The 57,671-nt window shown below is 46.9% G+C and carries 56 protein-coding genes (2 of these 56 only partly in view); 23 read left to right on the plus strand and 33 right to left on the minus strand.

Annotation, left to right across the window (positions count from 1 at the left end):
- The 7 genes from selD to trxB all read right to left on the minus strand — a co-directional run.
- Positions 1–342, minus strand: the 5' end (the start) of a protein-coding gene (selD, locus tag R2X38_RS02935; RefSeq protein WP_317520560.1) for a selenide, water dikinase SelD. 702 nt of this gene lie to the left of the window's left edge; 342 of the gene's 1,044 nt are visible here — the first part of the coding sequence; the start codon lies at positions 340–342; its stop codon lies off the left edge, out of view.
- A 105-nt stretch (positions 343–447) separates the two neighbouring features.
- A complete protein-coding gene (grdD, locus tag R2X38_RS02940; RefSeq protein ID WP_317520561.1) occupies positions 448–1,611 on the minus strand; it encodes a glycine/sarcosine/betaine reductase complex component C subunit alpha in 1,164 nt (387 codons plus the stop codon).
- Between the two features lie 12 nt (positions 1,612–1,623).
- Positions 1,624–3,165: a glycine/sarcosine/betaine reductase complex component C subunit beta gene (gene grdC / locus R2X38_RS02945; RefSeq protein ID WP_317520562.1), complete on the minus strand. Its 1,542-nt coding sequence runs from the start codon at positions 3,163–3,165 to the stop codon at positions 1,624–1,626.
- Positions 3,166–3,245: 80 nt separating this feature from the next.
- Entirely contained in the window at positions 3,246–3,710 is a 465-nt protein-coding gene (gene grdA, locus R2X38_RS02950; RefSeq protein WP_157097639.1) for a glycine/sarcosine/betaine reductase complex selenoprotein A, read from the minus strand.
- Between the two features lie 14 nt (positions 3,711–3,724).
- Positions 3,725–4,192, minus strand: coding sequence for a glycine/sarcosine/betaine reductase complex selenoprotein A (gene grdA / locus R2X38_RS02955; RefSeq protein WP_317520564.1), 468 nt, complete (start codon positions 4,190–4,192; stop codon positions 3,725–3,727).
- 114 nt (positions 4,193–4,306) lie between these two features.
- A complete protein-coding gene (gene trxA / locus R2X38_RS02960; RefSeq protein WP_317520565.1) occupies positions 4,307–4,633 on the minus strand; it encodes a thioredoxin TrxA in 327 nt (108 codons plus the stop codon).
- Between the two features lie 10 nt (positions 4,634–4,643).
- Positions 4,644–5,855: a thioredoxin-disulfide reductase gene (gene trxB / locus R2X38_RS02965; protein WP_317520567.1), complete on the minus strand. Its 1,212-nt coding sequence runs from the start codon at positions 5,853–5,855 to the stop codon at positions 4,644–4,646.
- 901 nt (positions 5,856–6,756) lie between these two features.
- Here trxB and R2X38_RS02970 point away from each other — a divergent pair.
- Together R2X38_RS02970 and R2X38_RS02975 are read left to right on the plus strand one after the other, a co-directional pair.
- The gene (locus R2X38_RS02970) at positions 6,757–8,154 is read left to right on the plus strand and encodes an aminopeptidase (protein WP_317520568.1); all 1,398 of its coding nucleotides are present in this window, start codon (positions 6,757–6,759) and stop codon (positions 8,152–8,154) included.
- A gap of 92 nt (positions 8,155–8,246) precedes the next feature.
- Positions 8,247–9,725 (plus strand): oligopeptide:H+ symporter, encoded by a 1,479-nt coding sequence (locus tag R2X38_RS02975; protein WP_317520569.1) that lies wholly within the window; start codon positions 8,247–8,249, stop codon positions 9,723–9,725.
- Positions 9,726–9,800: 75 nt separating this feature from the next.
- On the opposite strand, the gene R2X38_RS02980 is transcribed toward R2X38_RS02975, so the two are convergent.
- From R2X38_RS02980 to R2X38_RS02990, 3 genes are all read right to left on the minus strand, one after another.
- Complete coding sequence (locus R2X38_RS02980; RefSeq protein WP_317520571.1) at positions 9,801–11,057, minus strand: PTS ascorbate transporter subunit IIC; 1,257 nt, start codon at positions 11,055–11,057, stop codon at positions 9,801–9,803.
- A 9-nt stretch (positions 11,058–11,066) separates the two neighbouring features.
- A complete protein-coding gene (locus R2X38_RS02985; RefSeq protein WP_317520574.1) occupies positions 11,067–11,354 on the minus strand; it encodes a PTS sugar transporter subunit IIB in 288 nt (95 codons plus the stop codon).
- Between the two features lie 72 nt (positions 11,355–11,426).
- Entirely contained in the window at positions 11,427–11,870 is a 444-nt protein-coding gene (locus R2X38_RS02990) for a PTS sugar transporter subunit IIA (protein ID WP_317520576.1), read from the minus strand.
- A gap of 313 nt (positions 11,871–12,183) precedes the next feature.
- Between R2X38_RS02990 and R2X38_RS02995 the strand changes: the two genes are divergently transcribed.
- Positions 12,184–13,224 carry a LacI family DNA-binding transcriptional regulator gene (locus tag R2X38_RS02995; protein WP_317520577.1) on the plus strand — a complete coding sequence of 347 codons (1,041 nt, stop codon included), beginning with the start codon at positions 12,184–12,186 and terminating at the stop codon, positions 13,222–13,224.
- Positions 13,225–13,310: 86 nt separating this feature from the next.
- On the opposite strand, the gene R2X38_RS03000 is transcribed toward R2X38_RS02995, so the two are convergent.
- Positions 13,311–13,676 carry a DsrE/DsrF/TusD sulfur relay family protein gene (locus R2X38_RS03000; protein ID WP_317520578.1) on the minus strand — a complete coding sequence of 122 codons (366 nt, stop codon included), beginning with the start codon at positions 13,674–13,676 and terminating at the stop codon, positions 13,311–13,313.
- 153 nt (positions 13,677–13,829) lie between these two features.
- Here R2X38_RS03000 and R2X38_RS03005 point away from each other — a divergent pair, with 153 nt between their 5' ends.
- The 7 genes from R2X38_RS03005 to R2X38_RS03035 all read left to right on the plus strand — a co-directional run bounded on the left by R2X38_RS03005 (position 13,830) and on the right by R2X38_RS03035 (position 21,362).
- Positions 13,830–14,651 carry a TOBE domain-containing protein gene (locus tag R2X38_RS03005; protein ID WP_317520579.1) on the plus strand — a complete coding sequence of 274 codons (822 nt, stop codon included), beginning with the start codon at positions 13,830–13,832 and terminating at the stop codon, positions 14,649–14,651.
- Positions 14,652–15,297: 646 nt separating this feature from the next.
- Entirely contained in the window at positions 15,298–15,717 is a 420-nt protein-coding gene (gene rbsD, locus R2X38_RS03010; protein WP_317520580.1) for a D-ribose pyranase, read from the plus strand.
- Between the two features lie 24 nt (positions 15,718–15,741).
- Positions 15,742–17,247: a ribose ABC transporter ATP-binding protein RbsA gene (rbsA, locus tag R2X38_RS03015; protein ID WP_317520582.1), complete on the plus strand. Its 1,506-nt coding sequence runs from the start codon at positions 15,742–15,744 to the stop codon at positions 17,245–17,247.
- Positions 17,244–18,227, plus strand: a complete 984-nt coding sequence (rbsC, locus tag R2X38_RS03020) for a ribose ABC transporter permease (RefSeq protein ID WP_317520584.1) — start codon at positions 17,244–17,246, stop codon at positions 18,225–18,227. The genes rbsA and rbsC overlap by 4 nt, the downstream gene beginning before the upstream one ends.
- Before the next feature lie 66 nt (positions 18,228–18,293).
- On the plus strand, positions 18,294–19,172 hold the full coding sequence (rbsB, locus tag R2X38_RS03025; RefSeq protein ID WP_039461926.1) for a ribose ABC transporter substrate-binding protein RbsB: 879 nt from the start codon (positions 18,294–18,296) through the stop codon (positions 19,170–19,172).
- A gap of 220 nt (positions 19,173–19,392) precedes the next feature.
- The gene (rbsK, locus tag R2X38_RS03030) at positions 19,393–20,313 is read left to right on the plus strand and encodes a ribokinase (protein WP_317520587.1); all 921 of its coding nucleotides are present in this window, start codon (positions 19,393–19,395) and stop codon (positions 20,311–20,313) included.
- 44 nt (positions 20,314–20,357) lie between these two features.
- The gene (locus tag R2X38_RS03035) at positions 20,358–21,362 is read left to right on the plus strand and encodes a substrate-binding domain-containing protein (protein WP_317520588.1); all 1,005 of its coding nucleotides are present in this window, start codon (positions 20,358–20,360) and stop codon (positions 21,360–21,362) included.
- Positions 21,363–21,795: 433 nt separating this feature from the next.
- Here R2X38_RS03035 and fabG read toward each other — a convergent pair whose 3' ends face one another.
- Complete coding sequence (gene fabG, locus R2X38_RS03040) at positions 21,796–22,530, minus strand: 3-oxoacyl-ACP reductase FabG (protein WP_317520589.1); 735 nt, start codon at positions 22,528–22,530, stop codon at positions 21,796–21,798.
- Between the two features lie 262 nt (positions 22,531–22,792).
- Between fabG and R2X38_RS03045 the strand changes: the two genes are divergently transcribed.
- Both R2X38_RS03045 and R2X38_RS03050 read left to right on the plus strand, forming a co-directional pair.
- Positions 22,793–23,764 carry a LysR family transcriptional regulator gene (locus R2X38_RS03045; RefSeq protein WP_317520591.1) on the plus strand — a complete coding sequence of 324 codons (972 nt, stop codon included), beginning with the start codon at positions 22,793–22,795 and terminating at the stop codon, positions 23,762–23,764.
- On the plus strand, positions 23,715–24,632 hold the full coding sequence (locus tag R2X38_RS03050) for an alpha/beta hydrolase (RefSeq protein ID WP_317520593.1): 918 nt from the start codon (positions 23,715–23,717) through the stop codon (positions 24,630–24,632). Before R2X38_RS03045 ends, R2X38_RS03050 begins: the two co-directional genes overlap by 50 nt.
- A gap of 64 nt (positions 24,633–24,696) precedes the next feature.
- On the opposite strand, the gene R2X38_RS03055 is transcribed toward R2X38_RS03050, so the two are convergent.
- The 6 genes from R2X38_RS03055 to R2X38_RS03080 all read right to left on the minus strand — a co-directional run bounded on the left by R2X38_RS03055 (position 24,697) and on the right by R2X38_RS03080 (position 29,584).
- Positions 24,697–25,218, minus strand: a complete 522-nt coding sequence (locus R2X38_RS03055) for a DUF2058 domain-containing protein (RefSeq protein ID WP_317520595.1) — start codon at positions 25,216–25,218, stop codon at positions 24,697–24,699.
- A 125-nt stretch (positions 25,219–25,343) separates the two neighbouring features.
- On the minus strand, positions 25,344–26,678 hold the full coding sequence (gene astB / locus R2X38_RS03060) for an N-succinylarginine dihydrolase (RefSeq protein WP_317520597.1): 1,335 nt from the start codon (positions 26,676–26,678) through the stop codon (positions 25,344–25,346).
- A gap of 280 nt (positions 26,679–26,958) precedes the next feature.
- On the minus strand, positions 26,959–27,291 hold the full coding sequence (locus R2X38_RS03065; RefSeq protein WP_411184594.1) for an SMR family transporter: 333 nt from the start codon (positions 27,289–27,291) through the stop codon (positions 26,959–26,961).
- 117 nt (positions 27,292–27,408) lie between these two features.
- Entirely contained in the window at positions 27,409–27,795 is a 387-nt protein-coding gene (locus tag R2X38_RS03070; protein ID WP_317520601.1) for a hypothetical protein, read from the minus strand.
- Positions 27,796–27,945: 150 nt separating this feature from the next.
- Positions 27,946–28,884, minus strand: coding sequence for a cation diffusion facilitator family transporter (locus R2X38_RS03075; protein ID WP_317520603.1), 939 nt, complete (start codon positions 28,882–28,884; stop codon positions 27,946–27,948).
- Between the two features lie 145 nt (positions 28,885–29,029).
- Positions 29,030–29,584 (minus strand): DNA-3-methyladenine glycosylase I, encoded by a 555-nt coding sequence (locus R2X38_RS03080; protein ID WP_317520903.1) that lies wholly within the window; start codon positions 29,582–29,584, stop codon positions 29,030–29,032.
- Positions 29,585–29,983: 399 nt separating this feature from the next.
- Between R2X38_RS03080 and R2X38_RS03085 the strand changes: the two genes are divergently transcribed.
- Positions 29,984–30,265 carry a hypothetical protein gene (locus tag R2X38_RS03085; RefSeq protein ID WP_317520605.1) on the plus strand — a complete coding sequence of 94 codons (282 nt, stop codon included), beginning with the start codon at positions 29,984–29,986 and terminating at the stop codon, positions 30,263–30,265.
- A gap of 143 nt (positions 30,266–30,408) precedes the next feature.
- Here the strand turns inward: R2X38_RS03085 and R2X38_RS03090 are convergent, their stop codons facing one another.
- From R2X38_RS03090 to R2X38_RS03110, 5 genes are all read right to left on the minus strand, one after another.
- Positions 30,409–30,759, minus strand: coding sequence for a hypothetical protein (locus tag R2X38_RS03090; protein WP_317520607.1), 351 nt, complete (start codon positions 30,757–30,759; stop codon positions 30,409–30,411).
- Between the two features lie 158 nt (positions 30,760–30,917).
- Positions 30,918–32,105: a cystathionine beta-lyase gene (locus R2X38_RS03095; protein ID WP_317520609.1), complete on the minus strand. Its 1,188-nt coding sequence runs from the start codon at positions 32,103–32,105 to the stop codon at positions 30,918–30,920.
- 171 nt (positions 32,106–32,276) lie between these two features.
- On the minus strand, positions 32,277–33,173 hold the full coding sequence (gene secF, locus R2X38_RS03100; protein ID WP_317520610.1) for a protein translocase subunit SecF: 897 nt from the start codon (positions 33,171–33,173) through the stop codon (positions 32,277–32,279).
- A 1-nt stretch (position 33,174) separates the two neighbouring features.
- Positions 33,175–34,995, minus strand: a complete 1,821-nt coding sequence (secD, locus tag R2X38_RS03105) for a protein translocase subunit SecD (protein ID WP_317520611.1) — start codon at positions 34,993–34,995, stop codon at positions 33,175–33,177.
- Positions 34,996–35,160: 165 nt separating this feature from the next.
- Entirely contained in the window at positions 35,161–35,730 is a 570-nt protein-coding gene (locus R2X38_RS03110) for a hypothetical protein (RefSeq protein ID WP_317520613.1), read from the minus strand.
- 257 nt (positions 35,731–35,987) lie between these two features.
- Between R2X38_RS03110 and R2X38_RS03115 the strand changes: the two genes are divergently transcribed.
- Entirely contained in the window at positions 35,988–36,869 is an 882-nt protein-coding gene (locus tag R2X38_RS03115; RefSeq protein WP_317520615.1) for an NAD(P)-dependent oxidoreductase, read from the plus strand.
- Positions 36,870–37,639: 770 nt separating this feature from the next.
- On the opposite strand, the gene R2X38_RS03120 is transcribed toward R2X38_RS03115, so the two are convergent.
- The 3 genes from R2X38_RS03120 to R2X38_RS03130 all read right to left on the minus strand — a co-directional run bounded on the left by R2X38_RS03120 (position 37,640) and on the right by R2X38_RS03130 (position 41,938).
- Positions 37,640–38,848 carry a NupC/NupG family nucleoside CNT transporter gene (locus R2X38_RS03120; RefSeq protein WP_187464008.1) on the minus strand — a complete coding sequence of 403 codons (1,209 nt, stop codon included), beginning with the start codon at positions 38,846–38,848 and terminating at the stop codon, positions 37,640–37,642.
- 532 nt (positions 38,849–39,380) lie between these two features.
- On the minus strand, positions 39,381–41,315 hold the full coding sequence (locus R2X38_RS03125; RefSeq protein ID WP_317520619.1) for a monovalent cation:proton antiporter-2 (CPA2) family protein: 1,935 nt from the start codon (positions 41,313–41,315) through the stop codon (positions 39,381–39,383).
- Entirely contained in the window at positions 41,312–41,938 is a 627-nt protein-coding gene (locus R2X38_RS03130; RefSeq protein WP_317520621.1) for an NAD(P)H-dependent oxidoreductase, read from the minus strand. The genes R2X38_RS03125 and R2X38_RS03130 overlap by 4 nt, the downstream gene beginning before the upstream one ends.
- Positions 41,939–42,561: 623 nt before the next feature.
- Between R2X38_RS03130 and R2X38_RS03135 the strand changes: the two genes are divergently transcribed.
- Positions 42,562–43,107, plus strand: a complete 546-nt coding sequence (locus R2X38_RS03135) for a hypothetical protein (protein ID WP_317520623.1) — start codon at positions 42,562–42,564, stop codon at positions 43,105–43,107.
- A gap of 84 nt (positions 43,108–43,191) precedes the next feature.
- On the opposite strand, the gene R2X38_RS03140 is transcribed toward R2X38_RS03135, so the two are convergent.
- From R2X38_RS03140 to R2X38_RS03155, 4 genes are all read right to left on the minus strand, one after another.
- Positions 43,192–43,959: an amino acid ABC transporter ATP-binding protein gene (locus R2X38_RS03140; RefSeq protein WP_317520625.1), complete on the minus strand. Its 768-nt coding sequence runs from the start codon at positions 43,957–43,959 to the stop codon at positions 43,192–43,194.
- A gap of 22 nt (positions 43,960–43,981) precedes the next feature.
- Positions 43,982–45,079, minus strand: a complete 1,098-nt coding sequence (locus R2X38_RS03145) for an amino acid ABC transporter permease (RefSeq protein WP_317520627.1) — start codon at positions 45,077–45,079, stop codon at positions 43,982–43,984.
- Between the two features lies 1 nt (position 45,080).
- The gene (locus tag R2X38_RS03150; protein WP_317520629.1) at positions 45,081–46,355 is read right to left on the minus strand and encodes an amino acid ABC transporter permease; all 1,275 of its coding nucleotides are present in this window, start codon (positions 46,353–46,355) and stop codon (positions 45,081–45,083) included.
- Between the two features lie 133 nt (positions 46,356–46,488).
- On the minus strand, positions 46,489–47,529 hold the full coding sequence (locus R2X38_RS03155; protein ID WP_317520631.1) for an amino acid ABC transporter substrate-binding protein: 1,041 nt from the start codon (positions 47,527–47,529) through the stop codon (positions 46,489–46,491).
- A 1,294-nt stretch (positions 47,530–48,823) separates the two neighbouring features.
- On the opposite strand from R2X38_RS03155, the gene R2X38_RS03160 reads away from it, so the two are divergent.
- Positions 48,824–49,261: an SRPBCC family protein gene (locus R2X38_RS03160; RefSeq protein ID WP_317520633.1), complete on the plus strand. Its 438-nt coding sequence runs from the start codon at positions 48,824–48,826 to the stop codon at positions 49,259–49,261.
- 144 nt (positions 49,262–49,405) lie between these two features.
- Complete coding sequence (locus R2X38_RS03165; protein ID WP_317520634.1) at positions 49,406–49,954, plus strand: GNAT family N-acetyltransferase; 549 nt, start codon at positions 49,406–49,408, stop codon at positions 49,952–49,954.
- 22 nt (positions 49,955–49,976) lie between these two features.
- Here R2X38_RS03165 and R2X38_RS03170 read toward each other — a convergent pair whose 3' ends face one another.
- A complete protein-coding gene (locus R2X38_RS03170) occupies positions 49,977–50,468 on the minus strand; it encodes a GNAT family N-acetyltransferase (RefSeq protein ID WP_317520636.1) in 492 nt (163 codons plus the stop codon).
- Between the two features lie 574 nt (positions 50,469–51,042).
- On the opposite strand from R2X38_RS03170, the gene R2X38_RS03175 reads away from it, so the two are divergent.
- Positions 51,043–51,351 carry a hypothetical protein gene (locus tag R2X38_RS03175; RefSeq protein ID WP_317520638.1) on the plus strand — a complete coding sequence of 103 codons (309 nt, stop codon included), beginning with the start codon at positions 51,043–51,045 and terminating at the stop codon, positions 51,349–51,351.
- A gap of 81 nt (positions 51,352–51,432) precedes the next feature.
- Here the strand turns inward: R2X38_RS03175 and R2X38_RS03180 are convergent, their stop codons facing one another.
- Complete coding sequence (locus R2X38_RS03180) at positions 51,433–51,990, minus strand: hypothetical protein (RefSeq protein ID WP_317520640.1); 558 nt, start codon at positions 51,988–51,990, stop codon at positions 51,433–51,435.
- A gap of 203 nt (positions 51,991–52,193) precedes the next feature.
- Between R2X38_RS03180 and ovoA the strand changes: the two genes are divergently transcribed.
- The 5 genes from ovoA (at position 52,194) to R2X38_RS03205 (ending at position 56,934) form a co-directional block, all read left to right on the plus strand.
- Complete coding sequence (gene ovoA / locus R2X38_RS03185; RefSeq protein WP_317520642.1) at positions 52,194–54,317, plus strand: 5-histidylcysteine sulfoxide synthase; 2,124 nt, start codon at positions 52,194–52,196, stop codon at positions 54,315–54,317.
- 147 nt (positions 54,318–54,464) lie between these two features.
- The gene (locus R2X38_RS03190) at positions 54,465–54,770 is read left to right on the plus strand and encodes a DUF1289 domain-containing protein (RefSeq protein ID WP_317520643.1); all 306 of its coding nucleotides are present in this window, start codon (positions 54,465–54,467) and stop codon (positions 54,768–54,770) included.
- Between the two features lie 95 nt (positions 54,771–54,865).
- Positions 54,866–55,195, plus strand: a complete 330-nt coding sequence (locus R2X38_RS03195; protein WP_317520644.1) for a hypothetical protein — start codon at positions 54,866–54,868, stop codon at positions 55,193–55,195.
- A 106-nt stretch (positions 55,196–55,301) separates the two neighbouring features.
- Positions 55,302–55,748 carry an META domain-containing protein gene (locus tag R2X38_RS03200; RefSeq protein WP_317520645.1) on the plus strand — a complete coding sequence of 149 codons (447 nt, stop codon included), beginning with the start codon at positions 55,302–55,304 and terminating at the stop codon, positions 55,746–55,748.
- 91 nt (positions 55,749–55,839) lie between these two features.
- Complete coding sequence (locus tag R2X38_RS03205; protein WP_317520647.1) at positions 55,840–56,934, plus strand: hypothetical protein; 1,095 nt, start codon at positions 55,840–55,842, stop codon at positions 56,932–56,934.
- 72 nt (positions 56,935–57,006) lie between these two features.
- Here the strand turns inward: R2X38_RS03205 and R2X38_RS03210 are convergent, their stop codons facing one another.
- Positions 57,007–57,671 carry the end of a lysophospholipid acyltransferase family protein gene (locus R2X38_RS03210; protein ID WP_317520648.1) on the minus strand. The gene runs 1,105 nt beyond the window's last position, so the window shows 665 of its 1,770 coding nt (coding positions 1,106–1,770); the start codon falls outside the window, past its right edge — the gene reads right to left on this strand; the stop codon is at positions 57,007–57,009.

Genomic DNA, 57,671 nt, shown 5'->3' on the forward strand with positions numbered 1-57,671 from the left:
AAGGTCGGTTGGCACACAAAAGATATTCATCGCCAGTGTTACCTGACCACCCATGGCATACACATCGCTTAAGGCATTCGCCGCGGCAATGGCACCGAAGTCATAGGGGTCATCCACGATTGGAGTAAAGAAATCCAATGTTTGGATAACGGCAACATCGTCGTTGATTTTGTAGACGGCAGCATCATCGCTTACCGTCAGCCCAACCATCAGATTGGGATACGCTTGTTCGGGAAATAGGGGTGAAATGGACTGCAGAACCTGCGCCATGGCCTTGGGGCCTATTTTAGCGGCTCACCCGGCTTTCTTGGTCATCTGCGTCAGACGAATTTTCTCTGTCATCTCTAATTCCTTTGAAGTGGACGGTAAGGGTAGCGAACTACCCGATGATCTATTCCAATAAAGCAGAATAGTGTAATTATCTGGATTTAAAGCAAAAATCCATAATTAGCTGATATAGTCTGCCTCAACTAACTGGATTTTTGCTTGCTCCAAATCACTTTTTGCCACCAACACGATAGGACCGGTACAGCCCATCCCCGTGCGGGCAAAAATGTTCGCTTTCCACAGTGCTTGGCAAGCATATTCGATAGCGAGGATATCGATCCCGCCTATCTCTGCGTCGGTGACTTTCTCCGGCGGTGCAACCACAGTTTCGGCCTGCTCCGCAGCAGGCTTGGCGGTGCAATACTTGGTCAAGACACTGTTTAACCCTGACAGGGTGGCGGCTTCCCATTCCTCGTCAACGCGCTTCATAACCTCTCCTCTCGCAGCGTCAGCACACAACCTCATGGCTCCTGCCACAACCGGTGCGCCTGACGCCCGTGAGATGATATTCACAGGTTGTTTCGTCGCGCCCTCACCTAACCCCGGTCCATAGCCAAAGCCAGAAGCTTCATAACTACCACCAGTCGTAAATGACGAGAACATTTTCATCAAGAGATTGCCTGTCAGGCTATCGGTCACCATCACATCCGGTGTGCCCTGCAGCAAATCGTTGCCACGCATGGCAATACCGCCATCAGCACGCCCAGATTGGGCAAACTCGATATCGTAACCGCCCTGCTTCAGCTCGCGCAGTGCACGCTCGCACACCGCCGCTCCATCAACATTGAGAACACCTATTGTCGGCTTTTCTATCCCTGTTGATTTCGCCAATGCGATACCGTAAATCGCATTTTTCAGCATGGCTGCCTGACGCTGGGTATCAGTGGTACCTGTCGTAGAAGCGATGATCATCTCACGCCCCGTTGACGGTGTGACCACCTTGCCCATGGTGCTTACTCCTAATGGGAAAGCGTAATGAAGGGTGACACAGCCATCGAGCTGCTGCTCGGCAAACAGGCTTTCCATCACCTTGTGGCACTCATGCAGATCCACTGCCGGATAACATTCGAATCCACAGTCTGGTTCATCACAGCCAATCAGCACAGGTTCGATGTCACTGTACTGGCGGGCGACCATTTGTGCCCCGCGCAATAATTCTTGTGATCCGTGCTCACTGCCAATCAGAGTCAGGCCGATGCGAAGTTTTTTGCCAAACTGACCACTCATCAAGCCATCAGCCATGGCATTGAAGGTGTCGGCCAGTTGTTGATTGATATTCGCCATCTCAGCCTCCGGTTACTGCTTGCCCTGTTTAGGGGACAGTAGGTTCTCAGCCACATCGCGCATTGCCTGCGCTACGACTTGTTTAACCTGATTCTCGTCAAAGGCTTCTGCCTGCTTGCCACTGTTCTTCTGCACCACAAAGCTGAGGCCATCGAACAGGTTGGTCATACGACCGAGGAACAAGCTGCCTTTGCCGACCATCATGAAATTGTTGATATCGCCGTTGACGATCATCTCACGGCCAAAGCCAAGGAAAGGCACCCCTGATGGGATATGGCCCTGGGTAGGTGCAAAGCCTGTCATACCATGCTGCTGGACAAAGGCGGGAAGCTGGGTACGCTCCATCTGGCCTTCTTTCACAGCCAATGCGGCAATCATCTTGTAGTTAGACTCAGGCACATTGCCGGCACCGGCTGGCTTAGTGATCTCTGGGTTTTGCATCTCCACCGAATACTTGTCGATATCCGTCATCTTCATGCCCGCCGCTTTCAGCGGGTTGGCGATCAGAGCAGTCATGACTGCCTGCGGCGATGAACCGGTACCGATCTGGTGTCTACCGATAATGTCAGTGTTGATTTCCGGGCTGATGCCGTCGTTTTCAGTCACCATGCAGGCAAAGCCCGCCAAGCAGTCTTCCAAAACAGGCATATTTTGCTTCACATGGTCACGCCCGTTCATGCCCAGCTTGGCGACCGCACCACCAGCAACGACCATCACGTTCTTAAACACGCCGGACTTCACCAATGCTGCAGCCAAGGTCATGGCATGAGCAGGTGCAGCACAGAAGCCACGCACGTCAGAGCCCGTTGCGCGGTTACAGCCGATGATTTCACCGATGGCTTTAGCGAAGTTACCGCCGCCGCGCTGGTTGATATCACCACAGGCTTCTTCCGAACACTCGATGATGTAATCAACATTATCAAGCTCAATACCCTGCTGCTTGAGGTGCATGGCTGCCATCACGCCCGATGCCTTGGTACATAGGTTTTCCAGCATGATATGGGCGGAGAGGTTTTCGTCTTCGTCGTGGGCGGCTTTGACACAGCCGACCAACTCGCCGTTCATCATCAGCACTTCGGCCTGATGATGTTCAACCAACGCCAAGATCTCATCTTTGCTGATCAGTTGGTGGCCTGCTAATAAATCAACCTCGCCATAAAGCGGATGGTGGCCAGCACTGGACTGATAGGTATCAATGAATTCCTGGGTTAAGTGGACCAAGTTGAACACATCAACATGATTCAACATGGCATAAAATTGGGGCTGGCTATAGATTTCACCGAACTTGCCTTCATGGGAGGTATGGTCATGATTTTCATACCAAGGAAGGGGAATATCTGCCAACTGTTGTGGGGTCAGGTTTCCGATGTAGCACTGGTTCGCGGGGTAAGATACCACTTCTTCAAAGGGACGAAGGTGGTCTTTCAACTGCTGCAAGTAAGTGTCTGACGGGTCTTTTGCCCTAGTCTGAACTTGCACCGAACCGTGTTGGATCAACACATCTGGGGTATGGGCGAGCACATAGCTCACGCCTTTGATTACTGCGTATCCCATTGTTACTCCTGCATCCGAGCCGGATAAAAGGTTCGAACCTGCCTGTTTGAAAACAGATCCGAACCAGCATTGAGATATACTTATGCTAATGCAGTTTCGCTGCGGTATTGTTGCATTTCCGCTTTGATAGCATCGACATCAAGTACCATTTCCATCATTCCAACTTGTTCTTCATAAACAGCCGGATCGACGGCATTTTTAACTTCGTCTTCAACCACGTGATAACAAGAGAGCCCTAACTGGACTCCCGCCAATGGTCCTGCAAAAGTCGGATCACCGGTGGTGACGGTTTCACACGCTAGGCCAGAAGCTTCCGCTTCTGCGCCACCTAGAATCACAACCAGATTCTCGGCGCCTTTTTCATCGGCTAGGGCTTTAATCCGCTTTTGGTTCTCAAGATCCATTGCGCCAGCGCTTGTTCAGACGAAACATTCTGTGGTGGAGAAAGCAACGTGAGCACCTGTTGTCTTCATGCAAGCTTCGATTGCCTGCCCAGGTACGCCATCACGGTCTCCCAGAATGATCACTGTTTTGTTAGCGAACACAATTCTGCTCCCGATTAAACATACTTACCAAATTGCTCACGATACTCTTTGACTTCCGCCACGATGGCATCGACATCAAGTACCATTTCCATCATGCTGACCTGCTCGTCATAGATAGCAGCGTCGACATTGTCTTTTATTTCCGGCTCAACCACATGATAACAAGAGAGTCCCAACTGGACTCCGGCCAATGGTCCGGCAAAAGTAGGATCGCCGTTAGTTACGGTTTCACACGCTAGGCCAGAAGCTTCCGCTTCAGAACCGCCAAGGACGACAACCAGATTCTCTGGGCCGAACTCGTCAGCGAAACCTTTAATCCTCTTTTGGTTTTCCAGATCCATAGCACCTGCGCTGGTTCAGACGAAACACTCAGTTGTAGAGAAAAGAACATGCGCACCGGCTGTTTTAATGCAGGCTTCAATTGCCTGACCCGGTACACCGTCCCTGTCTCCCAAGATAATGACTTTCTTATCTTTGAGCATTGTTCACTCCAAGGGTACGGATTACATAAATTACATAGTTTTATAATGGTGATTGCTCACCGGTGTATTTGTGCCAACGGGCTTTCACCCATTCAATACAAATTCTTTCGTGATTTAGGCAGTCTCTGCCACGAAGCTTTCGAGCATGCTTTCGACATGTTCGATTTCTAACTCTTCACCAGAAAGGTGCTCTGCTTTCTCGCCGTTACGGTAGAAAACAAAAGAAGGTAGCCCCATCACTTTCTGCGCCATCGCCAGGCGACGGTTACCTTGAATATTCAATTTGCAGAACTTGATGTCATCGCCGTATTTCTCAGCCAGCACCATCACCTCTGGCATCAATTCGATGCAGCGGCCACAGTTTTCGCTCCAGAAATCCACCAATACGATGCCATCGGTTTTCACTTCAGCATCAAAGTTTTCTTTGGTTAGTTCTATCATTGCGTTTCCCTTAATACAGAGTTTCTAACTCGGTAATATCCTTAACATCTACTCGCTTGGCTTCCTGCCCAGCGTCAAATCGAATCACTACAGGCACTTCAGATACCGAGAAACGGTTCGCAATGTTCTGGCTCTTATAGGTATCAATCGTCACAACACGCTGTTCTGGGTGGTCTTTGCACTTCAGCTCAAGTTGGTTGATCACATCCAAGCTTTCTTTGCTTAGCGGGTTCCAGAATGCCACCATCGCTGTGCCACCGAACTCCGATACCGACTTGCGCCAGCTCTCTTCTTCCTCGATATAGCGGTCGGCTGCCACAGCGGCGACCGCCCCGTCACCCGCAGCGGTCACCACCTGGCGGAGGAATTTATCGGTCACATCACCAACGGCAAAAATGCCCGGTACACTGGTTTCCTGCTTGTCATTGGTAATGACATAACCCTGTGGTGTCAGCTCGATTAGCTCTTTGACAAAGTCGGTTTTTGGCACAGTACCAACAAACATAAACACACCGTCAGTAGCCAGTTCACTGATCTCGCCAGTTTTGAGGTTCTTAAGCTTCACGCCGTTGACCAGTTCATCACCGGTGATTTCTTCCACTACAGAGTTCCAGACAAATTCGATTTTATCGTTGGCAAACGCCTGCTCCTGAGCAGTCCTATCTGCGTCGAGAATGCCTTGGTCATGCAGTACAATCATGGTGACTTTATTGACAAACTTGGTCAGGAAGACAGACTCTTCAACTGCCGTGTTGCCCGAGCCAACCACCACAACATCAAGCTCTTCATAGAAGTCAGCATCACATGTGGCGCAGTATGAGACCCCTTTACCGCGGAACTCAGACTCACCGGTAATACCTAGGATGCGTGGAGTTGCCCCTGTTGCGACAATAATGCTTTTGGTCTGGTAGGTTTCGCCTTTATTGGTGGTTAAGGTTTTAATAAAGCCATCTTCAGCAATAGAAATACCGGTAACCAAACCTCGAGCAAACTGCACACCGAATTTGTCACAGTGTTCCCGGAACATATCCATCAACTGCGGGCCGGTGGCCTCCAAAATACCAGGGTAGTTTTCCATTTCACTGGTTGTTGCGGCCTGACCACCTGTATTCCTTTTATCTTCAATGATCAGAGTTTTCATTTTACCGCGTGCAGCGTAGACACCAGCAGACATTCCACCAGCACCACCACCGATAATAATGACATCGTATAGTTCTGACATATTTTTCACCGATTGCTATTTCACACCACACTCCATACACCGAGGTATATAGAGTGCACTTAAAACAAATCAGTTTTTCGCAGACCTTCCATGCTTATGAGAACCAAATATCAAACTTCAATACCTGTAGTTATCAAAAGGGCTGCCGTATCTCTCTTGGGTAGATAATTCTTTTATAATTTAGCTTTTACCCAGTGATAGCTTCTTGTTCGTAAAACTTATGGATGATTATAATTAGTAATGCCATCTTTTTTGTGAGCAAAGCCCAATTCCAGCATAAAACTCTACAGCGCCAACCATTATGATACCCAGGTCATATTAATGCTTGTAAAAACAGCCCTTTAGTGAATAAATTGTTACCAAAAAGATACTAAAAATGTTCGCATAATGAATTTTTACGTAATTATTCTATTTTAAGTGAATTTATACTCACACGGGAAACTTACGTGATCGCGCTTCAACAAAATTATATAAATTTGATGAACGTTGCTTACTGAAGATTATCATTAGAAAAAGTAATGATTTATGGGAATAAAAGTATTGCTTTGCTATACAGCTTTAAACGGCGAATATAGAGTTAAAATACACATGCTTTTTTATAGACTTTTCTCTTACCGTAACTTTAATTTCAAACACCTTTAATTCATATTTTCAAACCCTCTCCCCCTAATGGTAATAAGTGTTAAACCAATATAGAGTTTGATATTCAGGCTGTAAGCAAGCACTTTCTCGCCAGCACTAAAAAACCAAAAACAAAAGAACATTTAATTACAAAATCATCAATAAACCAGCATTAAAATCTGGTAATTTTGTTTATATAAGCAGATCGAACTCACATTAAACAGTAAATGCAGAGTGATAGTCTTCACGGTGAAATTCATCGCCCTTTTGGAGATAAGCAATGGAAACGCTGCAATATACGAATGGCTGGTTAAATCTCGATAATACCCAAGTTAATGACATCAACCATTTCTGCGAAGACTACAAACACTTCCTCAATAAAGGAAAAACCGAACGCCAATGCGTAAACGTCGCCATTGAAAAAGCAAAGCAACATGGCTTCCGCCCAATAGAAGAATATGAACAACTCAAGCCTGGTGATAAAGCCTACTTCATTAATAGAAATAAAAACGTCGTGCTGGCGATTATTGGTCAACAACCTATTCAAGATGGGATCCGCTTTGTTGTTTCACACATTGATTCTCCTCGCTTGGATCTAAAACCCAATCCAATGTATGAAAAGCATGAACTGGCATTAATGCGTACCCACTATTACGGCGGCATCAAAAAATACCAGTGGGCATCTCGTCCTCTTGCTCTGCATGGTGTTGTTGTAACTAAATCTGGCCGTCGCGTTGATATCGCGATTGGTGAAGAAGAGTCTGATCCTGTTTTCACTATCCCGGATCTCCTTCCACACCTCGACCGCAAAGCGCAGCGTGATCGCAAAGCAGATGAAGTGCTTAAAGGTGAAGAGCTTCAGATTATTATCGGCTCGGTACCCATGGCCTTTGATGATGAAAAAGTCAAAGACAAAGTAAAACACCACGTACTCACCAAGCTATTCGAAAAATACGAAATTAGCGAGACCGACTTCATCTCTGCAGAGCTGATGCTGGTGCCAGCTGGTAATGCCCGCGATGTCGGCATTGATCAGGGATTGATCGGCGCTTACGGCCAGGATGATCGCATCTGTGCCTACACCTCGCTCGAAGCCATCTTTGATATCCCAACACCAGAGCAAACCGCGGTCTGTTTCTTGGTTGATAAAGAAGAGATAGGATCTTCTGGTGCAACCGGCTTGGAATCGCGCTATCTGGAATTCTTCGTTGGTGAGCTGTTGATCCGCCAGGCTGGCGGCAGTTACAACGATCAGTTGCTTCGCCGCTGCTTATGGCAATCTTATGCCTTGTCTTCTGATGTCAACGCCGGACTCAACCCGCTGTTCGAATCTGTTCACGACGCACAGAATGCGTCCAAGCTGGGTTACGGGCTGGTGCTGACCAAATACACCGGCCATGGTGGCAAGGTCGCCTCCAACGATGCAGACGCCGAATATGTTGCCGCACTGCGCCGTATCTTCGACGAGCATGAAATCAGCTGGCAGACCGGCCTACTTGGCAAAGTCGATGAAGGGGGCGGCGGCACGGTGGCCAAATACCTGGCCCATTATGGTATCAACACTATCGATGCTGGGGCGGCGCTGCTCTCCATGCATTCACCCTTCGAATTATCTTCCAAGTTCGACATTTTCGAACTGTACCGCGCTTATAAAACTTTCTACACCAAAGCTCTATAGCCAATAACGTTACGTTGCGTGATTAGCAAAAAGGCTATTTCACGCAACATGAGCTCAATTGGGGAAATGTAACTATTAACGGGACTCCACACATGAAAAAGAAACATCCGATAACTTTCTATATCCTCTGTTCATGCCAGTTCTGGTGGGCGCTGTCATTCTATAGCCTATGGGCGATTTTACCGGTATTCCTCGGCGATGAGTTAGGTATCGATCAGAAAACCTCGTTCGCAACCTTCGGTGCATTTGCAGCGCTGGGTGCCGCTATGCTGTTTGTCGGTGGATGGCTGGCCGATAAAATCCTCGGGGCGAAACGCACCTTAGTCTGGGGCTTCTTTTTCCAAGGCCTGGGTTATTTCATTATTGCCTACTCGGCGATCACTGCCCAGCCGCATTTTGTCTTTGTCGGCTTGGGTACGGTTGCTGTCGGCCGCGGTATCGGTAGCGTCGCGCCGCCAACCATCATCGCTTCTGCCTACGACAAGAATGATCCCCGCCTAGATGGCGCCTATACCCTGTTCTACATGGTCAACAACATCGGTGCTTTCGTTGCCCAGCTAGGTGCACCGATCATAGCCTACAGCATCGGTTGGACCTCTGCCTTTATCCTCTCGGGTGTCGGTATGGCAGTGAACGTCATTACCTACCTGATGCTGAACAAGAAGATCAACAAGGCGACCGAAGCCGACAAGCATGCTATTCCGTTCAAGACCAACAGTCTGTTCTTATCCGGTGCGTTAATTGCTGTGGCCCTTGCCAGTTACTTACTCACCAACTTGCCACTGGCTCAGTTCGTATTAGCAATGGCTGCACTAGTGATCCTATTCCTGATCACCAAAGAGATGAAGAAAGAAGCCCCTATCAGCCGCAAGCGCATGATTGTCGGATTGGTCCTGATGGGACAGGCATTGGCCTTCTTCGTACTGTATAACCAGATGCCGACCTCTTTGAACTTCTTCGCTATCAATAATGTTGAAGCGGAGATCTTCGGTATAGCCATCAACCCGGTGTCGTACCAGTCATTCAACCCACTGTGGATTATTTTCCTCAGCCCGGTTCTGGCCCATATCTACACCACGCTGGGCGAGAAAGGCAAAGACTTATCCATGCCGGGCAAGTTTGCGCTAGGGATGTTGGTATGTGCTGCCGCCTTTGGTTTAGCTGGCTTCTCGCAATACTTTGGCGACGAGAACGGTATGCTCAACCCATTCTGGATTGCAGCACCGCACTTCCTGTTTGCCATCGGTGAATTGTTGATTTCAGCACTTGGTCTCTCTGCCATCGCTAAGCTGTTCCCGAGCCGTATCCGTGGTTTCATCTATGGGGCATGGAACATGACGCTGGCACTGGCGTCTGTCGCTGGGGCTTGGGTGGCAGGCTTGTCGTCAACAGGCGAAGCGGAAATGACACCGGTTGAAAGCTTGGTTTCATACGGTAATTACTTCTATGCCTTGGCCATTGCGTCAACTGTTGTTGGGTTGGTTTGTGTCTACTTGGCACCACGCCTCAACAAGCTTATCGAAACCGATGTTAGCGAAGATACTGAAACGAAAGATGCACAAACAGCGTAATTTAAAAATAAGATAAAAAAAGCGAGGGACTTTCCCTCGCTTTCTTTGCTTCAAAACAAATTTTGTAAGCTACCCTTAGCGAACAATCAGGCCTAGCAAGATACCTACGATACCGAAGTCAGCATCACTGAAGGTGGTGTTGGCAAAGCCAAGATCACCCAGTACTGGCAATAGGAATACTGGTAGGAAGGTAATTAGTAGACCTTGGGCAAATGCACCCAGCATTGCGCCTCGACGACCACCGGTTGCATTACCGAATACACCAGCCGCTGCACCAACAAAGAAGTGCGGTACTACGCCCGGAATGATAACCGTCAGCCCCATGATGTATAGCAGGAACATACCAAACAGACCGGCAGTGAAGCTTGATAGGAAGCCGACCAATACCGCATTCGGCGCGTATGGGAATACAACCGGGCAATCAAGCGCTGGTTTGGCGTTCGGTACCAGTTTGTCAGAGATCCCTTTGAATGCCGGTACGATTTCAGCAATAACCATACGTACACCTTGGAGGATAACGTAAACACCGGCAGCAAAGGTGATTGACTGCATCAGCGAGAACATGAACCAGTGCTTACCGCCGCTCACTTCACGGACAAAGTCGCCACCAGCGAACAAACAAGTGATCAAGAAAATGATACTCATGGTGAATGAAATCGCCACCGGCGTATCACGCAAGAACAGCAAGCTCTTTGGCACATCCATATCTTCGGTAGAGTGTTCTTTGTTACCAAACTTGCTACCGATGAAACCTGCCAGCACATATGACATGGTAGAGAAGTGGCCGATTGCCACATCATCAGAGCCAGTCACCTGCTTCATGTATTTGTGGGCAATTGCAGGGAACAATACCATAACAAAGCCAACAACCAACGAACCTGCTGCAATCAAAGGAACACCTGTCATGCCGCTAGACGACAAGATAGCTGCAACCATCATCGACATAAACAAGGTATGGTGACCAGTCAGGAAGATGAATTTCCACGGAGTAAAGCGGGCAATCAGGATGTTCACCAACATGGCAAAGAACATGATCATCGCCATTTCTTTACCGAAGGCTTCCTGAGCAATCGAAACAATCGCTTCGTTGTTCGGTACCACACCAGTAATACCAAAGGCTTCGGTGAAGATAGCCGAGAAGTCACCCAGCGAGGTAACCACCAGGCCTGCACCAGCACCAAGGATGACAAAACCCATGATGGTTTTGACCGTACCCTTGATACATTCTGTCACCGGCTTTTTCTGGGCAATCAGACCGATAAGCGCTATCAGGCCGACAAGGACGGCTGGCTCGGCCAGCACGTCATTCATTAGGAAACTGAAGAATTCCATCGCTACCTCTTACAGAGCGCCAAGTTCTTTTAGGGCTGCTGACAAACGCTCTTTCATCGCGTTTTTGTCGACCATGTTATCAAGCGAGACAATCTTGCCATCAACGCCTTGAGCAACTAGTTGTTCGGTAATGTCATTGGTACCAATGAAAATGTCACATGCCGTACCTTTTGCCGAACCCAAGTCACAATGATCGACAGATGCTGCAACGTCCAGCTCTTTAACAATGCCCTTCAGGCTCATTTCCATCATTAGGCTAGTACCAAGACCGTGACCACATACAACCATAATTTTCATAATATTCTACCTTTCTACTTCTTGAGCGTTATTTATTGTGCGCTGTAATTTAGTTGGCCGAAGCCATTGGAATTAATAGGTTTCAATGATGCGGCGAATAGCATCCACATCTTGAGCGGCACAAATCTGCGCCACATGTTCTTCATTCATAAAGAGTTCTGCGAGCTGAGCAATCGCATCAACATGGCTGTTGCTATCAGTTGCCGCTAGCGTCACTAGCATTTTTACCGGGTCATTTTCATCAGCATCGAAGTTAACTCCGTTGCGGATCACCGTTAGGCCAAGCGCTAGGCGGTTAACGCCATTCTCAGGGCGGGCATGCGGCATAGCGATACCCGGACCGATAACGTAATAAGGCCCCATTTCCTCGTGAGATTTAAAAATGGCCTCAACGTATCTTGGCTCGATAGCGCCATTGTCAATTAGCGGTTGACAAGATAGCTCTATCGCCTGTTGCCAGTTTTCAGCCGAGTCATGAAGGCTAATTACATCTGGGGTAAGCAGTTCTTTCAGCATCGCTCTTCTCGTTTCTTAATTGGGTACGTTGTGTCGATGGGGTCACTTTAACGATCGTTCGGTGCAAATAAAGCGATCAAAATCACATTTGGTAGCGCTACCTGATAGCGCTACCAAATTTTGTGATAGCGCTATCATTTTTCATATCACAGACCGAGCAAACCAGTTGGAACCTGGGTATTAACAAGGTTAAAATGCGTATTTCACAGTAAACATATTCAAGTGGTATATTTAACCACCTGATTTTTAGATAAAAATATCATTGCTAATACCAGAAAGTTAGCAATGCTATTTTAAGATGTAGGGAGATTCGATGGCTGAGCCTCGAAAACGTCGAAGTACGGGACGTGCAACACTTGCAGATGTCGCCAAACTCGCAGGTGTGGGGTCGATGACAGTATCTCGGGCACTGCGTACCCCAGAGCAAGTTTCAGATAAACTACGCGAAAAGATCCAACAAGCGGTCGATGAGCTTGGGTATATTCCCAACAAAGCTGCCGGTGCGCTGGCCTCTGGCCAGAGTGACACTATTGCCATGCTGATCCCTTCCATGACAGAAAGTGCCTGTTGCCAATTTATCGGCCCCTTCCAAGCCCAATTGGCCAAACGTGATTTCCAACTGCAGATCAGCTATACCGGCGGGGTGCTGGATCAAGAAGAGAAAATCCTGACCAATATTCTGGCCAGTAGTCCAGCGGCTATCGTGCTGTTTGGTAGCGAAAGATCGGCCAAGGGCCGCAAGCTACTGGAGAGCTGTAATATCCCTGTTCTGGAGGTCAATGAAATCACGCCACTGGCGATTGACCTCAATGTGGGTGTCGACCATTACCAAGCAGCAAAAGTGCTGACCCAACAACTGATTGAACATGGATTCAAAAACATCGGCTTTATCGGCGGTCATGGTGACCAAGCAATCCTTAACAAACAGTTAAGGGGCTGGCAAGCAGCAATGATCGAAGGTTATCTGGCTCCGGATCATTTCCTGACCTCCCACCAGCAAGCCAGCATCGAATTGGGAGCTGAAGGGTTAGCGAAGCTGCTTCTGCGGGAGCAAGCACTCGATGCCCTGATCTGTACCCACGAAAACATAGCCATGGGCGCACTGTTCGAATGCCAACGTAGGGTGATCAAAGTACCGACATCCATGGCGATCACCTGTTTAGATGGTGCTGATTTCTGCCAGCAAAGCTACCCTGGGATCACTGCTATTCACGTTAACTACCATGACATGGCAACTAAGGCATCAGAGCTGCTGGTAGAAAAAATCAAAGATAGCGAATCTCTGAATGGGTCTGCCAGCAGTATTAATATCGGTTTCCAGCTAACCCCGCGCGCCAGCAGCCATACTCAGTGATTTTGGGCTCGCGACAGATAAAGTAAGCCACCACAAATTCCGGTAATTACATCAAAAGGGCTGATTTCAACCAGCCCTGATTCTAGTCAGAAGGTCACGACCTTATCGGCCTGCAAAGTCCATAGTGACAGGTCATCCAATGTCCCTATCTCAGCCCCTTCGATAAGTGGCAAGGAAGAGAGGCCGCGGGCATTACAACACGTCTTGCACAATTTCACTTCAGCGCCTTGAGCCATTAGGATCTCCAGCATTTGCTGGACATTGTACCCTTCGCCCGGCGTCTGAGCAGGTAGTGCACAGCTAACCGCATCAGACATCAGAAAAATCTTGATGTCCGTCTCTGCTTCGCTTTGCTCGCCCAGGTTAATAGCTAAGCGTAAGCCGTTAAAAGAGCGTTCAGATCCATACGGGGCATCATTGAGAATGAACAGTAGGGTTTGTTGGTTTTTCATGGTAGTCACAATCCTATCGAATGCTCAGGAAAAATGGCGATAAAGGAGATCGCCAAACCTGTAAGAAAATCAGGTATACTCTACGTTAATTAAGCACTTAGATAATCACGCTAGCTCACGTTCTTAGCAATAAGGCCGCTCAGGAAACACCTCATGGACTTCGATGCAATTCTGACTCTGTCACAACAGGGAAAAATGTTTGCCAATCCCCGACGTATCGCCCTGCTAAAGGCGATCGCCGATACAGGCTCGATCAGCCAGGGTGCCAAACAAGCCGGGCTCAGCTACAAAGCAGCTTACGACGCCGTTAAGGAAATGAACAAGCAGTCTGAATCTCCTCTCATCGAGTCTGAAAAAGGCGGCAAAGGCGGCGGTGGCGCTTCGTTGACTAATCATGGCCAACGTCTGGTACAGATGTATGAGTTGCTGGAGCAAATCCAATCAATGGGATTGGAGGCACTGAATGATGACAGTGTGCCGCTGCACAGTTTACTGGGAGTAATGAGTAAATTATCGCTGCAAACCAGTGCCAGAAACCAACTGTTCGGAACCATTAAGCGAATCGAGAATCATGCCCTGCATGATTTGATCTCGGTGGAATTACAGAGTGGAGCTCACCTAACGGCTACCATAACCCACGGCAGTACAGTAAGACTGAATCTGCACCCTGGCAAAGATGTGGTTGCGCTAATCAAAGGGCCGGCGATTGATATCCAGCTCCCCGCTTCTCCCCTTCTTGCCTTATCGAAAAGTGAACAGCCGAATGCCGCACCAGATCAAAACTGGTTGAAAGGTAAAGTCAAAGCGATTGATACCGATGACAGCTCGGTCGAAGTTACCCTGACACTCAATCAAGACGATGAGATTTGCGCCCTGATTGATAAAGGAAGCGAAGACGTTTCAACGCTCAGTATTGGGGATGATGCCTATGCCGTTTTCCCCAGTGCACAGGTTATCTTGGCAACACTAAGCTAGCTGTTAATGTCGCTAATTAAATTTGAAACACTGACTCTGAAAGGGCTTATAGACTTCCCCTTGCTGGAGACAACTTTCTAAGAGGCGATAATCCAGATACTGAAAGGCAAACAACAAAAGCACCGACAATACCATGCCAATCAAAGACACCCGCATCAACCACAGTTTCTTTCTCTTCATCGCGTACAGCATTACTGCCACCGAAACAGGGGCAATACTGAGCAGAATAGGTTGAAGCTGTAGTACGGTTACCATCACGAGCAATCCATTTAGGTGATTTAAGAACGAAGAGGGACTTCCAACCCACTCAAAAGGTATGGGTATATAACGCCGTAATAATACGCTTTTAGTGCATGGAATTTCAAAACAAACTGACACCCTTTGCAAAACCTTACACAAAAATCACACACCCAAGGCATGGATTTCTTGACGGCGAACAAAAATCATTCACTGAAAGCATATTTCTTCTGAGCGCAATCACATTTTTCAACCATAATTAGTGCGCATCGAAACGTTTGCTTTTACATTTATCGTCATCGAAACGATTGCGTAATCGTTTCGATGTTCGATTAAGACATGGATGACACTGCCAAGGTTGGCAAACGACGTTAGAAGCATCACCACCATCAATAATTAAGGTGCAAGCATGAAAAAGAGCGCACTCATCAACTCTGAATTGTCCTATCTGGTTGCCACGCTTGGCCATACCGATGAAGTCACTGTGTGTGACGCCGGTCTGCCTATCCCAGATGAAACCCAACGTATTGACCTTGCCCTTATCCCTGGCGTACCCACTTTCATCCAGACAGTAAAAGCGTTGTTGGGCGAAATGCAGATTGAAGGCGTGGTGATGGCAGAAGAATTCAAGCAAGTTAGCCCTGAACACCACGATGCGCTGATTGCTCTTCTCCGCGAAGAAGAAGCGATGTGCGGTAAAACATTCAATATCGCTTATGTGCCTCATGAAGCATTCAAAGTACACACCCAAAGCAGTAAAGCGGTGATCCGTACTGGAGAATGCACCCCATACGCCAATGTCATTTTCCAAGCCGGCGTTGTGTTTTAAAAGGCCTAGTTGCAAGGACTCCCTATGACTCAGCCAATTCTAGAACTCAAAGACATCGAAAAGGCATTCCCTGGCGTGAAAGCGCTGGATAAAGCCAGCCTGAATGTCTACCCGGGCAAGGTGATGGCCTTGATGGGTGAAAACGGTGCAGGTAAGTCAACACTGATGAAGGCATTGACCGGCATCTACCATATGGATGCGGGCGAAATCCGCTATCAGGGCCAAACCGTTAACTTCAATGGCCCACGCCATTCACAGGAAGCGGGTATCAGCATTATCCACCAGGAGCTGAACCTGATCCCTGAGTTGACCATTGCCGAAAACATTTTCCTTGGCCGTGAAAAAACTAACGCATTTGGCGGCATCAAATGGGCACAAATGTATAAAGAAGCCGATGCCCTGCTAGCTCGCCTCAATGTTAAACACAGCTCGCGCACATTGCTTGGCGAACTGAGCCTTGGTGAGCAGCAGATGGTTGAGATTGCCAAAGCGCTGTCTTTCAAATCTCAGGTCATCATTATGGATGAGCCGACCGACGCCCTGACCGACACCGAAACAGAATCCCTGTTCAAGGTGATCAATGAGTTGCGTGAAGAAGGCACAGGCATCGTATATATCTCGCACCGTTTAAAAGAGATCTTCGAGATCTGTGACGATATCACGGTTCTTCGCGACGGTAAGTTCATCGGCCAGCGTGCTGTGGCCGATATCGATGAAGACACCATGATCGAAATGATGGTTGGCCGTCGTCTGGACGAACAATACCCACGCATCGACGTCAAACACGGTACTACTTGCCTTGAAGTGAAAAACCTATCTGGCGCAGGTGTCCACGATGTTAGCTTCACTTTAGATCGCGGTGAGATCCTAGGGATCTCCGGCTTGATGGGCGCAGGTCGTACCGAACTAATGAAAGTCATTTACGGTGCCCTGAAGCGTGAAGCCGGTGATATTGTGCTTGATGGCAAGGTGATCAACCCACTGACCCCACAAGACGGACTGGCCAACGGCATCGCCTATATTTCTGAAGACCGCAAAGGTGATGGTTTGATCCTCGGCCTGTCGGTGAAAGAAAACATGTCGATTTGCTCGCTAGAACAGCTGTCAAAAGGTGTTCAGCTAAGACACTACGACGAAGTCACCGCTGTGGAAGATTTCATCCGCCTATTCAACATCAAGACCCCTACACGCAACCAGATCATCGGCAACCTTTCTGGTGGTAACCAGCAGAAGGTAGCCATTGCTAAGGGGCTGATGACCAAGCCAAAAGTATTGATTCTCGATGAGCCGACCCGAGGGGTAGACGTCGGTGCGAAAAAAGAGATCTACCAGCTAATCAACCAATTCAAGTCAGAAGGGATGAGCATCATTCTGGTTTCTTCTGAGATGCCGGAAGTACTCGGCATGAGTGACCGCATTTTGGTCATGCACGAAGGCAAAATCAGCGGCGAATTCATGGCTGAAGATGCCGACCAAGAAAAACTTCTTGCCTGCGCTGTGGGTAAACAAATCAACGAGGTAGCAGCATGAGCAGCAACGCTATGACCAAACAACAAAACTCCGGTAGCGCCAAGCTATTTAGCAAAGAATGGCTGATCGAGCAGAAGTCTCTGATTGCCCTTGTATTCCTGATTGTCGTGGTGTCATTCCTGAACCCGAACTTTTTCACCGTCGACAATATCCTGAATATTCTGCGTCAAACCTCGGTCAATGCCATCATTGCTGTAGGTATGACACTGGTTATCCTGACTGCAGGTATTGACCTGAGCGTGGGTTCTGTCCTTGCCTTGTGCGGTGCCTTTGCCGCTTCCCTCATTGCGATGGAAGTGCCGGTAATGATTGCGGTGCCAACTGCCTTGCTGGCCGGTGCTGCGCTGGGTGCAATCAGTGGTGTCATTATCGCCAAGGGTAAAGTACAGGCTTTCATTGCCACACTGGTGACCATGACCCTGCTACGTGGTGTGACCATGGTTTACACCGACGGTCGACCTATTTCTACCGGTTTCACTGACGTTGCTGACAGCTTTGCTTGGTTCGGTACTGGCTATGCAATGGGTATCCCTGTGCCAATCTGGCTGATGGTGATTGTCTTTGCTGCAGTATGGTACCTACTGAACCACACCCGTTTCGGTCGCTACATTTACGCGCTGGGTGGTAACGAATCTGCCGCTCGCCTATCTGGTATCAATGTGGATCGCGTCAAGATTGGTGTTTACGCCATCTGTGGTCTGCTAGCCGCCCTTGCCGGCATCATCGTCACCTCTCGTCTGTCTTCGGCTCAGCCGACAGCAGGTATGGGCTACGAGCTTGATGCGATTGCAGCAGTTGTTCTTGGCGGCACCAGCCTAGCCGGTGGTAAAGGCCGTATCATGGGTACCTTGATTGGTGCACTGATTATCGGCTTCCTGAACAATGCCCTAAACCTATTGGATGTCTCCTCCTACTACCAAATGATTGCTAAAGCAGTGGTTATCCTGCTGGCAGTCCTTGTAGATAACAAAAATAAGTAACACAACCTCTGTACGCGGGTAGCCCCCTGCCCGCCTCCACCCGACATATGTAGAAAGGAAAATAGAATGAAAAAGTTAGCAACCCTAATCTCTGCCGCTGTACTGTCAGCTTCATTCAGCTCTACGGCTGCCGCGCAGGACACAATGGCAATGGTTGTCTCCACGCTTAATAACCCATTCTTCGTAACCATGAAGGAAGGGGCTGAAGCCAAAGCGAAAGAGTTGGGCTATAACCTGATTGTTCTTGATTCACAAAACGACCCAAGCAAAGAGCTTTCCAACGTGGAAGACCTTACGGTACGTGGCGTGAAGGCAATTCTAATCAACCCTACCGATTCTGATGCCGTTTCCAATGCAATCCGCATGGCGAACCGCTCTAACATCCCTGTTCTGACCCTGGACCGTGGTGCAAGCCGTGGTGAAGTGGTTAGCCACATTGCCTCTGACAACGTAGCAGGCGGTGAAATGGCCGGTAAATTCATCATGGAAAAAGTGGGTGAAAAAGCACGTGTTATTCAGCTAGAAGGTATCGCCGGTACCTCTGCTGCCCGTGAACGTGGTAAAGGCTTCATGCAGGCGGTTGACGGCAGCGGTATGGAACTACTTGCTAGCCAGCCAGCAGACTTCGACCGTACCAAGGGCCTGAACGTAATGGAAAACATGCTAGCTGCTAACCCTGACGTACAAGCGGTATTTGCTCAGAACGACGAAATGGCACTGGGTGCTCTCCGTGCTGTTCAAGCATCAGGCAAAGATGTCCTGATCGTTGGCTTCGATGGTACTGACGACGGTATCGCAGCGGTTAAGCGTGGCAAGCTAGGTGCAACTATCGCCCAGCAGCCTGATCTAATCGGTGCGCTAGGTGTAGAGACTGCAGACAAGATGCTGAAAGGCGAGCAGGTTGAAGCAAACATCCCTGTTCCTCTGAAAGTGGTTTCAGAATAAGAGAAGGCTTGAGGCAAGTGGCGATAGGCAAAAGGTTCAAAGCCAATAGCCAATAGCCAATAGCCAATAGCCAATAGCCGGGCAGGATATAACTGAACTTCTGTTTATATCCTGCCTCCCAACACCCCAGATAGTGTTCAGAGTCTATGGTTTAGCAAACATTTCTTTCCCAACTGCTAAGCCATACATTTTGGCCAATGAGAATCAAAAAGGTCCCAATATGAATAAATTAGTCGTTCTTGGCAGTGTGAACGCCGACCATGTTCTGCAAGTTGCATCTTTCCCTCGTCCGGGAGAAACGCTGCATGGCCATAGCTACTGTGTGATCCCTGGTGGTAAAGGGGCAAACCAAGCAGTCGCTGCTGCCCGTCTGGGTGCCGATATCGCATTCATTGCCTGTGTCGGTGATGACAGCTTCGGCCACGAGATGCGTGACGCCTTCGCCAAAGAAGGCATGAACACCGATGGCGTAATGATTGAAAAAGGCATGCCAACCGGTATTGCGATGATCCAAGTGGCGGCGACTGGCGAGAACAGCATTGCAATTTCCGCCGAAGCCAACGGTTGCCTGAGCCCGGCACGTATCGAGCCGCACCATAATCTTATCAAGCAAGCTGATACGCTGTTGATGCAACTAGAAACCCCGATGGCGACCATTGAGGCAGCGGCCAAAGTAGCCAAGCAAGCAGGTACTCGTGTTGTCCTCAACCCAGCCCCTGCCCAACCTTTATCGGATGACTTATTGCAACATATTGATATGATTACCCCTAACGAGACTGAAGCAGAGCTGCTAACCGGTATCAAGGTAACTGATACCACCAGCGCGCAGAACGCGGCTGATGCCCTGCATGCAAAAGGGATCAAACAGGTCATGATCACCTTGGGCAGCCAAGGCGTTTGGGTCAGCGAAAACGGTCAGGGACGGCAAGTACCGGGCTTCCGTGTTGATGCGAAAGATACCACTGCAGCAGGCGATACCTTCAACGGCGCATTGCTGACAGGCCTTCAGGAGAACAAGGCGATGGATGACGCCATCCGCTTTGCCCATGCTTCTGCTGCAATTTCAGTCACCCGAATGGGTGCTCAAACGTCTATTCCACACCGCCGTGAAGTGGAACGCTTTCTTATTGAGCACCAATAAGTTAATGATGCCGTGCCCGCCCGGGCACGGTTCAGGGAGAACCTATGGCGACAATCAAAGATGTAGCAAAGCTTGCAGGGGTTTCGACTTCGACAGTTAGCCACGTCCTGAATAAAACCCGCTTTGTCAGTGAAGACATTTCTGTTCGCGTTATGGCGGCAGTAAAAGAGCTGAACTATGCCCCATCGGCCTTGGCGCGCAGCCTGAAGGTTAACCACACCCGTACTTTCGGTATGCTAGTAACCACCTCGACCAACCCATTCTTTGGTGAAGTCGTAAAAGGTGTAGAGCGCCGCTGCTATGAGCAAGGTTATAACCTGATCCTGTGCAACACCGAAGGCGACCTGGCCCGTATGCGTGACAGCCTGGATATCCTGCTGCAAAAACGTGTCGACGGCCTGCTGCTGATGTGCAGCGAAGTCGATGGCCAGGCCTTCGATTTATTCTCTCGCCACCAGCCAGTGCCAACCGTTGTGATGGACTGGGGGCCGATTGATTTTCCGAGCGACAAGATCCAGGATAACTCCCACCACGGTGGTTATCTGGCGACCAAGCACCTTATCGACCAAGGCCATACCCAAATTGGCTGCCTAACCGGCCCGCTCGATAAGCTTACTGCCCAACAGCGCCTGTCAGGCTATGTACAGGCGATGGAAGAAGCCGGCTTGGAAGTCAACAAACAGTGGATTGCATCAGGGAACTTTGAGTGTGAAGGCGGGGAAATCGCCTTTAATGAGGTGTTTGGCAAAGGGCCCCTACCATCAGCCTTATTCGTCTGTAACGATATGATGGCGATGGGCGTCATTAATACCGCCAGCAAAAAAGGCATCCGCGTGCCTGAAGATCTTTCTATTGTGGGTTACGACGATATCAAGCTGGCAAAATATATCACGCCTTCTTTGACGACCATCCATCAGCCTAAACACAGACTGGGTCAACAAGCTGTCGATATCCTACTCAGCAAGATCCAAAACAAGCATGAAGCCAACACGGTGATACAGCTTGAGCCGACATTGGTAGAGCGTGACAGCGTTAAGCGTATTCATTAGTGTAAACTCATGAAAACCTCTAGAGCCCGTATCATACACGGGCTTTTTTATTTCCCTCAAAGCGTTAGACATATACCGTTACAAAAATTCATGGCATCAAACCCAGCAAAATCGGCTGTTCTTTAACAAGAAGCAAGATAACAATTGACCGAATATTTAATTCAGCGTACAACTGTAAGCTCAAAGTTCACATTAAACCTTTGCTTTCAAATTCACAGCTAGCCCTACCCTAGCTAAGGACAGCAATATGCTCGATGGCATTACGCACTGGATTAAACTTCGCTTACTCTGTTTATCCCTTTCCACGCAATGGGAGAATGACTTCTTTTCCAATCATTTTTAGCTTTACCCATTATCTCTACTGTATATTCGACGCACAAAAAATCCCCTGCCGTTAAGCAGGGGATTAATTTAAATCCAAAAGATAGCAGAGTTAAATAACCAACCCACCATCAATCTTTAGCGTCTGACCCGTAATAAATCCCGAGTTGTCGCTAGCAAGGAATAGCGCGCCATTGGCAATGTCTTGTGGCTTACCCATCCTGCCTAGCGGTGTTTTGTGTCTCATGAAATCCAAGACTTTCTCAGGTAGATCAACGGTCATCGGTGTTTCAATAAACCCAGGCGCAATACAGTTCGCCCTCACTTGGGCACCTTTGCGAGAAAACTCTTTCGACCACCCTTTGGTCATGGCAATCACGCCACCTTTCGTGGCCGCATAGTTAGACTGACCAATGTTGCCATCGGTACCCACCACAGAGGACATGGTAATGATGGAACCTGCACCGCCTTCAACCATGACCGGCGCAATCGCCTGGGTCATGTTAAACACACCTTTTAGGTTAACATCAGACACTAGATCCCAATCTTCCTCGGTCATTTTTTCAATTAGGTTGTCACGGGTTACTCCGGCATTGTTGACCAATACATCAATCTTGCCGTGTTCTGATTTCACTTGTTCAACGAAATGCGCAATATTCTCACGATCACAAACATTCAGCTCAATACCAGTGACATTCGGATACTTTGCCTCCAAGTCAGCCATTGCGGCCAGATTCATGTCGCACGCATACACTTGCAACGCATCATTCTTGGCAAAGGTTTCGACGATGCAGCGGCCAATCCCTTGGGCACCACCTGTCACAATACACACTTTGTTATTTAGCATTTTTTTATTCCCCTATATGAATACCAAACTGTTACAGCAAAACGGTTAGAACTGGTATTAGCGAGTGCCTGCAGTTGTGACGGGCAACACAACTCACTGTATTCTCGTATTTTAGAAGATTCACCCCAAACGATTAGTCACATTGATGCAAATCACCTTTGCGAATATGGGATATCAACCGAGGCGATAACCATACCGTCATCATTTTCTGGCACTTTTTTGCTATAACTATATGTAGGGAAATGGATTTTAGGGGGTGATCATGTTAGACAAGGTAGTCTTCTTTCTTCATGTTGTGAGAACCGGTTCGATCAGCGAAGCGGCCAAGCACAACAATATCTCACCTTCCGCTGCCAGTCGTTGGTTAAATGAACTGGAAGAAAAAATGGGGGTGAGTTTGCTCAAGCGGACCACCCGAAAAATCACTCCAACCCAAGCTGGACAACGGTTATTTGACAGGTTCAGCCTACTTCATACCCAGATTGATGATGTCTTCAATGAAGTCCAGAACATGAGCAGTGAGGACAAAGGCACCATCAAAATCGCCAGTACCCCACTGTTTGCCAAACACTACCTAAGCCAGATCATCGGCGAGTATTTGCAAGAGCACCCGTCAATCAATTTTGTGGTATTAGAAACCGCTTTCGAAGTCGATCACGTCCATGATGTCGACTTTGCTATCCGTGCCAATGCCACTTACCGAGGCTTCCAGGATAAAGACAGCCTACTGGTGAAACGTTCACTGCTCCGAGAGCCCTTGATGGCATGCTGCTCACCGGGTTATATCAAGAAAAACGGCAAGCCCATCGTCCCCGATGATCTCAAACACCACCGCTGCCTCTATGCAAGTACCCTTGTGGGTGGCAACCGGTGGATTTTCGAATTGGATGGTGAATATTCAACTGTAGAAATCGCCCAGACCGTCGAAGCCGATGACAGTGAAATCCTCAAGAACATTGCGCTAAATGGTGGTGGAATAGCCTATCTACCACTGAGCCTGATCTCTAATGAGATCGAAAAAAAGACTCTTCAACCCGTTTTAGAAAATTATGTAAGTAGTCAATTTGAGCTCAACCTCTATTTTAAGCCCCGTAAATATATGCCTGCACGCTGTGCCAACTTCAAAGATTATCTGATAGAGCGTGTTCCGGAAATTGAACTGTTAAAGCAACAAGGAAGCGCCCATGGCCGATATGCCACCAAGCCTGCAGACCTGGCTAAAATCATTCAATGATGCCCTATCGCAAGCAAAGCAACTCGGCATTCCGCCAACACCAGAAATGGCAAGGCTAGGCCTAGCGACTATTACCCAACAGTTTGTCACTGCAAAAGTGGAGATAAGCCAAGTCATCGATACCCATATCAACGGCACATCGATACCTTGTCGGATTTACCACCCGTCTCCTGATGCGGCTTTACCGGTACTGATTTTCTTCCATGGTGGTGGTCACATGTGTGGCAGTATTGCGGTTTACGACCCAATAAGCCGCCGTCTTGCCCACCATAGTCAGCATATTGTAGTGACAATTGACTATCGCCTTGCTCCAGATCACCCCTACCCCAAAGGTTTGGTCGATTGCATCATGAGCCTAGAAGAAATAGTCCATACCCTCGAGAAGCTCACTGTTGCCTTTCAGCACAACATTTCTATTGCTGGCGACTCAGCCGGTGGAGCTTTAGCAACCTCACTGGCACAGCGTCACCCAGAAATGATCAACCAATTGGTGCTGATATACCCAAGTCTGGATTACACTTTTTCCAGTGACTCCTTGGTCGACTACCGTGAAGGTTACATTTTAGAGACAGCAAAAGTGCAGTGGTACTTCGATCAGTATTTTCAACAAGGCGAAGACCGCCGAGAAGCTTCACCACTGTTTTCAGCGTTACCCAGTAACCACCCAGCAACCATGCTCATAACAGCAGGATTTGACCCGATACAGGATGAAGGAAAGCGCTATTTCGAGCGTTTGCAATTGCTAGGGATCCCAAGTGTTCACCATCACTTCGAGAACATGACACATGCTTATTTAAATTTGGAAGATCTAGCACCAAACGATTGTGAGCAAACTTACCGATACATAGATAGTTTTCTGAACCAGTAATCTACAGCGAAGATAAAAAAGCCCAGCTGGGTGCTGGGCTCAAAATAGGCTTTGATTAGTGGCATTACCACATTAGATCATCTGGGATCTGGAAGTCCGCGTACGGATCATCTTCATCAACTTCCTGCTCAGACACAGTATTGTTGACAATGATCGTCTCTTCATCACGCTGGCTGATCTTATCGGCAACTACACCAGGGATCACTGCGTAGCCCTCCAGGTAGCGGGCAATCGCTAGTCGGCCGCTAACAAGCTGGTCTTGTGTCTGCTTATCGACATAGATTTTCTTAACTAGCGTACCATCGGTAAAGTTATAACCAATATCACCATCAGCCAGATCTATCTTGTTCATTTCGATCAGCTGCTTCACCTGAGAAGCGATAGCTTTCTTATTCGCTTCATCCTGCTTCTGGCGGTTCAGCTCTTTGTCCTGCTCCAACTGGGCAGCTTTATTCGCTTCAACAGCGGCTTTAGCCTCATTACGCAGAGTACGAGATTTCTTGGACTGTTTGCCCGCTTTTTTCAATTTTTTCTTGTCAATAAGACCAGCTTTTAGCATCTGCTCTTGAAGGGATAATTTCGCCATTTCGACTCCGTCACGGGCAAAGATATATTAAACCCCTATTATCCCTTTGTCGCCGGAATCACGTCAACCTTGACTTAGCAGACATCGACCAGATAAGCGGCGCAAACACGCCGCATATCAAACGATTAACGCTGGAAGGGGTATATCGAGCCTAAGTTCAGGATTTGCGTCAGCTCATCAAGGGCTGTACGTGACTCAAGCAGTAATGAAGGATCAGCCAAGTCCGCTTCAACCAACCGGTCACGGTAATGCTTCTCCACCCAACCGCTCAACTGGCCATATAAAGCCTCTGACATCAAGGTGCTTGGGTTCACCGCCGCCAGCTCTGGCTGTGTTAGTGCCACGCGCAGCCTCAAACAAGCAGGGCCGCCACCGTTGGCCATACTCTGTTTCAAATCAAATACTTTTATCCCATCAATACCCTGTTTATTTGCCAGAAGCTGTTCAAGGTATGCCCATACCCTAGGGTTATTACGGCACTCTTCAGGCAATATCAGCACATTGTCACCATTTGGCATGGTGATGAGCTGGGAGTTGAACAGATAGCTAGTAACGGCGTCTTCTATCGACACACTGTCGGTCGGTACTTCAATAATCCGCATTTCGCCAGAGAGTTTCAGGTTTAGCTCATCATAAGCAGCCTGCTGATTTAAAAACGCCTGCTCGTGGCAAAACAATACATTGCGGTTACCCACCGCAATGACATCATTGTGAAACACGCCTTGATCAATCACGTTCGGGTTTTGCTGGGCGATGACTACCTTGTCTGTATCTAGCTGGTGCAGCCTTGCCACCGCCTCACAGGCTTCAAAGGTATGGCGTGCTGGAAACTTTGTCGGTGCAGGATACCGGTTATCGAAGGCGTAGCGGCCGAAAACAAAGAACTCAACCCCTTGCTGCCCGTAATCAAGGCAAAAACGGGTATGGTTAGCAGCACCTTCGTCACCAAAGTGCTCAACGCTTGGCAGGGCTGGGTGATGGACAAAATGTTCCTCATCTGAAAATGTCGCTTTGAGGATTCGGCCTGTTACTTCATGTTCGATTGAGCGGTGGAACTTATTAATGAGGTTAGCGGGTGTAAAATGGACTTTTCCATCCTTGGTATCAGCCGAAGGAGAAACAGTTGCCGCATTAGCGGTCCACATACTTGAAGCTGAACAGCACGCTGCCAGCACTTGTGGAGCCTGCTTCGCTGCCGCTGCCAATACCGACTGGTCACTACCGGTAAATCCTAACCGACGGAGTGTGGCAATGTCAGGTCTTTCCTGCGGCGCTAATACCCCTTGCACCATTCCCATATCTGACAAAGCTTTCATCTTTGCCAGGCCTTGCAAAGCGGCCTGTTTAGGACTGGATGGGTTAGCTTGGTTTTTTGCAGAAGCGACATTACCAAAAGAGAGACCGCTGTAGTTATGCGTTGGCCCAACTAGACCATCAAAATTTACTTCAAGTGCGCTCATAGACATTCCATGTTTAGTTACCACCTTTGCATACCACCAACAATAACAAAATCGCTACATTTACAACAAGTGCGGTACAAGTCTCTGGTTAGCATAGAGACGAAGATAGAAACAACTACTATTGGCATGTCTATTCATTAAAGATGACTTACTTAATGTGCCTATTCCTAATCGGACACATAATTAAGCGTTTGAAGGTTAGAGAAAAGCCCGCTTAGGGCAAGCAGGCTTTTTATTGAACTGTGCGCTGGATCATCATATGTAATAAAGAAGAAGTCACTCAGTGGCTCACTGAACTAGAAAAAACATTGATAACAACGGTACCCGACAAGATAAGGAGCATGCCTATCACCGCTGGTAAATCCAACTGCTGGCCGTGCCACAGCCAGCTGATCATGGCAACCAAAACGATCCCGGCACCACACCAAATCGCATAGGCAATCCCAATAGGCACAGCCTTTACTGTGACAGACAGCATAAAGAAAGCAACAGCATACCCCGATAACGTTATCAGAGTGGGTACAAACTGGGTAAATTGTTGGGTTCTAGGCAGCATCGACGTCGCGATCACTTCACAAACAATCGCTATAGACAAGGCCATCATAGGGGGCATAGCCGCAATCAACTTAAACATCTGAAACTCATAGCATTTGAAAAGCGCTCATCCTATGCCAGTTTGATGAATAAGTCATGAATTAAGGCATTACTTTAGCTAAACAAACCCATAAGTTTAATCGTCCCACTCAACAACATGTCCCGAGTCATAGACTCCGTCGCTGTAGGCTGGAGAGAAATTGATAAAGATGTTTTCCTTCGCCACAGGCAATACATCAGCCAAGGTGTTGGCAATCACTTCAAGCATATTGGCAATTTGCTCTTCGGTGTTGAAACTGGGTGCAACGAGATGAACTAACAAAGGGTGGGTTTTATCAGGCTGGCAGTCTACTACCTTTCCGTTGTGGGCATAGTGATGAGGAGAGAGGTAATCCCAAGTCGCCATAACATGTTTTAAATCGATATCGCTGGTTTCTGATACTGCTTTGGAAAGCACACCTAACATGGAGGGAATATTCACTTCTTGAGCAAAAGGCAACGACTTAATTCTGATTAACGGCATAGCGCTTCTCCTTTAAGACCTTAGCTAGCAGCAAAAGAGCAGCTAGCTAATTTGATCGGGGTCACATTAAAGAAGATAGCCAAGTGCGTTGTTGCTACACCTTCTCAATTTTGAGAATTAGCACTTTTTTATTCGTCACTTGAGCGCAAATTAGTCACAGCTCTTATCATCGCAGCCCTTCTCCTCGCAACACGGATTTATGACGCGCTCGGCACAAGTATATGGCTCGATATGGATAATCACATCAACTAATTCATCTATCTGGGCCAAGATATGAGACTTGAAGTTTTCGCTGATAGTATGGGCATCCTCAACCCGCATGTCGGGGTCCACTAGCATATGAAAGTCTAACAAAATTGTACTACCAGTACGACGGCTGCGGATAGCATGGACTTCTTTGATCTTTGGTACTTCACTGGCATAACCTTGGATCTTAGCCTCGATGTCTTCATCAGCCTGCGCTTCTGCCAATTCCATGATAGCCGGCCACAAAATTTCAAATGCCGCTTTTAGGATCATTGCAGTGACGATCAACGCTGCAACCTGGTCGAGATAATGTAGGTCTGGGAAAATATAATTTGCGATTACAGCAACTGCCACTGGTAGTGAACTCAGGGCATCAGTACGATGGTGCCATGCATTGGCATGAAGAGAACGGCTGTTGATTCTTTTTGCTTGGATAACCGTCCAACGGTACAACACCTCCTTCACTACAATTGAAGCTATAGCCGCCCAGAAAGCCAGCATTCCCGGAACGGCGTTGGTTTCATGGCCCAGAGCCGATAGCGAATCCCAGCCAATACCAATACCAACAATAAGCAGCAATACACCAATAAAGATATTGGTGAAGGTTTCAAATCGGCCATGCCCGTATGGGTGGCCTTTATCAGCTGGCGCGGTCCAATAGCGTGAGCCAATCAAAATAGCGGTATCGGTGATTAGATCCGAAAAAGAATGTACACCGTCAGCAACCAAAGCCTGGCTACCTGTAATTTTACCTATCGTGATCTTTAATACGGCCAAACTTACGTTTGCAATTGAGCCTACCCACGTCGCTCGCTGTATTACTTTTACCGGATTATCAGCCATTGTCCCAACTTCTGCATGGTTAACATCCCCTCGTCAAAGCCAAATTACGAGGGATAAAACAAGTGAACATAATACGCGTCATCACTGTTGCAAACCAGTTTCTCTCGACTATCGCTAAAATTAGGTAAAAACTATCAACTTTGGATTATTTTATTTTGCCCTCTATTACCTCTTGATGACAGTAACAGGTCACCAAATGGTCATTCACCATTCCAACCGCCTGCATAAATGCATAGCAAATCGTTTCACCGACAAATTTAAAACCTTTCTTTTTGAGAAAACGACTCATTTGCTTAGAAGCTTCTGTTGAAGTTGGTATCTCTTCCATCGATTGCCAGTGGTTATTTACTGGTTGATGCTCAACAAACTGCCAAAGCGCATTTGCCAGACTGCCATACTCATTAATTAACTGTTGAGCCGCCCGTGCATTATTAAATACCGAACTGATTTTCCCTCGATGCTTTATTACATCATAACCACCGATAATTGCTTCTACTCGATCATCTTCATATAAGGCGAGCCTCGCTATATCGTAATTATCAAATGCCGCCCTGTAAGCTTCGCGCCTTTTAAGAATGGTGTACCAACTCAGTCCTGCTTGAGCACCTTCTAAAGTCAGGAATTCGAATAAATATGTATCTGATTTATTTACCCTTCCCCACTCTTTATCGTGGTATTCCCGCTCTATAGGCTGCTTCATTGCCCATGCACACACACTTTTTTCCAAGAAACCTCCAAAATATGTACAACTTTTTCACCGAAAAGTTTAGTTACAACAATGATATTTCTCCAAACTCCTGAGCACAAATAGATTTCACAAGGCATACCCATTAAGGGGTAGTTATGATTACCATCACCTCTTGATAATATTCTTTTAGGGAATTATTCTGTAAACGATTACTGATGAGTTTATAGATTATTTAGGTGCAAAGTGACAAGGTGAGTTAATTTGATTTTTGACCATGCATTCAAGTTTCAATTTTTTGCAACCGACATCACATAAACCCAGATAAGACATGTAAATCAAATTGAAAAATAACAACTTCATTCCATAATGGGAAAATCAATACATCGTTATTGGTTAGGGAAAAGGACTTTTATGAGAAATATCGCCGATTTTATCGAGCAGCTAGAAAAAGGAAATGACCCGTTCAACGTTTGGGTATACTCCAGTAAAGGTCAATACAGTCAGTTCGGCAAGCAAGGTAACAAGATTTCAACACCCGCACTTCAGCGTGCGTTGAACAAATACCTTCAAGTTGTAGTAGAAGTGAATAATGAATCTGATGAAGATGCATTTTTATTACTACCAGAAGTCCATGCTGTAGTGCCAGTTTCATTCCGAGACGGCCAAGTGCAGTCACTGACTCGACCAAACTAAATAAGACATATAACTTTGTGACTAACGATTAAGAACGATACATGGCTAGGTCAATCTTATACACAAAATGAAAATGCCTTATCCAAAAACAGACCTTCCTGGTCTGTTTTTTATGCCAAGTCGAAAATGTAGCGATACGCTACTCACTCGTAACTATAACTAAAGTTTTGGTTAGGATTGATAAACGAAGTCGACATCAGTATCCGTGCGTTAGATTGTTTACAGGCCAGGTTTCCATCATCCCAACCTTGATTGAACTTGGTATCACTACCATCAAGGGTTTCATCCTTGCCAAACACCTTGCCATAATTACCTGTCACTCCAAGGGCACTGTCGCAACCTTGGTTATAACCATAATGGTAGATACTGTCGTAAGGCACATCGTAGTCATAATCATCAGGAAACAACTGGTAGTTTTCCAGATCTGAGCTTGAACAACCCAGTATTGTCATTGGGAGTATTACAATACTGGCCCAATACCCTGTCTTTTTCATAACTTCCCCTTTGGTCTGGCGTTTACTACATAGTAGCCAAAACCTGCAGGTATCGGTGCTCAAGTTAGATATTGACTATAAAAATGGCAGAAGTAGTAAGTATCCGAACGATAAAAAGCCAGCGATGCTGGCCTTTAATCAAATAGATAAACGAAAAGTTAATTCTTCAAAACGGCATTGAAACGCTCGAAACCTCGTTCCAGATCGGCAATTAAATCTTCCGGCGATTCAAGGCCAACGTGCAAACGCAGTAATGGGCCTGCGAAGTCTTTCTTTGCCACCGTGCGCAGCGAGTTGATATTTTCATTAGCAAGGATCAGGCTTTCGAAACCGCCCCATGAATAACCCATGCTGAAGTGCTCCATACCGTCGAGCAATGCGGTCAGCGCCTCGGTGTTCCCGCGGTTCAGCACAACCGAGAATAGACCGTTGCAGCCTTTGAAATCACGCTTGTAGAACTCATGGCCTTCACAGCTTTCAAAAGCCGGGTGACGCACATGGTCAACCTCTTCGCGCCCTGCCAGCCACTGCGCTACCTTGATACTGTTTTCTTCATGCTGCTTTAGACGAACACCCAGCGTGCGTAGGCCTCGCATGGCGAGATAGACATCATCTGGCGATGTACACTGGCCAAGCAGGTAACTATTTTCGCGTAGTTGATCCCAGCAACGCTCATTAGCAACCGCGGTACCCAACATAACATCAGAGTGGCCGACAATGTATTTAGTTGCCGCCTGAATCGAGATATCAACACCGTGCTCAAATGGTTGGAAGTTAATCGGTGATGCCCAGGTGTTGTCGAGCATCACGACCAGGTCATGCTCATGGGCGATGCGCGCCAAGGTCGGTACATCCTGTACTTCCATGGTGATTGAACATGGTGATTCAAGGAAAAGAACCGTGGTATTCGGCTTGATAAGATCACGGATCCCCTCGCCAATCATAGGATCGTAATAGGTGGTTTCCACGCCCATCTTATCAAGCATTTTGTCACAGAAATCACGGGTAGGTTCATAGACACCATCCACCATCAAGATGTGATCGCCCGCTTTTACAAACGACAGAATGGTGCTGGTAATTGCAGCCGTTCCACACGGGTATAGCGCACAACCAACCCCACCTTCCAGCTCAACCATCGCATCCTGGAATGCAAAGTGAGTATTAGTGCCTCGACGGCCATAGAACAATTCTTTGTTCGCCCGGTTTGCCGTCGCGTGTTTCATCTCTTTGACCGAATCAAATACGATAGTTGAAGCCCGGCTTACCGGCGGGTTAACCAGTGATTGGGTCCATTTCGATGAACGTCCTGCAGTTACGATCTTGGTTTCTAATGATTTCTTACCCATGTTGCGTCTCTTTCCTTTCAATCTCGGCGCTAGTCTCCATACTTTTGACGTTATCACAGTTCAGGCGTGTTGGATATAAATGGCTAGGCACTAAATAAATATCCATTTTAACTATAAAAAAGGACCCGAAGGCCCTTAGCTTTATTAATATTTTTGATAAATTTCGTTCTGTTAAGGCTCTTGAGAGACCGGCTCCAGCTTGTAATGTGACGCATTGAGATTAAACAGCTCCGGCAACGCGGTGCCAACCGAGACCGAAGACCAAGTGCCAGTCAAAATACCGATAAACATCGCAATGGCAAACCCTTCAAGCGCCCCGCCACCCAGCAGCCACAAAGAGCCGACAGTCAGCAGTGTCGTACCCGATGTGATCATAGTGCGGGAAATCGTCGCCGCTATCGCTTCGTTATTGATGTCTTCAATCGGCTTATCCGGTTTTGACATCAGCAACTCTCGAATACGGTCGGCAATGATAATCGAGTCATTGAGCGAGTAACCCAAAATGGCGAGTACGGCCGCCAGTACCGTCAGATTGAACTCCATCTGGGTAAGAGCAAAGAAGCCCAATACAAAGATAACATCATGCGCCAGCGCAAACACAGAGCCTGATGCCAAGCGCCACTCAAAACGGTAACTGAGGTATCCAAGAATACACAATATCGCTACCAATAAAGCTAAGCCCCCCTGTTCGGCTAACTCTTGCCCGACTTGAGGGCCGACAATACTGGTATTCAAAACCTGGACATTGTCATCCAAAGCATGCAGAGCTGCAGATACATCTGGCGCTTCGCCTTGCTCAGGGATCGCATAGCGTAATACCCAGCGTCCCGGCTCTCCGGCAGCGATGACACTGACATCCTGGCCAAGTTTCGCATCCAATTGCTGGTCAATCTCATGACTGGTTAACGCGCTGTTGGTTTGCACCTCAGTCACGATACCGCCGGTAAAGTCCAAGCCCCAGTTAAGCCCCTTAACGGAAATGGCCACTAGAGATCCAATCAGCAAGATAATAGATACGACACTGGTAAAGTGACGCCATTTTGTTGCATTCTTCATAGTGATCAACATATTAAATTCGCACCTCACGTCGAGCATCACGACCCCAAACCAGATTGATAATGGCGCGGGAAGCAAAAATACCGGTAAACATACTGGTTAGAAGACCTAAACCAAGCGTTAAAGCAAAGCCCTGTATCGGACCATTACCAACGGCATAAAGTACAACCGCAGTGATCATGGTGGTGAAATTGGCATCGAAAATAGTGCTAAATGCACTGCTAAAGCCGCGATCGATAGCCTGCGCAAGGCTGCGACCTTCCCTTAGCTTGTCGCGTATACGTTCAAAAATAAGTACGTTGGTATCGACCGCCATACCGACCGTCAACACTAACCCTGCGATACCAGGAAGTGTCAGCACCGCTCCTGGGATCAAAGCCAGCAAGCCAAACAGCATCACCATATTGAAAACCAATGCCACATTGGCCACCCAGCCTAAACGGCGGTACCACAGCGCCATAAAGACAAGTGTCAGGCCCATACCCAACGCCAGCGCAGCAAAACCGTTCTCAATGTTTTCAGCACCCAGTGTTGGGCCAATCGTACGTTCTTCAACAATGGTTACCGGTGCAGTCAATGATCCTGCTCGCAACAGCAATGCTAGTTCCTGAGCATCTTGGATCGAGCCCGCACCAGTGATTCGGAAGCGGTTACCCAGTTGGCTCTGGATCGTTGCCACACTGATGATCTTGCTTTCCTGTACTGCGTTCCCTTCACTATCGCGGCTATATTCGCTAAAGGCGGTTGCCATTGGCTTACCAATGTTCTGACGAGAAAAGTCAGACATTATCTTACCGCCAGCACTATCAAGGTTGATGTTTACTTCGGCCATACCCATTTCGCCAAAGCTGGCACGGGCATCCACAATGTGATCACCACTTAGGATTGGCTTACGAGCAACGCGCACTGGCTGACCATGCTCGTCATTGATTGTCATGGTACTGCCGCTACCCAGCTCGCGAACCGGGTAAAATGCCAAGCTCGCCGTAGCACCAATCACGCTTTTTGCAGCAGCTGGATCTTGTACACCCGGCAGCTCAATACGAATACGGTTTTCGCCTTGGCGTTGTACGAGCGCTTCGGTGATGCCGAGCTCTTCGATACGGCTACGCATGGTTTGCAGATTTTGCTGGACTGTCAGGTTTCTTAGCTGTGCTTGCTCTGCGGCTTTCAAGGCCAGTCTCACACCACTGCCTGCATCATTGGTGACTTGCCATTGAGGGTAGTTTTGGCGGATAAACTGACGGACTTTGCCATTGGCTTCGCTATTAGGAAGTCTTACTACCAAAGTGTCCGCGGCCACCGATTCAATTCGGGTATTTCGAATACCCTGTTGACGGAACTCTTGGCGCAATTCGTCTTGCAACAATTCAGCTTGCGCTTGATAAACCTGGTTCATGTCCACATCGAGCAAGAATTGGACTCCACCACGCAAGTCCAAACCCAGTTTAATCGGCGCAAAACCCATGCCCTGCAACCATGCAGGTGCAGCCGGCGTCATAGCCAAAGTTAATTGCGAATCGCTCTTTGGCCCCATTTCCTGAGCCAGTACCGTTCGGGCTTGGGTTTGCTGAGACTCATCGGCAAGCACAACCAAGGTACTATCTGGTTGCTGGTCTATACGCTTTACCGCAATATCGTGCTGCTTCAAAGTATTTTGCAACTGGACGACATCAGGGACAGGCACACCCTTGGCTGACACTTGTACGGCAGCATCTTCTCCGTACCAAGTTGGGATAGCACTAAACATCATCACTACTAAGGTGACGATCAGAACAACATATTTCCAGGCGGGATAATGATTCAGTAACCGCTGAGGGGCTTTTTTTCTCATAGTTTTACCACTGTTTTTAGTGTGCACCGCATACGATGCACAGCACACTGCCCCCGTCAAACAAGGAAAGCAGGTGTAATACCGCTCCTACTCGCAGCACGATGTGTACTTAACAAGCAGGGGTTATTTGTCCTGGACGAAAAGCAGGACGGGATAAATTGCGGATTACGCCAAAGGTAGGCGGTGGTGGTAAACGGTATAGATGAGGTTAGATTCCTTCCAACCGGAGACCCGGCCCGAAGGAGGAGATGTCTTCAGCGTCCAATCCAAAGTTGGCTGCATATCAACCCGATAGTCTTTGGCAAAACTAGGCACAGGCGCAACAGGTAGCTCAATGGCTAACTGATAAGCAGGCTCAACATCTTCAGGATCATGACGCAACAAGCTGGAAAAACGGCTTGAAGCGGCAATCGCTAGGTCTAGGCTACGATCGTGGTTTGAATGCTCGTTATTGCTGGAAGGGGATTGACTACCAACTTGGATAGCATCAGTCAGATCCGTTTGATCAAACTGCAACAGTGCATTTAGCTCAGCTTTAGATTGAGCAAACGAGGCAGGATGAGCCAAGTGCTTCGAAAACACTTGTTTTGAAAGTACTTGGAGCACCAAGCCTTCGTTATCTGCTAGCTGGTGATCCGACTGAAAGCCTGCCGCTTCTGATACAGGCGCGACTGAACCTGCATGGCTAGGCCACGCAAATCCCAAACACACTATCAGCATCAAAATTCTTAGCATAGAAGCCAGCCCCGACCAAATAATAAAAAAATGGTCATCTACAGAATAACAATCGGCATAATAGGGCTACTGCTAGTGATTCACAAGAAAAGATTGCGCTTACCCACATTTTTTTAGTTATTTTTTGACAATGCTAGTTGTGCTATATATCGAAGCAAATCGGTAGCATTTCATCTGCTATTGCAAGATACTGAAAAACCAAGATTACATATCTCGTCGCTATATCGGCAAACAAAATTATTAAGGGAAGCGAATTGATGACATCACATAAAATTGCATTTATCGGACTAGGCACAATGGGCTTCCCGATGGCTGGACACCTTGCCAATGCAGGCCATCATGTCACCGTGTACAACCGTACCACAGCTAAAGCTGAAAAATGGGTTGAAACTTACGCTGGCAGTTTTGCAATTACCCCAGCAGAAGCGGCTGAAGGGGCTGACTTTGTGTTTACCTGTGTCGGTAACGATGATGATCTACGCCAAGTCTACTGTGGCGAAGATGGTATTTTGGCGTCCGCCAAACCCGGTGCCATTCTCATTGATAACACCACAGCCTCTGCCGAAGTGGCGAGAGAAATTGCAGAGCAAGCCAATGATTGCCAACTGAGCTTCCTTGACGCACCGGTTTCCGGCGGTGAAGCAGGGGCGGTAAATGGCTGTCTGACTGTCATGGTGGGCGGCGACAGCAAAGTGTTTGAACAAGCAAAACCTGTTATTGACTGCTTTGCCAAAGCCGCAACCCTGATGGGCGGGGTCGGCTATGGTCAAATTACCAAGATGGCCAACCAACTCTGTATTGCAGGAATCCTGCAGGGGCTATCCGAAGCCATTACCTTGGCTAAATCTGCCGGTCTTGATATCGAGCAAATGACAGAAGTCCTCAAGCATGGCGCGGCCGGCTCATGGCAGTTGGAAAACCGAGCAAAAACCATGGCAGACGACCAATTTGATTTCGGTTTTGCTATCGACTGGATGCGTAAAGACTTGGGGATCTGCTTTGAAGCGGCGGAAAAACTTGGTGTAGAGCTCCCTCTTGCCAAGCAAGTTGACGAAAGATACGCCGACCTTCAGCTACGTGGCTACCAACGCGCCGATACTTCTGTCTTGATTAAGCAATTCGATAACGACAAGCGATGATTTAGACATGCATGGGGGCTCCTCCCCCATGTATCAATAACACGATAACCAATCCCATTTTAATTACCAGTAATGCTAACTATGACTAAAGCCATCTAAAACAAGGCAAAAAATACTCTGTAGGGATTATTTTCAATAAATGCATAGTTTAAATTGAAAAATAAATTAATGATTATTGCCAATTTATTTAGACAGGTAGTTTAGCCATCAACAACATTTAAAAACAAGCCGCAAATAAAAGACATACAGATACAACCAACAAAAACAACAAAGTACTGATTCAAAAGGAAATTTAAACCAATGAATCACACATACATGATGTCTTTCACTTAGCCATGATTCCATTTAAGAAACCTACCCACTAAATTAATGCTATTAGATTCACAATTTATGATATGCAAGCTTTCTTATCATAAAAACATCATCAATAATTATTTCATTAAAAGGACTTTAATTATAACAATGAGGGAATAATGGTTAGGCTGTACGCTAAACTGTCAAAAAACAGACCATATATACATTTATTAAACATTATATTAACTTTTTCCGTATTTGCTGTCTGCTGTTATCAATTGCTGGTGAATGAGAACCTTACCTTTGGCATAGGCTTTCTCTTCGTTGGCATCATGGTTACCCTATTCGCCTTAGCCTCTTCATATCGTCAGAAGTACTTAAGTGGTGACTAGGTTGCAGACAATATAAAAAAACCTCTCTCTTACGAAAGAGGTTTTGGCAATAACTAGGTTTTAGCGAAATATTCGATTAAGCGTTTACAAGCTAATGAATATACCCGCTAGCGCTGCACTCATCAGGTTTGCCAGCGTTGCGGCCAATACGGCTTTGATACCCAGGCTTGCAACATCACCGCGACGCTCTGGTGCCATTACACCGATAGAGCCAATCTGGATAGCAATAGAACCAATGTTGGCAAAACCACATAGCGCAAAAGTGATGATAACTTGGCTGTGCTGAGATAGCGTTTCTTTAATACTTACGAAGTCGAGGAAAGCAACGAACTCGTTAAGGATCATCTTCTGGCCGATAAAGGCACCAGCCTGCAACATTTCAGATGCTGGGACACCAATCACAAAGGCCAGCGGCGAGAACAAGTAGCCAAGCAACCCCTGAAGGGTCAAGTGCTCAAAACCTACCCATGAACCAACCGTTTCTAGGCCCGCGTTTGCCATTGCAATCACACTGACAAAAGCAATTAGCATGGTACCGATAGCAACGGCAACCTTCATACCGTTCATAGCACCCGCAGCAAGCGCATCAATTGCATTACTGTGGTCACTCTTAGCCATCTCGATATCAGTTTGCTCAACAGCTACGCTCTGCTCTGGAACCAAAAGCTTTGCCATCATCAAGCTACCCGGTGCCGCCATGAAGCTTGCAGCGATTAGGTACTTAAGGTCAACACCAAGGCCTGCGTAGCCACCCAGCACACTACCGGCAACCGATGCCATACCACCTGTCATTACCGCAAACAGCTCTGAACGGGTCATTTGTGGTAGGAAAGGCTTAACCAATAGCGGAGATTCACCTTGCGATAGGAAGATATTACCGGTAGCCACCAAAGATTCGGCACGGCTTGTACCCAGCGCACGCTGAATGCCACCACCGATCACTTTGATGATCCATTGCATCACACCGAGGTAATAAAGAAGGGAGATAAGAGCACTAATGAAGATAACAAGAGGAAGGACGCGAATAGCAAAGATAAAACCGGAAGTCGCTAGATCACCAAACAGGAACTTGATCCCTTCATCGGCAAAACCCAATACGCTAGCAACACCGCCACTCATTGCCCCCAGCATCTTTTGCCCAACGGGAATATACAGAACCAAGGCAGCAAAGCTGGCCTGTAACAACAACGCCCCACCAACCGTACGCCAGTTGATTGCTTTACGGTTTTCAGATAGCGCGTACGCGCACAATACCAGTACCAAAATACCGGCCAAACTAATTAACAACTGCATTATTTCGTCCTGTTGCTTTGACTATGTGTTGGGATATCGAAAAATGAAGGTGTTACTGCCTGCAATACCAATGGGGACATCGCCTTCGGGGAGAAAGCTAAATAGGAGGGTCCTGAGCAAGAACGCCCAGAAAATGTGGAATTGTCCGTCCATTTGTAAAACATACAAGTCACCTAATTAACAAGCTAAGTAATGCCGGTCCAACTCCGTGGGTCATTCACATGTCCATGGTGACAGCTTGTAACTAAGGTGGCTGAACTCTATGGTTCTGGCCGGAATCGGAGTATATAGAGATATAGATCACATTAAAAACCCCAAAGGCCGATTTTTTTGTGATCCAGGTTTAATCGAGCAATTATCCAACAAATGTAAAAAACTGTTTCCAGTCGTCAATTTTATGCCTGAAAACGCAAACGATTACTATTTTTGGCCTACTTTATTTTTGGATTTTGCTCTGATAGGACAAAAGAAAACGCGGCTAAGTCTTCAACGACTTAGCCGCGCTATTTTCAACTATAAATTACGTTGCAGGCTACTCTTGCTCCTTTTGCATCTCTGCAATCACATCGATATAGCCTTTCGGAGGTGGTGTCCATCCTCTTTCAGAAAAGTTGTGCTTGTCATGACGTTCAGCCTTCATTTCATTGCTCAACGCTTCCTCTAGTTGCATGAACAAGTCGCGGTATGTGGCGTTGTATTTATTGTCCTCGGTATTATCTTTCCATGCTTGATAGAGCACATCCTTACTCTTAGCTTCAGTTTCGTTGAACGTTTGCCTGAGCTGCTCTGCACGAAACGGATGCACACCCAAATCTTTTAATGCTTGCGTCCCTAACGTCAGCGCCGAATGGTAAGTTTCACTGATAATAAAATCCGCCCCAGCAAAGCGAAGTGCATAGTGATGCCCCCGATCGTAGGCCCGAGCCAATATCCTGACATGAGGGTAAGTATGTTTCACATACTCGGCCAACTCGACAGCCCGCTCCTGATCATCAATGGCAATGACGAGAAGTTTAGCTTCCTCAATCCCTGCGGTATGCAGCAAATCTGGCCGGGTAGCATCTCCATAGTAGCTTTTGATCTTGATAGCCCGCATGTTATCTATTTGACCAGCTTCATGGTCGAGAACCACCGTTTTGACGCCGTTAGCCACCAGCAAACGGTTGACGATTTGACCAAAACGGCCAATTCCGGCAATGATCACTGTACCTTTTTCATCAATCTTATCGGCTTCCCGCTCATTGCTCTGCTGCTGAAACTTAGGCAATACGACTTTATCGAAGAAGATAAACAGCCCTGGGGTCAAGAACATTGAAATCGCCACAACCAAAGCCAGTACTTGGGCAATATCCGCTGGCAGTACATGGTTTTGCGTTGAGTAACTGAGCAATACAAAACCAAATTCACCAGCCTGAGCCAAGCTTAATGTCAGCAGAAAACGATCACTCCCCCTCACTTTGAAAATTAGCGCTAGGGTAAATAACACGGCGGCTTTTAGAATCATCACCCCTAGGGTTATACCTAACACCATACCGATGTTGCTAAACAGCACTGAAAAGTCGATGCCAGCACCGACAGTTATGAAGAACAAGCCTAGCAATAAGCCCTTGAACGGCTCGATGTTCGATTCAAGTTCATGGCGGAACTCACTGTTTGCCAGTACCACACCAGCCAAAAATGTACCCAAAGCTGGTGACAAGCCGACCAAACTCATCAAGGCAGCGATGCCAATGACCAACATCAGTGCTGTCGCGGTAAAAATCTCCCTGAGCCCGGCATTTGCAACAAAACGGAATAATGGCCGACTAAGAAAGTGACCACCCACTACCACCACGGCAATGGCACCAATGACCACCAGCGCATAGCCCCAACCAGGCAACCCTGCGACCAAGCTCAATTCTTCATGATGATCTGCGGCCTGCTGAGCCAACTGCTGGGCTTTTTCTACCAACTCAGGTAACGCAAGTAGCGGGATCAATGCCAGCATCGGGATAACAGCAATATCCTGGAACAGCAACACAGAAAAAGCATTACGCCCACCTTCGGTTTTGGCTAAGCCTTTCTCGTTAAAGGTCTGCAACACAATCGCTGTCGACGACAAGGAGAAGATCAAACCAATCGCTAATGCCATGGTCCAGCCTATGCCGAACATCATCGAGATGACCATCACAATAACCGTCGTTAAGCCAACCTGAAGTCCACCAAGACCTATCAGGCGATGTCGCATGTCCCATAGCATTCGAGGCTCAAGCTCCAAACCCACCAGGAACAACATCATCACCACGCCAAACTCAGCGAAATGCTGAATCGCTAATGTTTCCTCTCCGACGAGACCAACCACAGGGCCAATCACCACCCCGGCGATGAGATAACCCAGCACCGAGCCAAGGCCGAGCCGCTTGGCGATCGGCACCGCAACCACCGCTGCACACAAATAGATAAATGCCTGGATAAAATAGATGGTCATGCTGGCACCTCCGTGATCAACCTGTCGAGATGATCATTGAGTTTGGTCACTTCTCTGGCCTGTTCAAAGTCAATTCGGTCATCACGCAGTGCCAGTAACAGCCGCTGCCAACCTTCTATATGTGCATCGACCCGCTTCTCTTCCACCGCTGTTCGGGCACCGAATAAAGCATAAGGCGCAAGGTATTCCATACCGGTTAATACCGCGGTTTGCTCAAGCGGGTGCAACAATTCACGGATGGTATAATGGTTAAAACCATCTTCGCAGTAAGCATTTGCGGGGCCCCCCGCAGTCAAAGCGCAGAGGAATTTCTTGCCATGCAACTCAGTGCCATCTGCTCCATAGGCAAAACCATATTCGAGCACTAAATCCTGCCACTCTTTTAATATTGCAGGCGTGGAATACCAGTACATAGGAAACATAAACACAATAATGTCATGTTCGCGTAGTCGCTGCTGCTCCCTGTCGATATTAATCCGAAATGTTGGGTACTCATGATAAAGATCAACTGTTGTCACACCATCGATGCCTTGGGAAGAGCGGAACAAAGGCCAGTTAATCTCAGAACGGTTGGTTGACGGATGGGCAAAAAGGATGAGTACTTTGTTCTTGGTCCCTGACATAAAGCTCCTCACTCTGGGAAAGATAACAACAAGTAACGGATACACCGTTTCCCAAAAACTCACAAAACTTCGGTAAGACAACAGCCTACAACCGACTTTTGCCATACCTCTTTCGCATTAAGTGTAGACTGACAAACAAAAAAAGGGCGCCTGGAAGAGCGCCCGAAAGGAAGTTGTGTGCTAATTGCTTACATCGTTTCCAAGCTCGGTATTCAGGAAAGGACGCAATGTCCTAGGGGAGGTAAAGATACCTAGCTTGTTGCCCGAAACGCATAATTACTGTAGCAATGGGTATGCCAAGTTTAGGAAATGGACGATAGTCGAAAAACAATTGAGTAAGATGACAGGATTTTCGATGTCGTTAGCTGAAATCAGAGCAATATGGACCTACTTTAGCAATTCAGGGCTAGTCATCACCTTTTTTATTAGGGTACATTGTCACTCTCGAGATGAAATTATTGAATACTGACCGCAAACCTATCAATCAAATGATTACAAATCGTGCACTACGCACCACAATGGGTCCTATGGCAGTATTGTCTACACTTGCGATGAAAAGGAACACGGTAATTTTAGGATTGATCACAACAACCTACTCGCGAAATAACCGAGGCTTATTGCCCTTGATACACGTTATAATCTGGCTGTTCTTCTCGTTCTTCATTTCTCTGCAAAGCCACGCTAAATCGATTGTTATCCCCCAACAGTTACTCAATCACATGGATACCTACGGCAATGTTTCGCTGCGTAACTCTGCCGAACTCATTTTGCCCGACCCTCTCGTCATTGAAGGCAACCTGAACCTAGAGAATAGCCAAATACGCCAACTTCCCAACACGCTTACCGTCAACGGTAACCTTAATTTGGCCTATAGCGATATAGAGTACCTACCTGCTCAGCTACACATAGGCGGTTACCTCAACCTGGCTCACTCAAAAATTGCCGCTATAAGCGAAGGATTACAGGTAAACGGTGATCTCAGCCTGATGGGAACCCAACTAACCAAACTCCCCTCACACCTCTATGTCGGAGGGGATCTTTATCTGGCCAATTCAACTATCACCGAACTGCCAGAGTTCCTTGTGGTAAAAGGCAATATTTACCTCGGTGGTGTCACGATCACTTATATCCCCGAGCAAGCTCAAATAGATGGAACCATCTACCAATAAATAAAAAAGGCGCCCATAAGGACGCCAAAGGAGGTTGTAACGAAAGCAACTTGTTTTCTTTCGCCTTCCTGTTTGTAAAGGCGATTAATGAATGATTTGCTCTAGGAAGGCTTGGGTTCTGTCGAACTGAGGATTACTGAAGAAAGCTTCGGGCTCATTTTCCTCTATGATTTCCCCCGCATCCATAAAGATCACCCTATCGGCGACTTCTCTGGCAAAGCCCATTTCATGGGTCACACAAAGCATAGTCATCCCCTCCGAAGCCAACTCCACCATCACATCGAGTACTTCCCGTACCATTTCCGGATCCAAGGCTGAAGTCGGCTCATCGAACAACATCACTTGCGGCTGCATCGTCAATGAACGGGCAATAGCCACACGTTGCTGCTGACCACCAGATAACTGCCCTGGGTACTTGTGGGCTTGGTCGGCAATCCTGACGCGCTTTAGGTATTCCATCGCCAGCGCCTCGGCTTCCTGCTGTGGCATCTTCTTCACCCAAACCGGTGCCAAGGTACAGTTTTCCAACACCGTTAAATGGGGGAATAAGTTAAAGTGCTGGAAGCACATCCCTACTTCTCGCCTAACCAGTTCAATATTTTTCAGATCATCGGTCAGCTCAGTCCCTGCTACCTTTATCTGCCCTCGCTGATGTGCTTCTAGATGGTTGATACAGCGGATCATGGTTGATTTGCCCGAACCCGAAGGGCCGCAGATCACTATCTTTTCGCCCTTTTTTACATTTAAATCAATATCTTTAAGGACATGAAACTCACCATACCACTTATTGACTTTCTGTAGGCGGATCACCGAATTTTCCGACACCGATTGATAAACCGTTTTGCTATACATACTCACGACTTCCTTGTGAAAATTAATGTTTGTGCTCGGTATTTAACTTACCTTCCAGGTAAATGCTGTAGCGCGACATACCGAAACACATAATCCAGAAAATTAAAGCGGCAAAGACAAAGCTCTCGGTCGAAAAGCCAAGCCAAGCAGGATCGCTATTGGCCGATTGGGCAATGCCCAAGACATCGAACATCCCGATAATCAGTACCAAGCTGGTGTCTTTTAGCAGGGCAATGAAAGTATTGACGATAGACGGAATACTGATCTTCAACGCCTGAGGCAAAATGATCAGCCGCATCGATTTCCAATAACTCAGCCCCAAGGCTTCAGCGGCTTCAAATTGCCCTTTGGAAATTGACTGCAAGCCACCGCGGATAGCCTCAGCCATGTAGGCGGCATTAAACAGCACAACACCAATCAATGCCCTAACCAACTTGTCGATTTCCGTCCCGCCTGATAGAAATAGCGGCAGCATGACCGACGCCATGAAAAGCACCGTGATTAGCGGAACACCACGCCAAAACTCGATGTATACCGTACTCAAGCTGCGCACGATAGGCATGTTCGAGCGGCGGCCCAGAGCCAAAACCACACCAAAAGGCAATGACACCACGATCCCCGTTAGTGCAATCACCAAGGTGATCAGCAAGCCACCCCAAAGATGAGTTTCAATTACCGGCATGCCGGCAATACCCCCATAGAGCAGTGTCACTGATAAGAAAGGGAAGGCAGTTAAAGCAAAAACAAGGAGCCATTTCTTAACTACTGCATTGCCTAGTATCATACCGGCAATCATACCTATTAAGCCCAGCATGAAGGCAACTGGACGCCAGCTCTCATCGCTTGGATAGAAGCCAAACATAAACTGTTCAAACCGTGCCTGGACAAACACCCAGCAAGCGCCATCACGGCTACAGTCATCCCTACTTACCCCAACCCAGTCAGCATCGAGAAATGCCCACTGGAAAATACTCGCCAATGCAATAAATACGCTTCCGGCTATGATGCCAGTGATCAAGGTATTGAAAGCAGAAGAAAACAAATTCTCCCTAAGCCATGCCGAAATCCCCACCATTTTGGATGGTGGCGCTTCTGAGGGTGAAAAATGAAAAACCTTCATATTATCTCTCCACCAATGCCATTTTACGGTTATAGATATTCATCAACAGCGAGGTGACTAAACTGAATGTCAAATAGACAGCCATCGTCATGGCAATGATTTCAATCGCCTGGCCTGTCTGATTCAGTGTGGTGCCCGCAAATACCGACACAAGGTCGGGATAGCCTATCGCCATAGCCAGAGAAGAGTTTTTCACCAAGTTCAGATACTGGCTGGTCAAAGGAGGAATAATGACCCGCATTGCCTGCGGTATCACCACCAGCTTAAGGACTTTGCCTGACGGTAGCCCCAGCGCATTCGCCGCCTCGGTTTGCCCTTTGCTTACAGACATGATCCCGGAGCGTACGATCTCTGCGATAAAAGCGGCGGTGTAGATAGACAGGGCAATTAACAGGGCAAACAACTCTGGCATCACATCAATGCCGCCACGGAAGTTAAAGCCTTTGAGCTCGGGATACTCGATGCCCAATGGCTTACCGGCAAGGAAGAAAGCTGCCAATGGCAATACAACCATTACCAACGCACTCAAACGCCATGCGGGGATCAACTGACCGGTTTGCTGCTGGCGGCGATGCTTAAACCGATGAATAGCAATGGCGCCAATCAGGCTAACAAGCACTGACAATCCAACCCAACCGGCACCGGGATACGTTTCAAGCGCAGGCAGAAATAGCCCCCGAACATTGAGGAAAACCGCATCAACCAAGGACAGGCTATTGCGAGGAGAAGGCAATGCCTGCAAAACGACGGTGTACCAAAACAGAATTTGCAACAGCAGAGGAAGGTTTCTGAAAACTTCAATATAGACAGCGGCAACTCGGCTTAGCAGCCAGTTCTTAGAAAGGCGTGCAACCCCGATGATAAACCCCAGTACCGTTGCCAAGGCTATCCCCAAGCCCGCCACCAAAGCCGTATTGAGAAAACCGACAATGAATGTTGCGCCATAAGTATGGGTTTCATCATACGGGATCAACGACATCCCAATACCAAACCCTGCAGTTTGGCCCAGAAAGTCAAAGCCCGTTGAGATCCCCCTTTGCTCCAAGTTACCCAGAGCATTAGTGATCGCGGTATAAATCACAAAACCAACACTACATAGCAGCAATAGCTGGAAAAATGCGGCCCTCACTGTGGGGTTATACACGAATCGTTTTAGACCACCTGAGGCAGGTGCTGTTTTATCCTCAACCGAGGCAGCCCTTGCTATGGTCCCATTGCTGGCAGATTTGGACTCAAGGCTTAACCGTGAGTCCAGTTCCAAATCACTTGTAGACATCTATGCACCTATACTAACAAGTTAAATCCCTGTGCAATTCAAAGAAAAAGGGTGCCAGCCTCCCAGGCTCTGCCGGCATCCCTCCCAGCCAATTTACGTATTATTGAAAATTGCGACTTATTGAAGCGACGTTCTAGCGAACTGGTGGCGCATACATAATGCCGCCGTCATTCCATAGCGCATTGAGTCCACGAGCAATTTTCAATGGCGAACCCGTACCGACGGTGCGTTCAAAACTGTCGCCATAGTTACCCACTTGCTTGAGCACTTGATAAGACCAATCATCGGCTAACCCCAAGCCCTGCCCTTTGGCTCCTTCAACGCCCAGCAAGCGCAACACGTTAGGATCGGTCGACTTTTTCTTGCTATCGACATTTGCCTGATCGATACCGTACTCCTCAGCATTAACCATCACATTCAATGTCCACTTGGCGATATTGAACCACTGATCATCACCTTGGGCGACAACTGGTCCCAAAGGCTCCTTAGAGATGACTTCAGGTAACACAACCGCAGATGACGGATCAGCTAATTTAATGCGCAGTGCATAAAGCTGGGACTGATCAGACGTCAGCACATCACAACGTCCCGCTTCAAAACCCTTCACTGTCTGATCTGAGGTATCGAAGACCACCGGCTTGAATGTCATCCCGTTGACTCGGAAGTAATCGGCCAAGTTCAGCTCGGTGGTAGTACCAGACTGGATACATACCGAGGCACCATCCAACTCTTTGGCAGAGGAAATACCCAGCTCTTTACTAACCATAAAGCCCTGCCCGTCATAGTAGTTAACCCCAACGAAGTTGATGCCTAGGGCACTATCACGCTGCATCGTCCATGTCGTGTTCCGCGAGAGAATATCAATTTCACCTGACTGTAGGGCCGTAAAACGCTCTTTAGCAGTAAGCGGTACAAATTGAACTTTACTGGCATCTTTCAATACTGCAGCAGCTACTGCCCTACAGTATTCCACATCAATCCCTTCCCAATTACCTTTGGCATCAGTGCTGGAAAAGCCTGGTAGACCTGTACTCACACCACATTTTAGAACACCTGCTTCTGTCACCTTCTTCAGGGTCGCTCCACTTGAAGCTGTCGCTGCTGTTGCAGTTCCCGACATCATCAACGCTGAAGCGAGCAAAGAAATTGAAATACCATTAATGACTTTCTTCATATTGGACATCCTGTCTACCATTTGAGATAAGCTTTTGATTTATGTTGCAGTCTCAAAATTGCAACAGGCGTGCCAATATACCTACAGAGAATTACACAGGATTTGAAACAGTAAAAACCACTGCTGTAGCCAGCATTAGCAAAATATATAACTGCTTGATAATAAAAAGAGGCGTATCTCTTTTATTCGATTATTCAGTATTGAGTAGACGTTCACACATGGTGCGCAATTGCATCAAAAAGGGTCATCAGTTTGGCTAGGGGGATGCACCTAAAAAAGGCAAGTGTGTTTTTTGTACTCCATAGCAAGTACATTACATTCCAGCCAATTAAGCCCAAAAATCAATTATTGGTAGGTGTTTAGACATATATAAAAATAAACATGTAACAATGACAGGAAATTTATCCCAAGAAAAAAAATTTTTCTTAATTTAGGTAAACGATTGCGTCATGATTAAAGTGAAATTCTGAAGTGACAAAGGATTTAAATAAGGGGGAAAGTATATGCCAGAAACACTGGATCACTTGTGCCTCTGGCTGTACTGCTTTAAACCTATATTAAAATCAAGCAATTAGCGAGAATACGCTGCAACGACATTACTTAGATTTAGTTTTCAGGTTATTTGTTTGCGCCTGGTGGTAGAACCACTGACGACGGTTACGATTTGACATAATACACCTCTCATTTTTCCTAAACGAGTAAGGTTGATATTTCTCTTTAATAATACCGTTCTTACTCATCCTATACCGTTTACTTTAAACTGAATCCTGTGACATCCATATGACAATTCAGTAAAAGAAAAACGTCAATCCTCATTGTTATTCAATAGGCAGATACCTAACACATAAGTTAAGGCATTTCTCATGCCAGCTTTAGAATAACCGAGGAGTTAAAGAACTGTGATGTAGCTAGAGGAGAATGACTTGACCTTAATTAACGGTTTAAGGAGCCCTGTATGGAAATTTCCACCTCTGAATAACAATCAACAGATTCCAATATAAGAGGCTACTAAGCCTTTTGCAATACTCTTTGGCATTTTTTTTGTGATGGAAGTCATCAATTCCCGACATCACATACATGATTTCAAAAAAATATAGCGCAGGATACTGTTTTAAAACACTTATCTTCAAGGTTAGCAACTTGGCATACTTGTAGGGAATTTATCATTAACAAGACAAATGTATCTAAATCGATGGCAGAATACATCACGCAACACCACAAAAACATCATATTGACATGTTTGTAACGAGTAATAGACTGGCATAATAGTCCATGCGGAGATGGTACTATGGGAATGTATACTATTACTTTAGAGAAAAAAGCAAAAGTTCCAAAGAAAGTGCTATTCGACTTACTCACCGACCATGGGAAGCTTGGCCGCTTTTTCGATGGTCAGTACAACCTTATCAAAGAAGGAAAGCCCGAGAGCAACGGTATAGGAGCCATCAGAGAAGTGTCCACTGGCCTATTTACCGTCCAAGAGCAGGTTATCGACTACAAACAAAATGAGCACTTGCACTACAAGATTATCCAAGGGGCACCAGTGGAAGAACATGGAGGATGGATCAAGTTCAATAGTCTCAATGCCCACGATAGCATGATCCACTACCGAATTATGTTTACGCCCAAAGTCAAAGGAACGGGCTGGATAATGAAGTATCTTTTTGAAAAACAGATAAAAAAAGCTTTGGATAATTTAGCAAATTATGGCGAAGATCACTGGCAGTCTTAAAACAGCTTTTCCTCCAAATAACTGAATTATCATACGAATGTTCTAATTGTTTAATATTTATCCTCTAATTTGATCTGGTCGCTGTTCAAGAAGGTCCATTAGGGCTTTACTAGTACCACAAAGTACCCACTCAAGAGGATAGCTATGCCACACCAACCATTATTAACGACTCAACGATTGCTCTTGCGCCCACTTCAGTTGTCTGATGCCAAACGGGTTCAAGCCCTTGCCGGTGATGAACAAATTGCAAACGGGACACTCAATATCCCCCACCCATACACCGATGGTGTCGCCGGTCAGTGGATAGGAAAACATCTCGCGGGTTGGCACCAAGGCCACTCTGCGATATATGCAATCACCTTGAAATCTTCCCAGCAATTGATCGGCTGTATCGGTCTTCACAACATTCAAGAAGGCAAAGCACAGCTTGGCTACTGGATTGGCGTACCCTATTGGGGGAAGGGATTCTGCACCGAAGCCGCACAAAGAGTAGTTGAGTTCGGCTTCAAACGTCTGAAGCTGGACACCATCTATGGTCAGCATTTCAGTCGCGAGGTTAACCCTGGCAAAGTCATGCAGAAAATCGGCATGAAGCATGTTATGACCAAGAACGATGCGGTGAGAGTGAATATGCTCACAGAAAACATGGAGTACTACGAAATGAAGTGCCCTGAAGCACTTCCCGTTAGCTAAACACTGGCAGGTAGACCATCTGCTATTCTTTCAGCCTTGCCATTTGGTACACGTCCACGTACTCACCATTGCGCAAGGCATAGTTACGTGATGTCCCCTCGATAACAAAACCCAGTCTTTCATAGAGTGCGATTGCGGCAGCGTTGTCTGTATACACTGTAAGCTCGATGCGGGTAACCCCAATCCAGTTTTCTGCTAAATCAACGAGCTCTGTTAAGAGCGCCGTTCCAACCCCTTTTCCTTGGTAGTCATCGTGGACAGCCATGCCAAAGCCTGCCACATGCCGACGACGTGGGTTCTGCTCTATCGCCATCCCAGCTTGACCAACAATCTTTCCGTCAATTTCTGCCAGTAAGCTGTACACATTTGACGGTAGATCTTCGAGCCGTTGCCTCCATAATTCCAGAGATGGGTGAGGCAGCTGCAATGTACCTGTATAGGCATTGCGCCCGGCATAAATATCGCGAATGGCTGGAATATCTTCTTTCTCGACAGATCTGATAGTGATCGACATTGGCTTCCTCCTTGTGTTTTACATGCGGCGTTTTAAACCCGAGCTTTAAAACAACATATAAACCAATGAAAAACAATATATTTATTTAAAGTAAAATCCACATACCTCAAGCGAACGACTTTATAAAATGTTGTCATAATAAGTTTATTTTATAATTGAATTATTTAGCTGATCCTTTTCTTATCCTCACGAGTATAAAGAAAGAGTTCAACCTGATAGTGTTTGAGTAAATAATCGATTTTTATTTATTTTTTCTTTATATTTCACAATCTTAGATTAAAACAACATAAAAATTGTGCATTTATCTCAAAACCAATAGCTATACTGAAAATGAGGCAAATGGCTTGTTCGCACAAGCAAAACGAAGCAAGTTTTGCGACAAGCAACCTTTAATGCTTGAGGTAAAAAAAGTTGAACTGCTAACGCACTGAATTTTAAGTGATAAGAAAAAAATAATAAATTGATGAAAGATACGATTTATAGGCGGGTCTTATTGGTTGAACGTGAACTTAGTCACAAATATAAGTACACAAACAACAATATGGCCTAAGCCATAGATAACGAGGTGAAGATTATGTCTAGCTTGAAAGTATTAACTGCAACCGCTGTGATTGTAATGTCTTCTTCAGCCTTTGCTGATATACGTGTGGCAGATACCCAAAACGGTGCATGGGTAACCGTAACTGAAAATGGTCAGCCAGCTGCAAACGCTACCGTTTCTATTGCGAATGTTCCTCAACAACGTCAAAGCTATAAAACCGATGCAAACGGTCGAGTATTTATTCCACTCTCACTAGAGAATTCTCGCTCTATCAAATATAAAGCAACGACTGAGAATGGTAAGCAGTCATCACGCTTCGCTTTCCACTCTACAGACAAATAGTTGATGAGTGACTAACTTGCAAAAGCCCTCTTCGGAGGGCTTTTAATTTTGTGAGCTACCACTCATAGCTGTTCTCAATGCTTAACGGTACCGATCATCCCTCCAGTTCAGATCCCGCGCCAATACCAGAGCCAGGCCAAGCACCTGTAAGAAAAGCGCCAAATTTCTCAGTCGCGAAATCGCTTTCATTTTCTCTGCGTTCTCATCAATCAACATCTGGTTTTGCAAATAAAGATCATTAATTTTCTCTCGCTGGCCAGCTTGTACCTCATTTAGCGCTTCCATCAATGCAGGCACATTCTCGATACTGAGTTCAATTGAATTTTCGGGCAGCCAATACGTAATTTCATACTCTATCTGCTTCGCTACCTCTATAGGAAGAGAAGTCTCCGTCATCTCGGCTGCACTCAAGATCACTAGGGTGTGCTCTCTCTTACGCTCTACCGTTTCAACCTGCTGCCAAATCAACTGGATCAGTTTCTCATTGCTTTGCTGACGCTGGACGATGTCATTCGACTGACGGGTTAAGTCGTCGATATAGAAGTTGGTTATTAAGGCCGAAATAATATTGAGCAACAAGCCTACTGCAACCAAGGTCCAAGTCGGTACCTGCCATTTTCTTGAAGAAAGCTGCGCCATCTATTCGTCCTTTTTGCCAACAATGAAGATTACCCAATAATTATGGCAAAGATTTTGGCACTTTTATGTTGGCAAAATTACGCCCAAATCACTCAGTATGACAATAATTTACATTGACATATTTTATGTTTGATGACGGGACCTTTCTTTGTCTATCTTTAATTTCAGGTTGTCTGAAAAAAACTAAAAAGGAAAGCGTTTCAATGGATAAGGTTCCAAAGTTTGCAAGTCGTACTGTTCCTCTCACTGGTAGCGATATCGAACAAAAACGCCAAGAACTCAAACTTGCTTTCAACCACACATGGGAGCTCTATGAGTCTCTTTTTAGTGTGATCAACAACGACAAGGCTTATTTTGTCAAAGCAGAGCCACTACGCCACCCCTTAATTTTCTACTTCGGCCATACCGCCACCTTCTACATCAACAAACTCAAGCTCGGAAAATATATCGACCGCCGTCTCAACCCTCATTTCGAGTCCATGTTTGCCATTGGGGTTGATGAGATGTCTTGGGATGATCTTGATGAAACCCACTACCGGTGGCCCACCATAGAAGAAGTCAGGCAATACAGAGAGCGGGTAAAACAACTGGTGAACCATGTCATCGATGAGATGCCTCTTGCTCTCCCTATAGATGAAGAGGATCCGGCTTGGATCATCCTGATGGGGATTGAGCATGAACGCATCCACCTTGAAACCTCTTCGGTGATTATTCGACAACTTCCCCTGGAAGATGTAACACCATCACCTCTATGGCCAGCCTGCACCGATAACGGCAGCGCTCCTGAGAATTGCTTGCTAAGTGTTGCTGGAAGTCATATTTCCCTCGGCAAATCCGAGCAGGAAACTACCTATGGCTGGGATAATGAATACGGCAGTCAAACTTATCAAGTCGCCGATTTCAAAGCATCAAAGTATCTGGTTTCAAACCAAGAATACCTTGCTTTTGTTAAAGCTGAAGGATATCGCCACCAGCGTTACTGGGACGACGAAGGCAAAGCGTGGCTAAATTATACCCAGGCCACCATGCCCCGTTTTTGGCGTGAAAGAGACGGGCAATGGTTCCAGCGCAACCTCACTGCTGAGATACCTCTGCCGCTTAACTGGCCTGTCGAAGTCAATCAGCTCGAAGCTAAAGCATTCTGTAACTGGAAAGCTGAACAGGCACAGCGCCCTATACGGTTATTGACAGAGGCCGAGTGGTATCTGCTACGACAAAACATCGACGCTGACTCACCGTACTGGGATGAGGCTCCGGGTAATATTGAACTCGAGTATTATGCCTCTTCTTGTCCTATTGATAGATTTGAGCATGAAGGGTTTTGCGACATCATCGGTAACGTTTGGCAATGGACAGAAACCAGTATTGACGGATTCCAGGGATTCAAGGTTCACCCGCTTTACGATGATTTCTCCACACCAACCTTTGATGGCAAGCATAATCTGATAAAAGGCGGTTCTTGGATTTCTACAGGAAACGAGTCGATCAAGGCTTCACGCTATGCCTTCCGGCGTCACTTCTATCAACATGCAGGGTTTCGGTATGTCGAATCCCAACAGGCCCCAGAAACCATGGCTAGCTTGAATGTCTATGAGACCGATGAGCTGATATCGCAGTATTTAGAATTCCACTATGGCAAGGAGTACTTTTCTGTCCCCAACTTTTGTATCCATGGCGTACAAGCTTGCTTACAGGAAATTCAACTCACCCATCACAAGCGGGCGCTGGATATTGGCTGTTCAGTCGGGCGGGCATCTTTCGAGCTTGCCAAGACCTTTAATCATGTCGACGGCATAGACTTTTCCGCACGTTTCATTCAACAGGCCTACTCACTAATCGAGCAAGGTGAGAAACGCTACACCATAAGAACAGAAGGCGATTTGGTCGAGTTCAAATGTGTCACTTTAACGGAGCTCGGTTATCAGGACGTGGCGACTAAAATCAATTTTGTGCAGGGTGATGCCTGTAATTTAAAACCTCAGTTTAGCCAGTACGATTTGATCTACGCCTCAAACCTGATCGACCGTTTGGGCAACCCAAAACAGTTTTTGACCACCATTCATGATCGACTCACCCCTGGCGGATACCTCGTTATCGCTTCGCCTTATACCTGGCTTGAAGAATACACCGACAAAGCCAATTGGTTAGGGGGGATCAAAGTCAACGGCGAGAACTTCACTACCCTAGATGGATTGACCGAAACCCTCATCACACACTTTGAACTCATCGCAGTGAAAGAAATCCCCTTTGTGATCAGGGAGACCAAACGCAAATTCCAGCATTCGGTATCTGAAATGACGATTTGGCGAAAGCGTGAAGGAAATTAATAAGTAAGCTTAGTGTCCCGGTACCTTTTAAAGGTACTGGGGCTGATATAATCAAAGAAACATATAAACACCCCGCCCTGCAACTTGAAGTCACTTGGGTATATGCTATGTTGTGCGCTTCAAGCAAATAACGAAGTAATATCAGCCGTGAAAACCCCTTGCGTAGCAAAATGTAAAAACAATGAAGGTATCTGTAGCGGATGCCACCGAACTATGTCTGAACTAACGGCGTGGCGCACCATGAGTAATTCTGAGCAAGAACAAAAGATACATGAGATTCAAGGACAGCATTCGACCCACACTTGTAGCCAGTGCGGTCAACCGGCCTATTGCGAAATCAGCGCAGGAAAAAAGACCTGTTGGTGCTTCGAGTTAACCAAACGTGATACTTCCAGCATTCCATCGGGTACGTGTTTATGTAGGCAATGCCTAGAGAAACTCCCTCTCCTCTGATCATTAATATTAACAATAAAACAACACCTTACCTGTTCACTTGCCATTATTGAACAGTGTATTATAATTCACCCTATTCCATACGGCACACTAAGATGACAGCAGTAAGAGTACTCCTTCTTGTATCGGCTTTGTTCCCTTTACTCGCAGCAGGAAGTAACGCGTTACCGGACAATGAGCAGATATGTATGAAAAAGATGGAAACCTTACTCAGCCAACAGCAAATATTATTTAGTGATAGCCAAGCGACACCTGAAACTCGGCGTATGGCTGAAAGAGCCATTGATACCAGCCGAGAAGCATTCGCAAAGCATGGCAGCTATTGCGATGCACAGCGGGCATTGCAGAAGTTTGATGAGGACAAAGAAAGTGGCTTCCACTACAAACAAGGCGAAGTTAACTTTTTTGGCCGTGGTCACTATTGATGTTTCTAGATAAATGCTTGGCAGTGCTACTATTATTCAAAACAACTATTCATCAGACTATCGTTGACTTAAGCCCTTAACACGGCAAACCTCTGAGGTAATGTATATGAAAAAGTGGCTACTTATTTTGGCTCCCCTGTTCTTCCTGCTCACAGGTTGCGATGCTGAACTTGAACAAGGCTTTTCAGCCAAAAACCTACAGCAAAGCTGGGTATTGACTAAGGTCGACGGTAAAGAGATCACCATTACAGAACCTCGTATTGTACCGGGCATGGCCGTTGATGCCGACTTAAAGGTCTCAGGATTTGGTGGTTGCAACCGCTTCTTCGGCCAAATTGAATTAGCAGACGGAAATAGGATTCGCCTGACAGGCATGGGCTCTACCAAAATGGCCTGCATTCAAGATGATCAGGCAACGGTTGAAGCCATCATGACTCAATCTCTCCAGGAGTGGAACAATGCGGCTTTGGAAAACAACATTTTAACCTTGACTTCAGAGCAGCACATTTTGACTTTTACACCTGAAGAAATAGCCGCTGAAGATAGCCAATAAACTCAGCTATCCTATCAAGTTTCATGCGCAGCCATTTGGCTGCGCTTTATTTTCCAAGGACGGGTTCACTAGACCCAAGTTATGTTTCGTTATGAAAATAAACAAACGACAAGCCAAAACCCTCAACGAGGCCATTTCGCAGTGGGAAAAAGATAAACGGATCACTACCGATACCGCTGAATCACTGCGCAACAGTTATGAGGTCGTTGGCTTTGATTGGAAGTTGCTGGCTGTCTATTCATTTTGGATTGCCATCACCTGCTTCGTGATTTCGATTGGCGTTTTGCTCGCTGATGACTACCTCATGGCTCTACTGGCAACCTTGATCGATACTCCCGCCAGCGTCTTGTCAGTTATCAGCGCTGGACTCGCTGCGGCTTCATTCGCCTTCGGGGTCAAACGCCGACATCGCTATCCCGAAAAGTACTTTAGCAATGAAGCTATGTATTTCTTTGGCGTGCTGTGGACTGCGGTATCGATAGGCTTTCTGCGAGAAACGGCCTGGTTTACTGACACACATATTGCCTTCTTCCTGCTGGCATTAACTGTAATTTACAGCGTTATAGGCTTCCGCCTCTCCAGTATGTTGGTATGGATATTTGCCTTGCTAAGCTTTGCCGCTTGGGTGCTGGAGCAAACCAGTTATTTTGCCGAGCCTTCGGACTATTTCATGGGGCTCAATATGCCATGGCGCCTAGTGGTGATCGGCTTGATCGTCCTGGCTGTTGCATGGTTTTTCGCCAAGCATAAAACGGCAGAGGCAGATATTGCCGCGGGCACACCCGCTGCCACTAACCGCTTTGCCTACCTGCAAGAGCCGACCCGCTTCATTGGACTATTCTATCTGCTGTTTGCACTGTGGTTGGTTTCCCTGTTTGGCAACCATAGCAATGCTGCCACATGGTCCAAGGTATCCCAAGTGTCGTTTTTGCCTTGGGCGATTCTGTCTGGCTTGGCGTGCTTAGGCTTGCTTTACCACGGCATCAAACATGCCGACAAACTGACCCGTAGTTTTGGTATCACCTTCCTGCTGATTAACCTGTACACCCGTTACTTCGAGTATTTTTGGGATGCCATGCACAAGACGGTTTTCTTTGCGCTTCTAGCCCTGAGTTTCTGGCTGATTGGAACCAAAGCCGAAAAGCTGTGGCAGCTTAGCCATATTAAAGAAAACGAAGACAGTTAATTTTAACCTACGATGAAAAGCTGGAGGGAAGACTATTATTTCCTCCAGCTCGTTCCCTCTCGCTATAGGCCTCTATTTCGCTTCGCCGAACTGATCCAAATACGACATGGCTTCCGCCTTGCCCATATATTTCCCCAAGGTTTTGGCCGGCACACCGCGTAAATCCACGACAATTAACCCGTCAAGGGCATCATTGAAATCGGCATCGACATTAAAGCAGACCAACTTTCCGTTCAGCCCTAGGTACTGCCGCAACAAGACAGGAACGCCTTTGCCTCCCTCAAGGCGAGATATCACCTTGGAGAGCAATTGAATATCCGCCAAAGACGAAAGCATCTCGGCTTGCCAGAATGAAGGCTCTTTGGGTACCAACGGGTTACTCGGTGAAACTAGTTCAGCACTTTGCTCATCATAATGGTGCACGGCCATACTCTCGGCCAATAGATAACGGGCTTCCGGGCTATAATCATTGCTTATACTCACTGGCCCAAACAAATGTGTGTAATCGGAATGGCGATAGACGAATGTTGCAATGCCTTTCCACAGCAGTAGCAAGGCACTAAGGCTCTTTTGGTAGTCAGCAGCAATAACGGAGCGCCCTAGTTCAATCGCCTTTCCCTGCTGGCGAATAAAGCGTTCGTCATAATTAAACAGCGTACGGGAATAGAGGCCACTCACCCCTGCCGTTGCTAATATTTTATCAACCAAGCCCAATCGATAAGCACCGACTAAACACC

This window comes from Photobacterium rosenbergii, assembly GCF_033022775.1.
Classification (GTDB): domain Bacteria; phylum Pseudomonadota; class Gammaproteobacteria; order Enterobacterales; family Vibrionaceae; genus Photobacterium; species Photobacterium rosenbergii_A.

Excerpts from the sequence above, each read along its gene's own strand:
- grdD (WP_317520561.1), bottom strand. The coding sequence starts at position 1,611 with ATGGCGAATATCAATCAACAACTGGCCGACACCTTCAATGCCATGGCT.
- grdC (WP_317520562.1), bottom strand. The coding sequence starts at position 3,165 with ATGGGATACGCAGTAATCAAAGGCGTGAGCTATGTGCTCGCCCATACC.
- trxA (WP_317520565.1), bottom strand. The coding sequence starts at position 4,633 with ATGATAGAACTAACCAAAGAAAACTTTGATGCTGAAGTGAAAACCGAT.
- trxB (WP_317520567.1), bottom strand. The coding sequence starts at position 5,855 with ATGTCAGAACTATACGATGTCATTATTATCGGTGGTGGTGCTGGTGGA.
- R2X38_RS02970 (WP_317520568.1), top strand. The coding sequence starts at position 6,757 with ATGGAAACGCTGCAATATACGAATGGCTGGTTAAATCTCGATAATACC.
- R2X38_RS02975 (WP_317520569.1), top strand. The coding sequence starts at position 8,247 with ATGAAAAAGAAACATCCGATAACTTTCTATATCCTCTGTTCATGCCAG.
- R2X38_RS02980 (WP_317520571.1), bottom strand. The coding sequence starts at position 11,057 with ATGGAATTCTTCAGTTTCCTAATGAATGACGTGCTGGCCGAGCCAGCC.
- R2X38_RS02985 (WP_317520574.1), bottom strand. The coding sequence starts at position 11,354 with ATGAAAATTATGGTTGTATGTGGTCACGGTCTTGGTACTAGCCTAATG.
- R2X38_RS02990 (WP_317520576.1), bottom strand. The coding sequence starts at position 11,870 with ATGCTGAAAGAACTGCTTACCCCAGATGTAATTAGCCTTCATGACTCG.
- R2X38_RS02995 (WP_317520577.1), top strand. The coding sequence starts at position 12,184 with ATGGCTGAGCCTCGAAAACGTCGAAGTACGGGACGTGCAACACTTGCA.
- R2X38_RS03000 (WP_317520578.1), bottom strand. The coding sequence starts at position 13,676 with ATGAAAAACCAACAAACCCTACTGTTCATTCTCAATGATGCCCCGTAT.
- R2X38_RS03005 (WP_317520579.1), top strand. The coding sequence starts at position 13,830 with ATGGACTTCGATGCAATTCTGACTCTGTCACAACAGGGAAAAATGTTT.
- rbsD (WP_317520580.1), top strand. The coding sequence starts at position 15,298 with ATGAAAAAGAGCGCACTCATCAACTCTGAATTGTCCTATCTGGTTGCC.
- rbsA (WP_317520582.1), top strand. The coding sequence starts at position 15,742 with ATGACTCAGCCAATTCTAGAACTCAAAGACATCGAAAAGGCATTCCCT.
- rbsC (WP_317520584.1), top strand. The coding sequence starts at position 17,244 with ATGAGCAGCAACGCTATGACCAAACAACAAAACTCCGGTAGCGCCAAG.
- rbsB (WP_039461926.1), top strand. The coding sequence starts at position 18,294 with ATGAAAAAGTTAGCAACCCTAATCTCTGCCGCTGTACTGTCAGCTTCA.
- rbsK (WP_317520587.1), top strand. The coding sequence starts at position 19,393 with ATGAATAAATTAGTCGTTCTTGGCAGTGTGAACGCCGACCATGTTCTG.
- R2X38_RS03035 (WP_317520588.1), top strand. The coding sequence starts at position 20,358 with ATGGCGACAATCAAAGATGTAGCAAAGCTTGCAGGGGTTTCGACTTCG.
- fabG (WP_317520589.1), bottom strand. The coding sequence starts at position 22,530 with ATGCTAAATAACAAAGTGTGTATTGTGACAGGTGGTGCCCAAGGGATT.
- R2X38_RS03045 (WP_317520591.1), top strand. The coding sequence starts at position 22,793 with ATGTTAGACAAGGTAGTCTTCTTTCTTCATGTTGTGAGAACCGGTTCG.
- R2X38_RS03050 (WP_317520593.1), top strand. The coding sequence starts at position 23,715 with ATGGCCGATATGCCACCAAGCCTGCAGACCTGGCTAAAATCATTCAAT.
- R2X38_RS03055 (WP_317520595.1), bottom strand. The coding sequence starts at position 25,218 with ATGGCGAAATTATCCCTTCAAGAGCAGATGCTAAAAGCTGGTCTTATT.
- astB (WP_317520597.1), bottom strand. The coding sequence starts at position 26,678 with ATGAGCGCACTTGAAGTAAATTTTGATGGTCTAGTTGGGCCAACGCAT.
- R2X38_RS03065 (WP_411184594.1), bottom strand. The coding sequence starts at position 27,291 with ATGCCCCCTATGATGGCCTTGTCTATAGCGATTGTTTGTGAAGTGATC.
- R2X38_RS03070 (WP_317520601.1), bottom strand. The coding sequence starts at position 27,795 with ATGCCGTTAATCAGAATTAAGTCGTTGCCTTTTGCTCAAGAAGTGAAT.
- R2X38_RS03075 (WP_317520603.1), bottom strand. The coding sequence starts at position 28,884 with ATGGCTGATAATCCGGTAAAAGTAATACAGCGAGCGACGTGGGTAGGC.
- R2X38_RS03080 (WP_317520903.1), bottom strand. The coding sequence starts at position 29,584 with ATGAAGCAGCCTATAGAGCGGGAATACCACGATAAAGAGTGGGGAAGG.
- R2X38_RS03085 (WP_317520605.1), top strand. The coding sequence starts at position 29,984 with ATGAGAAATATCGCCGATTTTATCGAGCAGCTAGAAAAAGGAAATGAC.
- R2X38_RS03090 (WP_317520607.1), bottom strand. The coding sequence starts at position 30,759 with ATGAAAAAGACAGGGTATTGGGCCAGTATTGTAATACTCCCAATGACA.
- R2X38_RS03095 (WP_317520609.1), bottom strand. The coding sequence starts at position 32,105 with ATGGGTAAGAAATCATTAGAAACCAAGATCGTAACTGCAGGACGTTCA.
- secF (WP_317520610.1), bottom strand. The coding sequence starts at position 33,173 with ATGTTGATCACTATGAAGAATGCAACAAAATGGCGTCACTTTACCAGT.
- secD (WP_317520611.1), bottom strand. The coding sequence starts at position 34,995 with ATGAGAAAAAAAGCCCCTCAGCGGTTACTGAATCATTATCCCGCCTGG.
- R2X38_RS03110 (WP_317520613.1), bottom strand. The coding sequence starts at position 35,730 with ATGCTAAGAATTTTGATGCTGATAGTGTGTTTGGGATTTGCGTGGCCT.
- R2X38_RS03115 (WP_317520615.1), top strand. The coding sequence starts at position 35,988 with ATGACATCACATAAAATTGCATTTATCGGACTAGGCACAATGGGCTTC.
- R2X38_RS03120 (WP_187464008.1), bottom strand. The coding sequence starts at position 38,848 with ATGCAGTTGTTAATTAGTTTGGCCGGTATTTTGGTACTGGTATTGTGC.
- R2X38_RS03125 (WP_317520619.1), bottom strand. The coding sequence starts at position 41,315 with ATGACCATCTATTTTATCCAGGCATTTATCTATTTGTGTGCAGCGGTG.
- R2X38_RS03130 (WP_317520621.1), bottom strand. The coding sequence starts at position 41,938 with ATGTCAGGGACCAAGAACAAAGTACTCATCCTTTTTGCCCATCCGTCA.
- R2X38_RS03140 (WP_317520625.1), bottom strand. The coding sequence starts at position 43,959 with ATGTATAGCAAAACGGTTTATCAATCGGTGTCGGAAAATTCGGTGATC.
- R2X38_RS03145 (WP_317520627.1), bottom strand. The coding sequence starts at position 45,079 with ATGAAGGTTTTTCATTTTTCACCCTCAGAAGCGCCACCATCCAAAATG.
- R2X38_RS03150 (WP_317520629.1), bottom strand. The coding sequence starts at position 46,355 with ATGTCTACAAGTGATTTGGAACTGGACTCACGGTTAAGCCTTGAGTCC.
- R2X38_RS03155 (WP_317520631.1), bottom strand. The coding sequence starts at position 47,529 with ATGAAGAAAGTCATTAATGGTATTTCAATTTCTTTGCTCGCTTCAGCG.
- R2X38_RS03160 (WP_317520633.1), top strand. The coding sequence starts at position 48,824 with ATGTATACTATTACTTTAGAGAAAAAAGCAAAAGTTCCAAAGAAAGTG.
- R2X38_RS03165 (WP_317520634.1), top strand. The coding sequence starts at position 49,406 with ATGCCACACCAACCATTATTAACGACTCAACGATTGCTCTTGCGCCCA.
- R2X38_RS03170 (WP_317520636.1), bottom strand. The coding sequence starts at position 50,468 with ATGTCGATCACTATCAGATCTGTCGAGAAAGAAGATATTCCAGCCATT.
- R2X38_RS03175 (WP_317520638.1), top strand. The coding sequence starts at position 51,043 with ATGTCTAGCTTGAAAGTATTAACTGCAACCGCTGTGATTGTAATGTCT.
- R2X38_RS03180 (WP_317520640.1), bottom strand. The coding sequence starts at position 51,990 with ATGGCGCAGCTTTCTTCAAGAAAATGGCAGGTACCGACTTGGACCTTG.
- ovoA (WP_317520642.1), top strand. The coding sequence starts at position 52,194 with ATGGATAAGGTTCCAAAGTTTGCAAGTCGTACTGTTCCTCTCACTGGT.
- R2X38_RS03195 (WP_317520644.1), top strand. The coding sequence starts at position 54,866 with ATGACAGCAGTAAGAGTACTCCTTCTTGTATCGGCTTTGTTCCCTTTA.
- R2X38_RS03200 (WP_317520645.1), top strand. The coding sequence starts at position 55,302 with ATGAAAAAGTGGCTACTTATTTTGGCTCCCCTGTTCTTCCTGCTCACA.
- R2X38_RS03205 (WP_317520647.1), top strand. The coding sequence starts at position 55,840 with ATGAAAATAAACAAACGACAAGCCAAAACCCTCAACGAGGCCATTTCG.